Source organism: Clostridium pasteurianum BC1 (assembly GCF_000389635.1).
GTDB lineage: Bacteria > Bacillota > Clostridia > Clostridiales > Clostridiaceae > Clostridium_I > Clostridium_I pasteurianum_A.
This window is the reverse complement of record NC_021182.1, coordinates 3516267-3573937: the sequence shown is the minus strand read 5'-3', so window position 1 is coordinate 3573937 and position 57671 is coordinate 3516267. Positions and strand designations below refer to the sequence as shown.

At 32.4% G+C, this 57671-nt stretch carries 59 protein-coding genes (2 of these 59 cut by a window edge); 50 read left to right on the top strand and 9 right to left on the bottom strand.

Features of this window, described 5'->3' with window-relative positions; all coding sequences use genetic code 11:
• The 12 genes from CLOPA_RS16905 to CLOPA_RS16850 form a co-directional block, all read left to right on the top strand.
• On the top strand, nt 1–698 hold the 3' portion of the coding sequence (locus tag CLOPA_RS16905) for a gluconeogenesis factor YvcK family protein (protein WP_015616644.1). It extends 649 nt beyond the left edge of the window; 698 of the gene's 1347 nt are visible here — the last part of the coding sequence; its start codon lies off the left edge, out of view; it ends in the stop codon at nt 696–698.
• A gap of 17 nt (nt 699–715) precedes the next feature.
• Nucleotides 716–1669: a DNA-binding protein WhiA gene (whiA, locus tag CLOPA_RS16900; RefSeq protein ID WP_015616643.1), complete on the top strand. Its 954-nt coding sequence runs from the start codon at nt 716–718 to the stop codon at nt 1667–1669.
• Nucleotides 1670–1675: 6 nt separating this feature from the next.
• Nucleotides 1676–2983 carry a DRTGG domain-containing protein gene (locus tag CLOPA_RS16895; RefSeq protein ID WP_015616642.1) on the top strand — a complete coding sequence of 436 codons (1308 nt, stop codon included), beginning with the start codon at nt 1676–1678 and terminating at the stop codon, nt 2981–2983.
• A 164-nt stretch (nt 2984–3147) separates the two neighbouring features.
• Entirely contained in the window at nt 3148–3432 is a 285-nt protein-coding gene (locus CLOPA_RS16890) for a Dabb family protein (protein WP_015616641.1), read from the top strand.
• A 12-nt stretch (nt 3433–3444) separates the two neighbouring features.
• Nucleotides 3445–6948, top strand: coding sequence for a DNA polymerase III subunit alpha (locus CLOPA_RS16885; protein WP_015616640.1), 3504 nt, complete (start codon nt 3445–3447; stop codon nt 6946–6948).
• A gap of 252 nt (nt 6949–7200) precedes the next feature.
• A complete protein-coding gene (pfkA, locus tag CLOPA_RS16880) occupies nt 7201–8160 on the top strand; it encodes a 6-phosphofructokinase (protein ID WP_015616639.1) in 960 nt (319 codons plus the stop codon).
• A gap of 68 nt (nt 8161–8228) precedes the next feature.
• Complete coding sequence (gene pyk / locus CLOPA_RS16875; RefSeq protein ID WP_015616638.1) at nt 8229–9659, top strand: pyruvate kinase; 1431 nt, start codon at nt 8229–8231, stop codon at nt 9657–9659.
• A gap of 821 nt (nt 9660–10480) precedes the next feature.
• On the top strand, nt 10481–10846 hold the full coding sequence (locus tag CLOPA_RS16870; RefSeq protein WP_155241932.1) for a DUF1540 domain-containing protein: 366 nt from the start codon (nt 10481–10483) through the stop codon (nt 10844–10846).
• A gap of 300 nt (nt 10847–11146) precedes the next feature.
• Nucleotides 11147–11563, top strand: coding sequence for a VOC family protein (locus tag CLOPA_RS16865; RefSeq protein WP_015616636.1), 417 nt, complete (start codon nt 11147–11149; stop codon nt 11561–11563).
• A 282-nt stretch (nt 11564–11845) separates the two neighbouring features.
• Nucleotides 11846–13300, top strand: a complete 1455-nt coding sequence (gene rlmD / locus CLOPA_RS16860; protein ID WP_015616635.1) for a 23S rRNA (uracil(1939)-C(5))-methyltransferase RlmD — start codon at nt 11846–11848, stop codon at nt 13298–13300.
• Nucleotides 13301–13337: 37 nt separating this feature from the next.
• Complete coding sequence (locus CLOPA_RS16855) at nt 13338–13775, top strand: distal tail protein Dit (protein WP_080648336.1); 438 nt, start codon at nt 13338–13340, stop codon at nt 13773–13775.
• A gap of 122 nt (nt 13776–13897) precedes the next feature.
• Nucleotides 13898–14323: a hypothetical protein gene (locus CLOPA_RS16850; RefSeq protein ID WP_172638623.1), complete on the top strand. Its 426-nt coding sequence runs from the start codon at nt 13898–13900 to the stop codon at nt 14321–14323.
• 163 nt (nt 14324–14486) lie between these two features.
• Here the strand turns inward: CLOPA_RS16850 and CLOPA_RS16845 are convergent, their stop codons facing one another.
• Nucleotides 14487–14690, bottom strand: coding sequence for a hypothetical protein (locus CLOPA_RS16845; protein ID WP_015616633.1), 204 nt, complete (start codon nt 14688–14690; stop codon nt 14487–14489).
• A gap of 377 nt (nt 14691–15067) precedes the next feature.
• On the opposite strand from CLOPA_RS16845, the gene CLOPA_RS16840 reads away from it, so the two are divergent.
• The 8 genes from CLOPA_RS16840 (at nt 15068) to CLOPA_RS16805 (ending at nt 22844) form a co-directional block, all read left to right on the top strand.
• Entirely contained in the window at nt 15068–15517 is a 450-nt protein-coding gene (locus tag CLOPA_RS16840) for a zinc ribbon domain-containing protein (RefSeq protein WP_242834216.1), read from the top strand.
• A 604-nt stretch (nt 15518–16121) separates the two neighbouring features.
• Nucleotides 16122–17054 (top strand): LysR family transcriptional regulator, encoded by a 933-nt coding sequence (locus CLOPA_RS16835; protein WP_015616632.1) that lies wholly within the window; start codon nt 16122–16124, stop codon nt 17052–17054.
• A 152-nt stretch (nt 17055–17206) separates the two neighbouring features.
• The gene (locus CLOPA_RS16830) at nt 17207–18376 is read left to right on the top strand and encodes an iron-containing alcohol dehydrogenase (protein WP_015616631.1); all 1170 of its coding nucleotides are present in this window, start codon (nt 17207–17209) and stop codon (nt 18374–18376) included.
• 50 nt (nt 18377–18426) lie between these two features.
• Nucleotides 18427–18957: a flavodoxin family protein gene (locus tag CLOPA_RS16825; RefSeq protein WP_015616630.1), complete on the top strand. Its 531-nt coding sequence runs from the start codon at nt 18427–18429 to the stop codon at nt 18955–18957.
• A 57-nt stretch (nt 18958–19014) separates the two neighbouring features.
• Nucleotides 19015–19860: an aldo/keto reductase gene (locus CLOPA_RS16820; RefSeq protein ID WP_015616629.1), complete on the top strand. Its 846-nt coding sequence runs from the start codon at nt 19015–19017 to the stop codon at nt 19858–19860.
• Between the two features lie 75 nt (nt 19861–19935).
• Nucleotides 19936–21126 (top strand): MFS transporter, encoded by a 1191-nt coding sequence (locus CLOPA_RS16815; protein ID WP_041711566.1) that lies wholly within the window; start codon nt 19936–19938, stop codon nt 21124–21126.
• Nucleotides 21127–21362: 236 nt separating this feature from the next.
• A complete protein-coding gene (locus tag CLOPA_RS16810) occupies nt 21363–21701 on the top strand; it encodes a MerR family transcriptional regulator (RefSeq protein ID WP_015616627.1) in 339 nt (112 codons plus the stop codon).
• A 510-nt stretch (nt 21702–22211) separates the two neighbouring features.
• Nucleotides 22212–22844, top strand: a complete 633-nt coding sequence (locus CLOPA_RS16805; protein WP_015616625.1) for a flavodoxin family protein — start codon at nt 22212–22214, stop codon at nt 22842–22844.
• 111 nt (nt 22845–22955) lie between these two features.
• Here the strand turns inward: CLOPA_RS16805 and CLOPA_RS16800 are convergent, their stop codons facing one another.
• The gene (locus tag CLOPA_RS16800) at nt 22956–23414 is read right to left on the bottom strand and encodes a MerR family transcriptional regulator (RefSeq protein WP_015616624.1); all 459 of its coding nucleotides are present in this window, start codon (nt 23412–23414) and stop codon (nt 22956–22958) included.
• 122 nt (nt 23415–23536) lie between these two features.
• Here CLOPA_RS16800 and CLOPA_RS16795 point away from each other — a divergent pair, with 122 nt between their 5' ends.
• Both CLOPA_RS16795 and CLOPA_RS16790 read left to right on the top strand, forming a co-directional pair.
• Nucleotides 23537–24706, top strand: coding sequence for an iron-containing alcohol dehydrogenase (locus tag CLOPA_RS16795; protein WP_015616623.1), 1170 nt, complete (start codon nt 23537–23539; stop codon nt 24704–24706).
• A 39-nt stretch (nt 24707–24745) separates the two neighbouring features.
• Nucleotides 24746–25396, top strand: coding sequence for a flavodoxin (locus CLOPA_RS16790; protein ID WP_242834215.1), 651 nt, complete (start codon nt 24746–24748; stop codon nt 25394–25396).
• Between the two features lie 711 nt (nt 25397–26107).
• Here the strand turns inward: CLOPA_RS16790 and CLOPA_RS16785 are convergent.
• Together CLOPA_RS16785 and CLOPA_RS26230 are read right to left on the bottom strand one after the other, a co-directional pair.
• The gene (locus CLOPA_RS16785; protein ID WP_015616621.1) at nt 26108–26545 is read right to left on the bottom strand and encodes an ImmA/IrrE family metallo-endopeptidase; all 438 of its coding nucleotides are present in this window, start codon (nt 26543–26545) and stop codon (nt 26108–26110) included.
• Between the two features lie 36 nt (nt 26546–26581).
• Nucleotides 26582–27253 carry a helix-turn-helix domain-containing protein gene (locus tag CLOPA_RS26230; protein ID WP_015616620.1) on the bottom strand — a complete coding sequence of 224 codons (672 nt, stop codon included), beginning with the start codon at nt 27251–27253 and terminating at the stop codon, nt 26582–26584.
• Nucleotides 27254–27610: 357 nt separating this feature from the next.
• On the opposite strand from CLOPA_RS26230, the gene CLOPA_RS16770 reads away from it, so the two are divergent.
• Together CLOPA_RS16770 and CLOPA_RS16765 are read left to right on the top strand one after the other, a co-directional pair.
• The gene (locus tag CLOPA_RS16770) at nt 27611–27877 is read left to right on the top strand and encodes a hypothetical protein (RefSeq protein ID WP_015616619.1); all 267 of its coding nucleotides are present in this window, start codon (nt 27611–27613) and stop codon (nt 27875–27877) included.
• A 12-nt stretch (nt 27878–27889) separates the two neighbouring features.
• The gene (locus tag CLOPA_RS16765) at nt 27890–28081 is read left to right on the top strand and encodes a hypothetical protein (protein ID WP_015616618.1); all 192 of its coding nucleotides are present in this window, start codon (nt 27890–27892) and stop codon (nt 28079–28081) included.
• Between the two features lie 198 nt (nt 28082–28279).
• Here the strand turns inward: CLOPA_RS16765 and CLOPA_RS16760 are convergent, their stop codons facing one another.
• From CLOPA_RS16760 to CLOPA_RS26225, 3 genes are all read right to left on the bottom strand, one after another.
• A complete protein-coding gene (locus CLOPA_RS16760) occupies nt 28280–29500 on the bottom strand; it encodes an IS256 family transposase (RefSeq protein ID WP_015614553.1) in 1221 nt (406 codons plus the stop codon).
• Between the two features lie 150 nt (nt 29501–29650).
• A complete protein-coding gene (locus CLOPA_RS16755; protein WP_242834214.1) occupies nt 29651–30253 on the bottom strand; it encodes a hypothetical protein in 603 nt (200 codons plus the stop codon).
• Between the two features lie 32 nt (nt 30254–30285).
• Nucleotides 30286–30549 (bottom strand): hypothetical protein, encoded by a 264-nt coding sequence (locus CLOPA_RS26225; RefSeq protein ID WP_242834213.1) that lies wholly within the window; start codon nt 30547–30549, stop codon nt 30286–30288.
• A gap of 810 nt (nt 30550–31359) precedes the next feature.
• Here CLOPA_RS26225 and CLOPA_RS16750 point away from each other — a divergent pair.
• Nucleotides 31360–31551: a hypothetical protein gene (locus CLOPA_RS16750; protein WP_041710943.1), complete on the top strand. Its 192-nt coding sequence runs from the start codon at nt 31360–31362 to the stop codon at nt 31549–31551.
• A 286-nt stretch (nt 31552–31837) separates the two neighbouring features.
• On the opposite strand, the gene CLOPA_RS16745 is transcribed toward CLOPA_RS16750, so the two are convergent.
• On the bottom strand, nt 31838–32149 hold the full coding sequence (locus CLOPA_RS16745) for a 5-fold beta-flower protein (protein ID WP_015616617.1): 312 nt from the start codon (nt 32147–32149) through the stop codon (nt 31838–31840).
• Nucleotides 32150–32323: 174 nt separating this feature from the next.
• Between CLOPA_RS16745 and CLOPA_RS26525 the strand changes: the two genes are divergently transcribed.
• The gene (locus CLOPA_RS26525; protein ID WP_278245997.1) at nt 32324–32452 is read left to right on the top strand and encodes a hypothetical protein; all 129 of its coding nucleotides are present in this window, start codon (nt 32324–32326) and stop codon (nt 32450–32452) included.
• A 99-nt stretch (nt 32453–32551) separates the two neighbouring features.
• Here CLOPA_RS26525 and CLOPA_RS16740 read toward each other — a convergent pair whose 3' ends face one another.
• Nucleotides 32552–32887: a cupin domain-containing protein gene (locus tag CLOPA_RS16740; protein WP_015616616.1), complete on the bottom strand. Its 336-nt coding sequence runs from the start codon at nt 32885–32887 to the stop codon at nt 32552–32554.
• A gap of 297 nt (nt 32888–33184) precedes the next feature.
• Here CLOPA_RS16740 and CLOPA_RS16735 point away from each other — a divergent pair, with 297 nt between their 5' ends.
• The 24 genes from CLOPA_RS16735 to CLOPA_RS16620 all read left to right on the top strand — a co-directional run.
• Nucleotides 33185–33892 (top strand): GntR family transcriptional regulator, encoded by a 708-nt coding sequence (locus tag CLOPA_RS16735; RefSeq protein WP_015616615.1) that lies wholly within the window; start codon nt 33185–33187, stop codon nt 33890–33892.
• A gap of 240 nt (nt 33893–34132) precedes the next feature.
• A complete protein-coding gene (gene phnG, locus CLOPA_RS16730; protein ID WP_015616614.1) occupies nt 34133–34555 on the top strand; it encodes a phosphonate C-P lyase system protein PhnG in 423 nt (140 codons plus the stop codon).
• 72 nt (nt 34556–34627) lie between these two features.
• A complete protein-coding gene (gene phnH / locus CLOPA_RS16725; RefSeq protein WP_015616613.1) occupies nt 34628–35221 on the top strand; it encodes a phosphonate C-P lyase system protein PhnH in 594 nt (197 codons plus the stop codon).
• A 1-nt stretch (nt 35222) separates the two neighbouring features.
• A complete protein-coding gene (locus CLOPA_RS16720; RefSeq protein WP_015616612.1) occupies nt 35223–36335 on the top strand; it encodes a carbon-phosphorus lyase complex subunit PhnI in 1113 nt (370 codons plus the stop codon).
• Entirely contained in the window at nt 36332–37183 is an 852-nt protein-coding gene (locus CLOPA_RS16715; RefSeq protein WP_015616611.1) for an alpha-D-ribose 1-methylphosphonate 5-phosphate C-P-lyase PhnJ, read from the top strand. The genes CLOPA_RS16720 and CLOPA_RS16715 overlap by 4 nt, the downstream gene beginning before the upstream one ends.
• A gap of 154 nt (nt 37184–37337) precedes the next feature.
• Nucleotides 37338–38180 carry an ATP-binding cassette domain-containing protein gene (locus tag CLOPA_RS16710; protein ID WP_015616610.1) on the top strand — a complete coding sequence of 281 codons (843 nt, stop codon included), beginning with the start codon at nt 37338–37340 and terminating at the stop codon, nt 38178–38180.
• A gap of 71 nt (nt 38181–38251) precedes the next feature.
• The gene (gene phnM, locus CLOPA_RS16705; protein WP_015616609.1) at nt 38252–39427 is read left to right on the top strand and encodes a phosphonate metabolism protein PhnM; all 1176 of its coding nucleotides are present in this window, start codon (nt 38252–38254) and stop codon (nt 39425–39427) included.
• Complete coding sequence (locus CLOPA_RS16700) at nt 39424–40053, top strand: DapH/DapD/GlmU-related protein (RefSeq protein ID WP_015616608.1); 630 nt, start codon at nt 39424–39426, stop codon at nt 40051–40053. Before phnM ends, CLOPA_RS16700 begins: the two co-directional genes overlap by 4 nt.
• Nucleotides 40040–40753 carry a phosphonate C-P lyase system protein PhnL gene (locus tag CLOPA_RS16695; protein ID WP_015616607.1) on the top strand — a complete coding sequence of 238 codons (714 nt, stop codon included), beginning with the start codon at nt 40040–40042 and terminating at the stop codon, nt 40751–40753. Before CLOPA_RS16700 ends, CLOPA_RS16695 begins: the two co-directional genes overlap by 14 nt.
• Complete coding sequence (locus CLOPA_RS16690; protein WP_015616606.1) at nt 40750–41586, top strand: PHP domain-containing protein; 837 nt, start codon at nt 40750–40752, stop codon at nt 41584–41586. Before CLOPA_RS16695 ends, CLOPA_RS16690 begins: the two co-directional genes overlap by 4 nt.
• 353 nt (nt 41587–41939) lie before the next feature.
• Nucleotides 41940–42989, top strand: coding sequence for a phosphate/phosphite/phosphonate ABC transporter substrate-binding protein (locus CLOPA_RS16685; RefSeq protein WP_015616605.1), 1050 nt, complete (start codon nt 41940–41942; stop codon nt 42987–42989).
• Between the two features lie 61 nt (nt 42990–43050).
• Complete coding sequence (phnC, locus tag CLOPA_RS16680; RefSeq protein ID WP_015616604.1) at nt 43051–43815, top strand: phosphonate ABC transporter ATP-binding protein; 765 nt, start codon at nt 43051–43053, stop codon at nt 43813–43815.
• Nucleotides 43816–43878: 63 nt separating this feature from the next.
• A complete protein-coding gene (locus CLOPA_RS16675) occupies nt 43879–44664 on the top strand; it encodes a PhnE/PtxC family ABC transporter permease (RefSeq protein WP_015616603.1) in 786 nt (261 codons plus the stop codon).
• On the top strand, nt 44664–45530 hold the full coding sequence (locus tag CLOPA_RS16670) for a PhnE/PtxC family ABC transporter permease (RefSeq protein ID WP_015616602.1): 867 nt from the start codon (nt 44664–44666) through the stop codon (nt 45528–45530). The genes CLOPA_RS16675 and CLOPA_RS16670 overlap by 1 nt, the downstream gene beginning before the upstream one ends.
• A gap of 435 nt (nt 45531–45965) precedes the next feature.
• A complete protein-coding gene (locus tag CLOPA_RS16665) occupies nt 45966–47339 on the top strand; it encodes a leucine-rich repeat domain-containing protein (RefSeq protein WP_015616601.1) in 1374 nt (457 codons plus the stop codon).
• A 227-nt stretch (nt 47340–47566) separates the two neighbouring features.
• Complete coding sequence (gene ablB / locus CLOPA_RS16660; protein ID WP_015616600.1) at nt 47567–48415, top strand: putative beta-lysine N-acetyltransferase; 849 nt, start codon at nt 47567–47569, stop codon at nt 48413–48415.
• A gap of 421 nt (nt 48416–48836) precedes the next feature.
• Nucleotides 48837–50078 (top strand): hypothetical protein, encoded by a 1242-nt coding sequence (locus CLOPA_RS16655; RefSeq protein ID WP_015616599.1) that lies wholly within the window; start codon nt 48837–48839, stop codon nt 50076–50078.
• A gap of 178 nt (nt 50079–50256) precedes the next feature.
• Complete coding sequence (locus CLOPA_RS16650) at nt 50257–50979, top strand: EcsC family protein (protein ID WP_015616598.1); 723 nt, start codon at nt 50257–50259, stop codon at nt 50977–50979.
• Nucleotides 50980–51503: 524 nt separating this feature from the next.
• Entirely contained in the window at nt 51504–52760 is a 1257-nt protein-coding gene (locus tag CLOPA_RS16645) for a radical SAM protein (RefSeq protein WP_015616597.1), read from the top strand.
• Nucleotides 52761–52950: 190 nt separating this feature from the next.
• Complete coding sequence (locus CLOPA_RS16640) at nt 52951–53934, top strand: D-isomer specific 2-hydroxyacid dehydrogenase family protein (protein WP_015616596.1); 984 nt, start codon at nt 52951–52953, stop codon at nt 53932–53934.
• Between the two features lie 295 nt (nt 53935–54229).
• A complete protein-coding gene (locus CLOPA_RS16635; protein WP_015616595.1) occupies nt 54230–55219 on the top strand; it encodes a hypothetical protein in 990 nt (329 codons plus the stop codon).
• A complete protein-coding gene (locus tag CLOPA_RS16630; protein ID WP_015616594.1) occupies nt 55216–56019 on the top strand; it encodes a protein-glutamine gamma-glutamyltransferase in 804 nt (267 codons plus the stop codon). The genes CLOPA_RS16635 and CLOPA_RS16630 overlap by 4 nt, the downstream gene beginning before the upstream one ends.
• A gap of 172 nt (nt 56020–56191) precedes the next feature.
• A complete protein-coding gene (locus tag CLOPA_RS16625; protein WP_015616593.1) occupies nt 56192–56905 on the top strand; it encodes a DUF3298 and DUF4163 domain-containing protein in 714 nt (237 codons plus the stop codon).
• 239 nt (nt 56906–57144) lie between these two features.
• Nucleotides 57145–57671: the 5' portion of a LysR family transcriptional regulator gene (locus tag CLOPA_RS16620; RefSeq protein WP_015616592.1), read on the top strand. It continues 355 nt past the right edge of the window; the window shows 527 of its 882 coding nt (coding positions 1–527); it begins with the start codon at nt 57145–57147; its stop codon lies beyond the right edge, outside the window.

Genomic DNA, 57671 nt, shown 5'->3' with positions numbered 1-57671 from the left:
CTGGTAGGGTGGTACCTGTAACCTTAGAAAATGTAACTTTAAGGGCAGAACTAAAAAATGGTGTTATAGTGGAGGGTGAATCAAATATACCGGAAGCTGTAAAGCAATATGAAAGTGCTATTGAGAGAATATTTATAAACCCTGAAGATGTAAGAGCATTAAAGGAGGCAATTGAAGCAATAACAGAGGCTGATGCAATAATACTGGGGCCAGGAAGCCTTTATACCAGTGTAATTCCAAATCTTTTGGTGAAGGATATATCTTCTGCACTTCAAAAAACAAAAGCTTTGAAGCTATATGTTTCTAATATAATGACCCAACCGGGGGAAACAGATGGATATTCTGTTTCTGATCATATAAAAGCCATATACAAGCATGGAGGAGAAGGTATAGTAGATTATACGGTTATTAATACTGAAAAAATAGATGAAGTACTTCAGGATAAATATCTTGAAAAGACTTCAGAATTAGTTAATATTGATGAAGATATATTAAAAAAAATGGGAGTAGGGACAGTAAAAGGTAATTTTATAAAGATTAAAAATGGATATGTTAGACATGATTCAGATAGATTAGCGGATATATTGGTTGAAACAATTATGGATAAAAAATTATTTTATGATAGAAAGAAAATTATTGAATATTTCTATTTATCTGAGAGGTTGAAAGAAAATAAAGCATCTGAAAAGAAAAAATAATAGGGAGTAGAATAAATATGTCGTTTTCATCCAAGGTAAAAAGCGAAATTTGCAGGTTTACCGATTTTTCAAAAAAAGAAGCTGTAGCAGAATTATCAGCTATAATGAAAGCAAGTGGTACACTTTCGTTGATAGGAAATAAGAAAATAAGTTTCAGGATTATTACAGAAAACCCTGCAATAGCGAGACTAATATTTAAATTGTTAAAAGATCATTTTAATATACATACAAAGCTTATGGTGAAAAAAAGCAATTCTTTAAAGAAAAATAATGTATATATAGTTCACATAAGTGAGGAAATGGGCATAAGAAATATTTTAAAAGAAGTAGGAGTATTAAAGGAATGTGATGGTATTATATCAATAGATTATAGCATTCCGAAGAGAATAGTTGGAGAAGAGGACTGTAAAAAATTATATATCAGAGGGGCTTTTTTAGGTGGAGGGAGCATTAGCAACCCTGAGAAGACCTATCACCTAGAATTTGTTACTCATAATGAAGATTACTCAAGGGAACTTAGCAAGATAATTAATGACTTTGGTTTAAATTCTAAAGTTATACAGAGAAAAAGCAGTTTTATAGTATATGTAAAAGAGGGAGAGCAAATAGTAGATTTATTGAATATAATTGGTGCTCACAGCAGTCTTTTGGAACTTGAAAATATAAGGATAATGAAAGAAATGAGAAATAATGTAAATAGACTTGTTAACTGTGAAACTGCCAATCTTAGCAAAACGGTTAATGCAGCAGTAAGGCAAGTGGAAAGTATAAAGCTTATTCAAAGAGAAATTGGACTTTCAAGACTTCCAAAGAACCTTAAGGAAATAGCAGAAATTAGATTGAATTTTCCAGATGAATCACTTAAGGAATTAGGTCAAATGCTTAATCCAACTGTGGGAAAATCAGGAGTTAATCATAGACTTAGGAGAATTGAAAAAATTGCAGGAGAACTCAAAAGAGAGGGAAGATAAAAATTTATGTCTAAACATCAAGATATTATAAATTATGTACTTTCACTTAAAGCAGGTACTAAAATATCTGTCAGGAGTATAGCAAATGAACTTTCAGTTAGTGAGGGCACTGCTTATAGGGCAATTAAAGAATGCGATTCCATGGGTATTGTTACTACTATACCGAGAGTTGGCACAATTAAGATTGATAAGGTAGAGAAAAAGAGTATTGAAATTTTAACCTATGCAGAAGTTGTAAATATAGTTGAAGGTACAATACTTGGAGGGAAAAATGGCATTTATAAAACTCTAGATAAATTTTTAATAGGTGCAATGACCTATGATGCTGCGAAAAAATACATTAGTCCGGAGTCACTTATAATTGTAGGTAACAGAGAAGATATTCAAAGTCTTGCCCTTATGAACAATTGTGCCGTTTTAATAGCAGGAAGCTTTGGATGTACGGAAACCATAAAACAGCTTGCAAACGAAAAAGAACTGCCAGTAATATCTTCTTCCTATGATAGTTTTACTATCGCAACTATGATTAACAAAGCCATATCAGAAAGCCTTATAAAAAAAGATATTATTTTAGTAGAGGACATTATGGAATCAGAAGTGAATTATATGAGTGCAGAAGATTCGGTAGGAAGCTGGAGAGAACGATTAAGAACTACTAAACGTGATAAATATTTAATACTTGACCGTAATAAGAAAATAGTAGGAGTAATTACTCTTAAAGACATAGATATAGACATAGAAAATGATGAAGTTATAAGTAAGTTTATGAATAAGGATATAATGACCGTTGCTCCAAAGACTACAGTGGCCTATACAGCTCATATTATGGGATGGGGTGGTGTAGAATTAGCTTTAGTAATGGAGGACAGGAGATTAGTTGGCATAGTAGATAGAGAAGATGTTATAAAGGCACTACAGTATGCATTGAGACAGCCACAGGTGGGAGAAACTCTTGAAGATATCATACTTAAAAACTTTCAATATGAATATAATGCTTTAGGAAAAATGCATTTTAATGGTAAAATAATAGCTGAAATGTTAGATGTTATAGGAACAGCCTCCTGGAGTTCTTTAAATATGCTATTATCTACTATGGGAATTATGACATTGAGGCAGAAAAACAATATAAATGTTTCTGTGGATAGTATTACCACTTATTTTATGAAGCCAGTTCAAATGGATAGTGTTATTGATGTATATACTGAAATAATAGATTTGGGAAGAAGTTTTTCTAAAGTACAGGTAGATATGTTTGATTGCAATAAGGAATTAATTTCCAAACTCATGTTATCTGCTAAAGTACTTAAAAAATAGACTTATTATTACATGCCTTATGTGATAATTATCTCATAAAGGACATATTGAATAGAAATAGGTTACTACATATTGTAAAAAATTGATCTATAAATACTGTAATGTTATTATATTTCTACTAGTGTAGATTATGAAAATCAAATTAATAAGGAGGAATTTATATCATGTTTACTCATATTGTATTTTTCAAATTAAAGGATAAAGCTAATATTCAAAGGGGTAAGGAGTTACTTCTTTCGCTGGATGGGAAAATACCCTTCTTAAGGGAAATTAAAGTTGGGGAAGATGTAGTTCATTCAGAAAGATCCTATGATATAGCACTAATTACTAAGTTTGATTCTAGAGAAGATATGGATAAATATCAGGTTCATCCAGTACATGTTAATGATGTGGTGAAGTATTTAAAGCCTATGCTGGAAAGTTCTGTTTCTGTTGATTTTGAAGAGTAGGTGGGAAATTAAATGGAGAAAGAAAGTTCATATGAGGATTTTGTTCATCTCCATGTGCATACGGAGTATAGCCTTTTGGATGGATCTGGTAAAATAGGCAAACTAATTTCAAGGGCTAAAGAACTGGGGATGAAAAGTCTGGCCATAACTGATCATGGTGCTATGTATGGAGTAGTTGACTTTTATAAGGCAGCTAAGGAAAAAGGAATAAAGCCAATTATAGGCTGCGAGGTCTATGTAGCAGGAAAGTCTATGCATATAAAAAGGCCGGATAAGGAAAATGAAACCTATCATCTTGTGCTTCTGGTAAAAAATGATGAAGGTTATAAGAATTTAATGCAAATAGTGTCTTCAGCCTCTATTGAAGGCTTTTACTACAAGCCTAGGGTTGATCATGATTTTTTAAGGCAGCACAGTAAAGGGATAATTGCTCTTAGTGCATGCTTAGGTGGAGAAGTACAATCTAAAATATTAAAGAATAATAAGGAAAAGGCAAAAGAAGCAGCACTCTTTTATAAGGAAATATTCAAAGATGGTTTTTATCTTGAACTTCAATATCATGGAATTGATGAACAGCTTAGGGTGAATGAAGAACTGGTAAACATGTCAAGGGAGCTTGAAATTCCTCTGGTAGCTACAAATGATGTGCATTATATAAATAGGGAAGATTATAAATCTCATGATGTTCTTCTTTGCATACAAACAGGAAAAACTGTAGATGAAGAAAACAGAATGAGATACGCTTCTGATGAATTTTATCTAAAATCACCAGAGGAAATGTATAATCAGTTTTCCTATGTACAAGAAGCTTTGGAGAATACTTGTAAAATTGCTGAGGAATGTAATTTTGATTATGAATTTCATAAATCGAAATTACCTAATTTCCCATTAGATGAAGGAATAGATCACTTTGAATACATGAAAGAACTTTGCTATGATGGACTGAAGAAAAGATATAATCCCATAACAGAAAAACTGACACAGAGACTGGAGTATGAACTTGGAATAATAAGAGAAATGGGATACGTGGATTACTTTCTCATAGTTTGGGATTTTATAAGATTTGCAAGGGAAAATGGAATAATGACAGGACCCGGAAGAGGAAGCGGTGCAGGGTCAATAGTGGCATATACCTTGGGAATTACAAAAATAGATCCTATAGAGTATAATCTTATTTTTGAAAGATTTTTAAACCCTGAAAGAGTGTCTATGCCGGATATAGATTCTGATTTTTGTTATGAAAGACGTCAGGAAGTTATAGATTATGTAGTTGAAAAGTATGGAAAAAATAATGTCTCTCAAATAGTTACATTTGGGACTATGGCAGCTAGAGCTTGCATAAGAGATGTAGGAAGGGCAATGAATTATTCCTATGCAGAAGTGGATAGAATAGCTAAAATGATACCATCTATGCTTAATATAACTATTGATAAGGCACTGGAAATCAATCAGGAGCTTAAACAAATTTATGATGAAGATGAGAAAGTTAAAGCTCTCATTGACGTTGCACGAGATTTAGAGGGGCTGCCAAGACATACTTCAACTCATGCTGCTGGAGTAGTTATAGCATCACAGCCTTTAGTAAATTATGTGCCACTTCTTAGAAATGAAGAGGCTATAGTAAGCCAATTTACCATGGGTACTTTAGAGGAACTTGGACTACTGAAAATGGATTTTTTAGGACTGAGAACCCTTACGGTTTTAAGAGACGCTATAAATATGATAAGGGATAATAAAGGCATAAAAATAGATTTAGATGCTATAGATTTTAATGATAAAAAAGTATATAAAATGCTGGGAGAGGGTAAAACTGTAGGAGTATTTCAACTTGAATCCCCAGGAATGACAAGTTTTATGAAAGAGCTTAAGCCTGACAATTTGGAAGATATAATAGCAGGTATAAGCCTTTATAGACCTGGACCTATGAACGAAATACCAAGATATATAAAGAATAAGAATAATCCAGAAAAAGTAGAATATATAACACCTGAACTGGAACCTATATTAAATGTAACTTATGGCTGTATGGTTTATCAGGAGCAGGTAATGCAGATAGTTAGAGATCTTGCAGGATATTCCATGGGTAGAAGTGACTTAGTAAGACGTGCTATGTCTAAGAAAAAACATCATGTAATGGAGCAGGAAAGACATAATTTTATACATGGCATTGCAGCGGAGGATGGAACTGTTGAAGTAGAGGGCTGTCTTAGAAGAGGTATCTCAGAAGAAGCTGCAAATAAAATATTCGATTCAATGATGGACTTTGCAAGTTATGCCTTTAATAAATCTCATGCGGCAGCTTATGCTGTAGTGGCCTATGAAACTGCTTATCTTATGAAATATTATCCAACGGAATTTATAGCAGCTATGCTGAACAGTGTTATGGGAAACAATGAAAAGGTGGCTTATTATGTACGGTTTGCTAAAGAAATTAATATAGAGCTTTTGCCTCCAGATATAAATGAAAGTTTTTCAAGATTTACGGTTAAAGGCGATAAGATACGTTTTGGTATGGCAGCAGTTAAAAATGTAGGTGTTAATGTAGTAGAAAGTGTAGTTAATTCAAGAAAAGAAAAGGGAACATTTAATAGTTTAGTTGATTTTTGTAATAAGGTAGATATTGGAGAAGTAAATAAAAGAGCAGTTGAAAGTCTTATAAAGGTAGGAGCTTTTGATTATTTTAAAATATACAGATCTAGGCTTTTAGCAGTTTATGAAAAGGTAATGGATGGTATTAGCAATCAAAAGAAGAAAAATATTGATGGTCAAATAAGTTTATTTTCTAATTTTCAAAAAGATGATGAAAGTTCTTATAGAGATATGGAAATAAAGTATCCTGATATAAAAGAATTTGAAAAGAAATATATATTATCTATGGAAAAAGAGATGACAGGTCTATATATATCAGGGCATCCTTTAGATGAATATAAGGAAACTTTAGATATATCAGTTAATACCAAAATATCTGACATAATTGTTGAGGAATCCTTAGACGAAGTAGAGGATTCAGAAAATTATAAGGTTAGAGACGGAGATAGAGTTATTATAGGAGGCATATTAACAGAGGTAACAAGAAAAATCACTAAGAATAATTCCATGATGGCATTTTTTAAAATTGAAGATATGTATGCTGCAATTGAAGTGATAATTTTTCCTAAAGTGTTGGAAAAATTTAATATGCTTATAAAAGAGGATGAAATGTTAATAATAAAGGGTAGGGTAAGTATTAGAGAAGAAGAGCAGCCCAAAATTCTATGTGAAGATATAAAACCTTTAGTAAAAATAAATAATTCTAAGGTATATATTCAAATTGAACAAGAAAATCAAGTTGTAAATACTATAAAGGAAATAGAAATCTTTTTGTCAGAATTTAAAGGTAGTACACCAATTTATATATGTACTAAGAAAGAAAGAAAAAAATTTATGCTCCCAAAGGATTTATGGATAAATGAGGATACAGAAGTATTAGATTTTTTAAGAAAAAGATTTGGAGAAGAAAATCTTAAGGTATGCTGATAAAAAACTATTCAGTTACTGTTATTATTTTGTAGATTGGTACAAAATAACCTAGATAATTTTCAATTTATCATATATTATAATAAATTTTATGTTATATTTCTTATAAAGCATTGAAGTTTTTTCTTATTTCTATTAAAATTAAAGACGGAGTAAATAATTATCCATTAAGCAGGCACATTTTAATTCATAATAAATCTTATAAATTGCGTGGGACAAATTGAGTCCATGATGGTCGTAGGAGGTATATGTATGAAAACAATAGCTGTATTAACAAGTGGTGGAGATGCACCTGGAATGAATGCTGCCATAAGGGCAGTAGTAAGAACTGCTTTTGATAAAGGCCTTAAGATTATGGGAATTGAAAGAGGATACAGTGGATTGATAAATGGTGAGCTCTTTGAAATGGAAAGAAAGGATGTATCAGATATAATTCAAAGAGGTGGTACTATTTTAAGAACTGCTCGTTGTGCTGAATTCTTAACAGAAGAGGGAAGAAAAAAGGCAGCAGGCGTCTTAAAGGTATTTGGTGTAGATGGATTAGTTGTTATAGGTGGAAATGGATCCTTTATGGGAGCTCAAAAACTTTCAAAGCTTGGAATTTCTACAGTTGGTATTCCTGGGACTATAGATAATGATTTATCGTATACAGATTACACATTAGGCTTTGATACTACTTTAAATACAGTATTAGATGCTATAAATAAATTAAGAGATACCTCTACTTCTCATGAAAGAGTAAGTATAGTTGAAGTAATGGGAAGAGATTGTGGAGATATTGCTCTATATTCAGGTATAACTGGAGGAGCAGAAAGAGTTATAATACCTGAAAAAGGTTATGATTTTGATGAATTATGCAAAACTATTCTTGAAGGAAAATTGAAAGGAAAAATGCATAGTCTGATTATAGTTGCAGAAGGAATTGGTGGTTCAGCTGAATTAGCTAAAGAAGTTGAAAATATTACAGGTATTGAAACAAGAGCAACTATTTTAGGACATATTCAAAGAGGTGGAAGTCCATCCGCCTTTGATAGAATGCTTGCTTCAAGAATGGGAGTTAGAGCTGTAGAAGTTCTAATTGAAGGAAAGACATCAAGAGTTATAGGGATAAGAGATAATAAAATAACTGATGATGACATAGATGAAGCTTTAGCAATGCCAAGGAAATTTGATGAAAGACTATATGAGATATCAGAGATACTTTCAAGATAGCTTTCATTAAAATATAATATATATAAATATATAAAACTAGAATTTTAAAGTATAAGGAGAGTTAAACAATGCAAAAGACTAAAATGATCTTTACCGTAGGACCAGCAAGTGAAAATGAAGAGGTTGTATCTAAACTAATTGAAGCAGGAATGAGTGCATCAAGACACAATTTCTCACATGGTGACCACAATGAACATAAGACTAGAATGGATCTTATCAAAAAACTAAGAGAAAAATACAATAAGCCAATAGCAATAATACTTGATACAAAAGGTCCAGAAATAAGAACACATAATTTTGATGGTGGAAAACTTGAACTTCAAAAGGGAGCTAAATTCACAGTAATTTGTGGAGAAGAAGTTCTTGGAGATGCAACAAAATGCTCCATTACTTACACAGATTTATATAAAGATGTTGTTGCAGGAAATACTATATTAATTGATGATGGTCTTGTTGGATTAACTGTTGAAGCAGTTGAAGGTACAGATATTCACTGTACAGTAGCTAATACAGGACTTGTAGGAAGTCACAAAGGAGTTAATGTTCCTAATGTTTCAATAAAACTTCCAGCTATGACAGATAAAGATAAATCCGATCTTATATTCGGCTGTGAACAAGAAGTTGATGCAGTAGCAGCTTCCTTTATAAGAAAAGCAGATGATGTAATTGCAATAAGAAAAGTGCTTCAAGAAAATGGTGGAAGCCATATTCAGATTTTCTCAAAAATAGAAAATCAAGAAGGTGTAGATAACATAGATGAAATTATCGAAGTTTCTGATGGTATAATGGTAGCAAGAGGAGACATGGGAGTTGAAATTCCTATAGAATTAGTTCCACTAACTCAAAAAATGATTATTGGAAAATGTAATATATTAGGAAAACCAGTTATCACTGCAACTCAAATGCTTGATTCAATGATAAGAAACCCAAGACCTACAAGAGCAGAAGCATCAGATATAGCAAATGCCATATTTGATGGTACAGATGCTATAATGTTAAGTGGTGAAAGTGCTAATGGATCATATCCAGTAGAAGCTGCACAAACTATGGCTAGAATTGCTCAAGCTGCAGAAAAACAACTAAACTACAAAGAAGTACTTGCAAAGAGAAAACAAAATTCTGTTAAAAATATAGCAAATGCAATAAGTCTTGCTGCTAGCGAAACAGCTGCAGAACTTAATGCAGCTGCAATAGTTACTGCTACTCAAACTGGAAATACAGCAAGAATGGTTGCAAAATATAGATCAGAAGCTCCTGTAATTGCAGTAACTCCACAGGAAAAAGTTGCTAGATCTCTTGCATTAAGCTGGGGAGTATCTCCAATAGTAGCTGAAAAAGTTGAATCAACAGATGAATTAATAGTTAAATCTGTAGAAGCAGCTAAAGAATATAACTATGTTAAAGATGGAGATTTAGTTGTAGTGGCAGCAGGTGTACCTGTTCAAAATACAGGAAGCACAAATCTTTTAAAAGTTCATGTAGTTGGATCTGAAAAATAATCATTTGATTTTGTTTAGTGGGAGTTTGTACTTCCACTAAGTTTAAATGAATTATCCAGATACATATTTAAATATATTATTAAAAAGAAGAACATTATTAATTTAAAAATTGATAGTGTTCTTTTTTATCTTTTCCTGACTGGAAGGTTCAGATCTCCACCTCTAAGCGAAGCGAAGGTGGGATTTTTCAATCAGGTGGGGTAGATTCCCCACCTGATTTACCGATGTTTCAGCTTGCTGAAACGAGTTCACTTAGTGTATCTTATTTGGAAAATTATAGGAAGATGGTAAATAAAAATTTACAATATGAATAATATTACATATTGTGGTTAAAATAATAAGATGTTAAAATATATTGGAGTATCGAAAATTTGGCAACTGATTCTTTTTGCACCTTTTTAAGGTGCGCTTTTTTATTTTTTGAATATTTTTATTTTAAACTAATGTGCAGAATTATCCTATGCTCTATAGTTGGGAAATGGATAGCACTTAATTCTAGGCAATAAAAGAATGGAATTATGATTTAGAACACGTATATTTACTTTCTAGAGGATCCCCAAAATACGGATATATAAAAATTTATTAATGCTTATAAACGTACTGGTAGTAGGCTTATAAAAAAGGTTTCCCGAATAAAAAAAGCAGTTATGGGAAAAATATTTCTGTAGTAGAAGTCACTACCTTATGACAACTGCTGGTGTGACCATATATGTAGCTAGAAAGTACATATGTTAAAAGCTTATTGTAAGTTAGAAAAATATTTATGAAAAATAGATTTTAAGATTATTGAGAAATTTATGATAGCGGAGAGTGATATTATTATGACAAAATTAATATGTAGTGCTATAAATTGTTTAAATAATATTGATGGATTATGTACAGCTAAGATTATACATATAGAAGGTAAAGATATAAATTCAGATAATAAAACCTATTGTAAGACTTTTTCAGAAAGAACACTGAGAAGTACAATAGCAGGTATGGTTAATATGAATATAATAGGTGAAGTAAGACAGGTCTTTAACAAAAATTCTATAGTGATGAGTCCAAAAGTAAATTGTGAAATACATAAATGCGGATATAATTTTCGTGGGGAATGTGTGGCTTTAAACGTACAAATATATGGAACAAACTGTCACAGTAAGCAGTGTACTGAGTGTGAGACTTTTAATGATGGTGGATTTTAAAATGAGTTTCAAAGCTGCTTAAAAATATTTTATTAGTATTTTCAAAATTATATTTAATTATTTGGAATCAGATGATAAAATTAAATTAGATCATTTGTCCGATGACTATCCATTCTAATACTCCCACTGCACTCTGTGAAAGCGATTCACAGAAAATCGAAGATTTTTGTTCTCTGCTTTTCGTAAAGTGGGATTAAAGAGTGGCTACGTCCCTGGATAACGAGTTCTAAGTATCATAAATACTGATACTTAGAACTCTGTTTATAAATGATTTAATTTAAACTAAGGGGATGAATAAAAATGGCTGTTGATGTATTTATTAATTTTAATGGAAACTGCCGTGAAGCGGTAGAGTTTTACGCAGAGGTTTTTCAAACAGAAAAACCACAAATTATGTTCTTTGGAGATACACCACCTGACCCGGAATTTCCCATTGCAGATGAAGCTAAAAATTTAGTTATGTATACAAGCCTTAATATTAATGGAAGCAATGTTATGTTTTCTGATACTTTTCCTGGCATGACTTTCACTATAGGAAACAACATAAGTCTTACAATAAGCAGTAAGAATATAGATGAAATAAAATCTTTATTTAATAAGTTGAAAGAAGGCGGCACTGTAGGTATGGAACTTCAAGAAACATTCTGGAGTAAATGTTATGGTAATGTAACAGATAAATTTGGAATCGGGTGGCAATTTAGCTATATCAATGAATAAATAAAGATATAATTTTAAAAAAATTTTTAAAGGTAAAAAGGATATGGAACTTTTATTCAAAAAAGATTCCATATCCTTATTTATATATCTAATACTAATTTGAGGTTTCTTGTAAAACATAATTTTTCAAAGTTAATTCAGTAAAGGAAATGTTAAAGTGTGAGTAATTGATGTTTGCTTAATATACATTAATAGTTTGTGTAAAGTATTTATGATATAATTAATTAGAAATTTTATTGAAGTAAGAAATCTTTTAGCTTTTTAGAAAGGTGAAAATAATAGATGAAAAATAGTGTACCTGTGGTTAAAAATGAAAATTACATAATTGATATAGAGACTCTAGGCTATGGAGGAGAAGGAATAGGCAAAGTAGATAATTTCACTGTATTTGTTAAAGAAGCTTTAGAGGGCGAAAGAGTTCAGGTTAAAATAATAAAAACAAACAAGAATTTTGCCTTTGGAAAGCTTATAAATATAATAGAACCATCAGAATATAGAGAAGAACCTGTATGTAAAATATACAATAGATGTGGAGGCTGTCAGCTTCAGCATTTGAATTATAAGGAGCAGTTAAATTTTAAGAGAAAAAGAGTAGAAGACTGTATTGAAAGAATTGGAAAATTGAAGATTGACAGAAATGCTAGTATTGATAGAAGTGAAAAAATTTTGCAAAAGGATAAAGGTTCTTCAAATAAATATAATTATGAGGGTGGAATTGTTGTTCATAATACTATAGGTATGGATAATCCCTATAGATATAGAAATAAAGTTCAACTGCCTGTAGGTAGGATAGAGGATCAGTTGGTGGTAGGTTTTTATTCTCCAAGAAGCCATGACATAATAGATATGAAAGAATGTTATATCCAGCATGAAGTTGGAGATAAAGTGGTGGCACTTATAAAACAATGGCTTAAGAATTATAATATTCCTGTATATGATGAGAAGGCAGGTTCAGGCCTAGTAAGGCACATAATGGTGAGAAAAGCTTTCAAAACAGGAGAAACTATGATTGTGCTTGTAACCTCTAAAGATGAACTACCTCATAGGGCAGAATTTATAGAACTTATGAGAGAAAACATAAAAGATTTAAAGAGCATAGTTCAGAATATAAATCCTAAAAACACAAATGTAATATTAGGAGAAAAGTGTAAAACATTATGGGGTAAGGATACCATAGTGGATACTATTGGAGAATTTAAATTTAATATATCACCTCTATCATTTTTTCAAGTAAATTCTGTGCAAACAGAAGTACTATATAATAAAGCTTTGGAGTACTCTGACTTACAGGGAAATGAAATTGTCTTTGACGCCTATTGTGGAACAGGAACCATATCTCTATTTTTAGCACAAAAAGCTAAAAAAGTATATGGAGTGGAAATTATACCTGAAGCCATAGAAAATGCAAAGGTAAATGCAAGACAAAATAATATAGATAATGTAGAATTCATAGTAGGCGAAGCTGAGAAGGTTATCCCTGAAATTATAGACAGTGGTGTAAAAGCTGATGTAGTGGTAGTTGACCCGCCGCGTAAGGGTTGTGAAAAGTCTCTTCTAGAGGCAATAGCAAAAATGAAACCTGATAAAATAGTTTATGTGTCCTGTGATCCTGGGACTCTGGCAAGAGATCTTGGTATATTGGATGGTTTAGGGTATAGGACTTTAGAATTGCAGCCAGTGGATATGTTTCCGATGACGGGACATGTAGAGACAGTTGTGATGATAGTAAAGAAATAGCCTGATATCAAAGGCTTTTAAGGATTTTAAGTGAAAATTGAAGTGTGTTTTATGTTCCCTCAGACTGACCGTTGAATGCTCAGTAAAAGACAATTCAAATATTGCAGATAAGATTGATGCTATAAAAGCCTGGCTTTTTGAATGTGGTGAAAGTGATTTAATATTTAACTTTCAATCTGATAAAAAGTACATTGCTCAAGTAGTAAATAGTATTGATTTTAGTCAAGCTTATAAGTTCTTTAGTGAGTTTCCAATAATATTTAACTGCAGACCCTTTAAGTATGCAGTTAATAATTCTATTATAACTATGAATTCCTCTGGAATAATAAATAATATTGGAACAGTATATTCTGAACCTAAGATAAAAGTTTTTGGCAGTGGGGATATAAATTTAAATATAGGTTCACAGGTTATAAATCTATTAGGAATAAATAGCTACATAATAATAGATACGATTCTGCAGGAATCAGAGTGAAACCACCTTGACTAATAATCTTCAGGAGAATAGTAAACTTATTCTAAGTAAAAGAAAACACTTTGTAGTAGACTTCCCAACCAATATAGCTAATGGAACTTTTAATTGATAAAAGAACTTATATGCCAAAGAGTAATATTGTACTTCCATTTCCAGTCTATGCAATTGAATATGATAAAACTGATGAAACCTACTGGGTTGCTTTAAGTAGTGGAGCATTTAAAAAGTATGATAAGAATTTTAATTTGTTAAATTCTTACTCAAAAACTTTACCTTATAATTCATCGGCTGTTTCGAATATATGTGTTACTGATGCATATATTCTAATATCTTATAGAGGTACATCTCAAAATGGAACATCTCAAAATGGAACATCAAATAGAGGGGCTATAGCAGTATATAATAAGTCTGATGGCACTTATAATAAAACTATAGATATTGCAGCTTACTCTTCTTATTATATTAGTTTATCAAGACTTAAATTAGAGGATTATGACATAGTGGTAGGATATTACGAAATATTACTGAAACAAATATTCCCGGTATAGCTGTCGGGAATACTGAAGTTAGATGCAATCCCATGTGGAGTTATGACCGCGACATCGTGTTGCTAGGACAGGTTCTGCGGGTCTCGTTAAAATCAATATCATTTATAAAGTGGGGGCTTATGTAAACGAATATGAAGAATAATTTATTGATGTCTATAAAAAATTAATTATGGTTGCTATTTTTCTTCTTAATATTGCAATCGTGCCATGTTTTAAAACTTAGAATTAGAATAGCGACTTCGATACATGCTGAAATTATGTGGCTAGTGGAATCTGTTGTTTTTTTTACGAAAATTGCATTAAGATTAAGAGTTAGTGTACTTAATTGAAGAAATAAAATTGATAATTGTATTCGACTAAGATTCATTTTTAACACCTCCCAAGTTAATAATACATCCATTTTAGTATGCATTTTCTATTGAATTATATACTTATATTGTTTGGAAAGCTGTGTGGCAATTTTTTTATGTTGCTTATCAAATTGATGAAAAATATAAGAAATCTTTAAACAAGTGAAATAGGGCTTTGAATTATATTAGTTCAGTCCTTTATTTTTTTAACTTCTTTTATATGCAACTACACTTGAGGTTTTATGTGAGTAACAAAGCCTGAAGGAATTGCTTCCTTAGCTCAAGATGAATCCAGAAATATAAGTGAAAATTGCACCTGGGGAATACGTAGAAAGTTTAAACAAGGCAAGGTGTTTGTAAACCATGTTAAATTTTTAGGCTATGATACGGAATTGTGAAGGTAGATAATCCTTTTGCAGGAAGGATCATTTGTGGGCACTGTGGCAGTACCTTTGAGAGAAAGGTATGGAACTCCACTGATGAAAGACTACGCAGAGTTATTTGGAGGTGCAATAAAAAATATAAGGTTAAAGGTGAGAAAAGCTGTGAGAATAAGCACATAGATGATAGGGTTTTATACCAAGCTTTCATAAATACTTTTAATGCAATGATTGAAAATAAGGGCTATTTTATTGAAAAGTGGAAGAAAGGACTTAAGAGTGAGAATATATTGGCAAGATATAAATTTAGGCAATTTATTGGAAGTTTAAAAAATGCGGAGCCAATACAAAGCTTTGATATGGATTTATTCTTTAGCATTATTGAGAAGATAACTGTATATGAGGGGCAAAGGATAATTGTTACTCTCCTAGATACTATGGAAATTGAGTGTGAAATTGAATAGACTAAAAGAGATACCAGCTGGGGTGTTTTCACTTTAGCCGGATTTTTTTGTTATACACCTATTATAAAAGAAAGCTTTTATTTTCCTTCAAAATTTTAAAATAGCCCTTGGGTGAATGGATTTTGCATACTCCGCAATAATATTTTAGAGGATAAATACAGGTTATCTTTTTTAATAGTTTTTTATAAAAAAATACTTGACCTGTAGTTAACTCTAGGTACTACAATATAACTGAAAGAATTGAAGAGATAAAACAAATATTAGAGCGCTTGGATAGTAAAATTGATGGATATTAAGATAGAGTTGCAGAATATAAAAAAAGATTAGAAAAGTAAGAGTATACACGTCTGTTTTTTATTCAAATTACAAATATGTTTTTTAAATATGATAAATAATAAATTATAGGCATTATTCATGATAAAAACATTGTGTTAATCTTAATTCAGATAAGATGAACATGAAGATTGTATTAGTATTTATGAAAAATGCTGCAGATAGGAAAGCATTCCTATAATCAATAAATTAAGAGTGGATAAAAAAGCACCTCTTGATAGAATACGGAGTACAATACTTGGTAAAGTTTATTATGGAAAGGTGGGTTTTTATGTATAATACACAGTTAGAAACTTTTATACAAGTAGCAGATGCCGGGAGTTTTTCTAAAGCCGCCCAAATTTTATATATTACACCTACTGCGGTTACCAAACAAATCAACCTTCTGGAATCCAGTATGGAGCTGCAATTGTTTGTTCGAACTCATCGGGGACTTACATTAACAGAGGCAGGAAAATCTCTTTACACAGACGCAAAGTATATCATTCAGTATTCAAAAGAATCTCTTGCTAGAGCAAGAAATGCTATGGAGAACAATGTAAATACCATTCGGATTGGCACATCATTGATGACACCGAGCCGTTTTTTAATGGAACTATGGCCGAAGATTCATGAGTTTTGTCCTGATCTGAAGGTTCAACTGGTCTCCTTTGAAAACACCCCGGAAAACGCTAGAGAAATCCTGATGCATCTGGGGCAGAACATCGATTTGGTGACTGGCGTTTTCGATGGGGAATTTCTACGCCAGCGCAAATGCGCAACGCTGGAACTTTCCAGGAAGCCCATTTGCTGTGCGGTATCCATTCATCACAGACTAGCAGCAAAAAGCAAGCTGACAATTCAGGACTTGTTTGGTGAAAACCTGATGTTGATTCGAAGGGGGTGGAACAGTTATGTCGATATTATACGAGATGATATCTGGCAGAACTATCCTCAAATTACAATAAAGGATTTCTCATTCTATGACGTAGGTGTGTTCAATCAGTGTGAAAACAGCAATGATATCTTGATGGCATTCGACATCTGGGAGAATGTACACCCATTATTGAAAATCCTTCCTGTGGAATGGAACTATGATATTCCATTTGGCTTGCTGTATTCGCCAACTCCATCTAAACATGTTCTTTCCTTTATCCATGCAGTTTCTCAGGTTTTTGGATTAGAAGTACAAAAAAATAAATCAAGTAAAAAGTCCACGGAGTAATTTGCTTCGTGGATTTTTTAAAATTGAGTTACAACCTTTGGGTTTGCACTGAGAAACTTATTGAAACTTCTGCTTATGATCCGATTTACTTATAATAAAACTGTAAAGAGAGAACTAGCGGCTAGACAAGAAAGGAGTGTGTTAAATAAAATATGAATAATTTTATCTTTGAGAATGCCACAAAGACCTATTTTGGACGAGGTTGTGTAAAAGAATATCTTGCAAATGCGCTGTCAGGTTATGGCGATAATGTTATGCTGGCCTATGGCAGCGGGTCTATTAAGAAAAACGGAATTTATGATGAGGTCATGGAGGTGTTAAATGCGGCTGGAAAGAACGTCATTGAGTTTTTTGGTATTATGTCTAATCCGACTTACGAAAAGGTATTGGAGGGTGCGGCACTGATAAAAGAAAATGGCGTTGATTTCATCCTTGGCGTGGGCGGAGGTTCCGTTATGGATTGTTGTAAAGCTGTCTCCATGGCGGCTGTTTCTAAAGATGATGTGTGGGATAAGTATTGGGCAAAGATGAGTGTTATAGATTTTGAAACGCTGCCTCTTGGTGTAATTGTAACAGTTGCCGGTACAGGTAGTGAGATGAACGGCGGTGCAGTTATTACCAATGAAAAGTATAAGGTGAAAACAGGTAGGGATTACCCTAAATGCAACCCTAAATTTGCCATGCTTGACCCGGAATACACCTATAGTGTATCGGTGGATCAGATGGTGTCCGGTGGGTTCGATATATTAAGTCATATTATGGAGACTTATTTCAGCGAACCAGATGAGGACAATGTTTCCGATGATATTGCGGAGGCGTTGATGAGAAGCGTTATACGAAACCTTCGTGAGGCAATCAAAAATCCTAAAGATTATACCGCTCGAAGCAATCTGATGTGGGCGTCCACCATGGCCGAGAATGGTATCATCAAGCTAGGCAAGAAGATGGACTTTGAAGCTCATCAGATCGAGCATCAGTTGGGCGCTTATTCAAATTGTAACCACGGCTGTGGTTTAGCAGTCATAAGCCTGGTCTATTATCAACATATCTACTCCTACGGTCTTTATAAATTTGTCCGCTTTGCTCGAAACGTCTGGAACATCCAGGCAGAAGGCAAGACGGAGGATGAGCTAGCAAGATCGGGTATTGAGGCAATATCTGATTTTATCAAAGAAATTGGCTTGCCAACGACACTGCAGGAGCTTGGTATTACTGATAAGGATATACTAAAGCAGGTTGCGAACTCCTGCAACATCTCTGCTGGAAGTTATAAGAAGACGACCCATCAGGAAATATTGAAAATCTTAGAAGAATGTTATTAATAGCTGATGTTGTATAATTATTTTGTTTATGTGGGAGGAAGGAGAAAGCAATGAAAAAAGTATTAGTTTTATCAGGTAGTCCACGAAAGGACGGCAATTCAGACACGTTATGTGATCAGTTTATAAAGGGTGTAGAGGAGTCAGGTCATTCAGCCACGAAGATCTATGTAAGAGATTGTAAAATTGGAAGCTGCAATGCCTGCTATGCCTGCAAAAAGAACGGTATTTGCGTACAGAAGGATGATATGTCAGATATCCTTCAGCAGATGATCAATGCTGATGTCATTGTTCTAGCTACACCTGTATATTTTTATTCTATGGACGGTCAGATGAAAACTCTAATCGATCGTACACTGCCTCGATATACGGAAATTAAGGATAAAGATTTCTATTTCATTGCCACTGCAGCTGCAGGTAAGAGCGCAATGGAGCGTACCATTGACAGTTTGCGTGGATTTACGGATTGTCTGCCAAGGGCTCATGTAAAAGGCGTTATTTATGGAGCAGGTGCATGGCAGCTTGGCGACATTCAGGGAAACAAAGCAATGCGGGAAGCCTATGAAACAGGCAAAAATGTATGACAATATACAAAGAAGGCTACACTATAAAAATACAAAAATAAACTGGAGGAATTCAATATGAAAAAAGTAACTTTGAACAACGGAGTAGAAATGCCGATCCTTGGTTTTGGAGTTTTCCAAATCACAGATGAAGCGCAGTGTGAACAGGCTGTGCTGGATGCTATTCATACCGGCTATCGTCTGATTGATACTGCTATGTCCTATCACAACGAAGAAGCTGTTGGCCGTGCAATCAAAAAGTGCGGTGTTCCCCGTGAAGAATTGTTTATTACAACCAAGCTGTGGTTGGCTGATGCGGGCTATGAAAAGACTATGAAGGCCTTTGAGACTTCTCTGAAAAAGCTGGGCCTTGATTACCTGGACTTGTATCTGATTCACCAGCCTGTAGGGGATGTATACGGCTCCTGGCGGGCCATGGAGGAGTTGTATAAGGCAGGAAAGATTCGTGCAATTGGTGTGGCTAATTTCATGCCTGACCGATTGGTGGATTTGGTGTTGAACAATGAAATTGCCCCCGCCATCAACCAAGTGGAGGTTAATCCTTTCTGTCAACGTACTTTTGACCAAGAGATTATGGAGAAAAAAGGCGTACAGATCCAATCTTGGGGACCTTTTGCAGAGGGACGCAACGGTTTGTTCCAGAATGAAACCTTAAAAACCATTGGAGAGAAATATGGTAAATCTATTGCGCAGGTGGTGCTGCGTTGGCTTATTCAGCGAGGTGTAGTGTGCATCCCTAAGTCTGTGCGTAAAGAACGTATGGAGCAGAACTTTGATGTGTTTGACTTTACTTTAACTGATGAGGATATGCAGTCAATTGCTTCTCTGGATACCGGAAAGAGCTGCTTCTTCTCCCATCACGATCCTGCTGCCATCGAGAGGCTGTGCGGTCTGGTTCGTTAAAAACAGAATGAAAGTGCATTATATTATAAATAAAGGAGAACGTAGAAAAGAATGAGCAACACAGCGAATAATACAATGAATAATACTTGGAAAATTTACATGCTGGCCCTTATCAGCTTCTTGATTGGCACGACACAATTAGTCATCGAGGGCACTCTGGATAAAGTCGCTGCTTCCGTCGGTGTGTCTATAGCGATGGCAGGACAGCTTATTACCGCATTCTCGCTTGCCAATGCAATCGGCACGCCTATTGTGATAGTAGCGATAGCGAGGATGAAAAAGCCCAAGCAACTGCTATTGTCTCTCGCCATCCTATTACTCGGCATCGTTTCGACACTCGCCCTTCCAGGCTTTGGCTTCTTGATGGTCTCTCGCGTCGTACTCGGAGTCGCAACGGGCTTATTCGTCGTCACCGCCTATGGCATAGCTGCTAAGTTGGCTCCTGCCGGACGTGAGGTCGGAGCAATGTCCAACATCACAATGGGCTATAGCGCCTCACTCGTCTTTGGTGTTCCTATTGGCCGTATTGTCGCTACGGCGTATGGTTGGAAGTCTATCTTTTGGGGCGTAGGCATCTTAAGCCTTCTGGCAATCTTCATTATCGTACGGACGATTCCTGACATGGAAGGTGAAGCACCAGTCTCTCTCAATAAGCGACTCGCATTCTTGAAGAAGCCGAAGATCGCTATCACACTCGGCGTGACATTCTTCATGTTTATCGGTTATTCGGTAATCAATACGTATATCACTCCTTTCCTGGCCGACCTCATGCCAGGAATTGGACAGGAAATGAGCGTCATTCTCCTAGCCTTGGGCATTGCGAGCTTGATCGGCTCCAAGCTTGGCGGTTTCTTGGCGGATCGGATTGGCACTGTCCGCACGCTCGTCGGAGGCATGGCTATCCAAGTCCTCGCCTTGGTGCTGTTGTCTTTAGTCCATAGATCGGTAATTGTCACCATCACGTTGCTCATTCTATGGATGATAGCTGTATGGACGTTCGGGCCGACCCAGAACTTTAACTTAGTCTCGCTTGCTCCGGAATCCTCTGGTATCATGCTTAGTCTGAACAGTTCCTTTGTACAGCTCGGCTTTGCTGCAGGCGCCGGCATCGGAGGAATCACCGTAGGAGCCTTGTCGATAATGGCGATCACTTGGATCGCTGCAGCCTCCATCGCGTTCGCTACCATCGTCGCGGCCGTTTCCTCCGGAATTGCCAGCTCCTTCCTCAAGCACGTAGCAATGAAGTTCCACAATATGGCTGCCTAAAGAAGATACTAATACAAAAATACTTTTCTCTGTATAATAGCCATAAGCAGTTTGGAGTGGTGCCTGCCCATTTGAATTTCAACTCAAGACTTTGGAAAGCTTCTGACTGTTTTGGTTGTAATCAGTGTCAACAAATTGGGAAAAGATGTGCAAGTATGGTTACGTAATTCTGAATGACCTTAAGAAAGAGAAAAAACTACATTCACAAATTTTATTCGGTAGGGAGGTACTTTTCTATGTTGATTGCAGAAGTAAGTCAAAAATATGATATAACAGCAGATACGCTGAGGTATTATGAGCGAATTGGTTTGATTCCACCAGTGAATCGAAATGCCAGTGGGATTAGAGATTACACGGAGGAAGACTGTAATTGGGTTCATTTTATAAAATGTATGCGTAATGCAGGACTTTCTATTGAAGTATTAGTAGGGTACGTAACTATGTTTCAACAAGGAAATTCTACAATCAAGGCTAGAAAAGAACTTTTGATAGAACAACGTAGTCAGCTTGCTGAAAAAATTAAAGAAATGCAGCAGACATTGGAACGTCTGGATAAAAAAATTTGTAACCTGTAACGGATGATGAATATAACAATTTGGTATAACAAAATAGTATACTGATTTAAAATCAGCAACGGATGGGGTCAGACTATACTAAAAAGGCCCAAAAATAAATATTAAAAAGTAATTGACAGAGAGTTAACTCTAGGTGGTATGGTTGATTCAGACATAAACAGAGTTCTTTGTTTCAGGTTGAGTTTTTTTCTCCAGCTGAAACTTAGAAATCGTTATCCAGGGACGTGGCATCCGTTAACTCCCACTTTGATAGAAGATGGGAGTATTACGGATGGTAGTCATCGGATAAATAGTTAAATGATTTTCAACTTTAAGTCTAGGCATATTTTATAAACAAATATTTAAGAAAGGGAGTTAATTTAATGAAAAGACGTAAATTAGGTAACAGTGGTTTAGAAGTATCTGCAATAGGACTCGGATGCATGGGAATGTCGGAAGCAGAATTGAAGGAATAAGTAAAGATTACTAATTCGTAATAAACTATTTAACATAAGAAAGGAATTGATAAAAATGAAGGTATTATTAGTAAATGGAAGCCCACATGAGAAAGGATGCACTTATACTGCATTAACAGAAGTTTCAGAAACATTACAGAAGGAAGGCATTGATACAGAGATATTTTGGATTGGTAATAAGGCATTGAATGGATGTATAGCCTGCAAGGTATGTGTTACTAAGAAAAAATGCGTATTTGATGATAGGGTAAATGAATTTCTTGATATAGCAGCAGACTATGACGGATTTATTTTTGGATCACCAGTACACTGGGCATCAGCAGGTGGTGCCATAACATCATTTTTAGATCGAGCATTTTATGCAGATCATAACGGTGGCAGACAGTCATTCTATTTAAAACCTGCAGCATGTGTCATATCAGCAAGAAGAGCCGGAACAACTGCAACTTATGATCAATTGAATAAGTATTTCGGATTAATGCAGATGCCGATTGTTTCTTCACAGTATTGGAATATGGTTCATGGCGCAACTCCAGAGCAAGTAAAACAGGATTTGGAAGGACTTCAGACTATGAGAACTCTGGGAAGAAACATGGCGTTTTTCTTAAAATGTAAGGAAGTTGGTCTTAAGAATGGTGTGAAAATGCCAGAGCGAGAAACTGGTGTATTTACCAATTTTATAAGATAAATATATAAAGTTATGAGAAAAAATTGAAATAGTGTATAAAGTTTAATGAGATACTAATAAACAGCCTCACCATCAGAAGACATAGTATCTGATGATAAGGTTGTTTTTATTTTATCCCAGCTTGTGTATTTTTTGAGATTTTTTTCTGACATATCGGACATTGTCAGGGATATGGTCTTCCTGCATTGCCCTTGGCACAGCAGTTGTACCGGCAGCCTTTGCTGTTTCATAATACCAGCATTTGTATTTTAGTACATCAAGGGTGTCCTGTAATTGGGCTATTTGAGCCTCTACTGCCTTTCGCTGCTCTTGAAACATATTTAATCGCTGATCAATTGTTTCATCGCCTTGCATTGCCCATTCAACAAAAGTCTTTATATCTTTAAGTGACATGCCGGTTTTTTTCAAACAGTCTATCATGAACAGCCACTCAAAATCTTCATCTTTAAACATTCGGATGCCGTTTTCGCTACGGTCAACAAACGGAAACAGTCCTTCTTTGGCATAAAAGCGGAGAGTATATGGGGAAATATTAACCTTTTTTGATATTTCACTGATTGTATAATACATAAGTTTCCTCCTGAAATAATTTATAAAAAGCTCTTGACTTAGAGTGTACTATCAAGTTTAAGATGATTATATCACATGTGAGAGTATGTGTAAATTTTCATGATGAATTAAGGAGGAACGTTATGAGTTTTAATATGTATGTACCTACAAAAATTTTATTCGGAGCAGGAATGCTAAATCAGCTTCATGAACAGGTTTTACCAGGAAAAAGAGCAATGATTGTCATTACTAATGGAAAGTCCACAAGAGCAAATGGTTATCTGAGCCGTACAGAAGAGGAATTGAAGAGTGCGGGTGTTGAATCTGTCGTATTTGATAAGGTTCAGCCTAATCCATTGAAGGCTACAGTAATGGAAGGTGCTGCTTTTGCAAAAGAAAATGGTTGTGATCTTATAGTGGCTCTAGGCGGTGGAAGTTGCATTGATTCTGCTAAAGCGATGGCAGTTATGGCGACAAATGATGGCGATTTGTGGGATTATATCGGTAGTGGAACAGGTAAAGGTCAGCCTATTACTAATAAGCCATTGCCTATAGTAGCTATAAGTACAACTGCAGGAACAGGTTCTGAAGCAGATGCTGGATGTGTGGTAACGAAACCTGAAACAAATGAAAAATTGGGATTAAAGACACCACTAATTTTTCCAGTGTTGTGTATCGAAGATCCTGAATTGATGACAAGTGTGCCAAAGAACTTTACTGCATATCAGGGATTTGATGCATTAAGTCATAGCCTAGAAGGATATGTATCAAAATTTGCAAATCTGATGAGCGACATGTATGCAATCACTGCTATAGAAAATGTAGGACGTTTTCTTGCTCGTGCTGTCAAAGATGGTAATGATATAGAAGCTAGAGAACATGTAGCATTTGGAAATATTTTATCCGGAACTGTTATGTGTGTTGGAACAACATCCAGCCAGCATTCACTTGAACATGCATTATCAGCTTATCATCAAGATCTTCCACATGGAGCAGGACTGATTATGCTATGCCGTGCATATTTTACAAATATCATTGAAAAGCATGTTTGTGACGAACGTTTTATAGGTATGGCGAAGGCAATGGGTATGGAAGAAGCTAGTGAGCCAATGGATTTTATTAAAGTTCTAAATAAACTATTGGAAGATTGTGGTGTGGCAGATTTAAAGATGAGTGATTATGGAATTACTCCAGATGAATTCTCTAAGATGGCAGACAATGCCATGGGACCGATGGGAGGCTTGTTTGCTTGTGATCGTGTACAGTTGACTCGTAAAGATTGCATTTCTATTTATAAAAAATCTTATAAATAATAAGTAATAAGGAGAAAATTAGTTATGAAAAAAATTATATTGATTTTACTATCTTTCATGCTGGTACTTTCCACCGTAGCGTGCACAAACAATAGTAATAAATCCTCTGCTACTGGGCAGAACAAAAATACTTCTACAAATGTAACTGAGTCTGGTACTAGTAATTCAAGTACTGGAGATAAGTCAAATTCAAATGGTTCTGCTTCAGCAAAGACTAATGAAGGATCAAAAAAGATTCTGATTGCATATTTTTCTCAAACAGGAACTACGAAAAAAGCAGCAGAAAGAATTCAGGAACTTACTAAAGGTGATATTTTTGAAATTAAAACTGCGACACCATACCCCGAAGATTATCAAAAATTAGCAGATGCTACTAAAAAGGAAAAGGACGAGAACGCCAGACCAAAGTTAGCGACGAAGGTAGAAAATATGGATGATTATGATGTGATTTTTGTTGGTTATCCAATCTGGTGGCATACGGCACCAATGGCAATAGATACATTCCTTGAATCTTACAATTTATCAGGAAAGACAATTGTTCCTTTCTGCACCAGTTCTTCGAGTGATATCAAAGAAAGCATGGGAGCAATCAACACTTTTGGTGCTAAGGCAAATATATTGGAAGGATTAACAGCAAACAATCTTAATGACATTGAACCGTGGTTGAAAAAAATAGGTATTATTAAATAAACTGAATAACCAGATTAAGAAAATGTCTATGTAGAAAAAAATATGGACAGAAATAGTATTTTCCTTATTAGGGAAAAGTATGAAAGTGACAATTTTATTGGTACAGTATGATTAAAGAAAATGACTACATCAACACCATCATGTCTAGTTAGTAATGGGGAATATAATAAATAGTTTAGAGCTTGTTAGAAATGAAAGAATATTATAAGCATAACTGTAGATAAGAAAATCTCATTATGGTGTACTGAGAAGTATATCATAATGAGATTATTTTTTGTTTTTTAGAGATATATAATTGCCATTATTTACCGATATATTCCATATGAGAATGATAAAATTCTAAACCGCCTAATTCATCTATTCTTTTTTGTAGCACACTTTCAGCAACTTTCTGTTATAAATTGAGTTTTAAAGTATATGCATATGGAATATCTGTGCCAAGGAATAGAAAAATATATTCTTTCATTTTTACGCAAAACCTATTTTAACGCGTATTAGTATCATCTTTCTATCACAACACATGTGGAGACAGTTATGATGATAGTAAAGAAATAGCCTGATATCAAAGGCTTTTAAGGATTATAGTAATTTAATAAAGTGTGTTTTATGTTCCCTCAGACTACTGGTTTGAGGGAATTTTGCTTTAGGGGGATAACAAATACTGCCGCGTTAGCATATTTTTTTATGCTAATGCGACGGTTCCATTTTTATTTATATATCCAAATTAAATTTATATATAATAAGTTTTTCAGGTACACATAAACACCTGCTAATTTGTTCAACATTTAACTGGGAAAACTCTTTAGAATCAAGGTTGTCCTCTATTAATAGCTCAGCTGCAAATCTATCTGCTTCAATTTCGTATTTATTTCTAATTTGAAGTTTGTTTTCAATAAAAAAGCCTATAGACATATTTGTATGGAGAATAGCATGGCCTAACTCATGAGCACAAATATATCTTCTTTCTTCTTCAGATAATCTTGTGTTTATATGAATTATTTCATAACCGTCAGGAGTTCTTTGAAAGAAGCCCTTTATTTCATCTCCCAAATCATTAAGCATGCTTTCAATATCTAAGCAATTACATAATTCAAAGGGATCTCTAGTCATATATAAATCAATAACACCTTGGACAATATCTTTTATCATTAATACCTAACCTCCAAGCCATAGAGTTCAAAGGAACTATTTATTATTCTTCTCCTTTTTCTGCATTTGTTCTGCATATTGTAGCCCTAGTTTAATAGCGTTTGCCAGAGCTATTTTACTTTGGTCTGATAATAGTTCACCATTTAGCATCAGACCAGGTTGGGACAGTATTAAATTCATAGCAGATTTAGCATCTAAAATCTCGGAACGGCTAACTGGTATATAATCATTAGTATCTTCGGCTACATGGGTCTGAGGATAGTCTTTTTTATGTAATAGATACTCATTAAATTTTTCTTTATCCTTAAATTCAGTATACATGGTTTTCAATATATCCAAAGTAAGATCCTGGTCAATATCTATAAAAGGAGAATTTTCATTGTCACTAAGCTCAGAAAGGACATAGTTTAAAAATTTTTGCACTTTTTCATTAGACATATCAGGATAAGCACTCATTATAATTCTTTTTAGAGCATCGGCTTCTGTACTACCAAAGAAACTAAAAGGTACCTCGCATGCTTCAGCAATTTTGCTTAGTACTCTAAATGTTGGATATGTCCTTCCAGATTCTATATCACCAATATAACCTTGAGATTTATCTATATCATCAGCAAGCATTACTTGAGTATATCTTTTCATTATCTTATCAGATTTAATTTTACGTGATTCTTTTACTAATTTTCCAAGTTCCTCTTTAGAAAGTACCATTTTTATCACTCCAAAAATATTTTAACGTAATTTATCTATAAATATAGTACGTCATAAGTATATTATAACGTTAAATACGATAATATGTCAATATATATGAGGAAAATAGAGGAAATACGATAGATTATGGCAATACATAAAATTAAAAACGATATATGCGTTATTTAAAACTTTGCAGAAGGAAATTATATTGTTTATACTAAAAATATCGAAATAAACGTTAAGAAAAAAGGGGGATTATGTTAGAGGATATATTTATTAACTTACCTTGGTAAATATATCCAAGACGAGTTTTGCTATATTAATAATATCACTAATTATATATTTTGAGCAATATAAATTTAAGGAAGTGATTTAATGGATGAACATAAATGCATTCAGGAGCAGCGAATAAGAGACCTAGAAACAGGAATGGCAGAAACTAGAGTCTATGTAAAAATGATAAAAGAGGATATTACAGATATAAAACAATCAGTAAAAGAAATAAAAGCTCTACCTGAACTACAAAATGATGCAAATATAGAGGCTTGTCAGTCTATTATCATTGAACTCATAAAGCTGGCAGATCTTTCTATTAAAATACTTGGTGCTATCGTAGGTGCCATAAAATTATTAGGAAAATAGGAGGAATGAACAATGATATTATCTTTTGATCCAGGACATAACTGTACTCCAGACACAAGAGCTGCAGGAATAAGACAGGAGGATGTTTTAACAAAAGATGTGGTAGGATTAATAATACCAAAGCTTAGAGGACTTGGACATAGCGCTTTAGATTGTACTCCTTACGGACAAGTTTTTAATAATGTAGGAAACTCTCCAGTTTAGATGCGATAAAGCAAATGCAAGTGGTTCAGAACTGAGTCTGTCAATAATTTTGTGTAAACTGCCATAAGAAATTTTAAATTAGATGTTTTTATGAGAAACTAGGTTTGGTATTAGAAATATAAAAACCTAGTTTTTTATATTTATTATATATTTTTACAGTAAAGCATTATAGCTATGACTAGAAGATTATAGGTAAATTTAAAAAATTACAGTTTCAAGCCTATCACTAAAATATATAGATAATTGAGCTAGTATTTGAGCCCATCCACGTATAGATTGGGTCCACTTTTTGCTTATATCCATTGTTGCTAGATAAAGCATTTTAAGTAAAGCATCATCTGAAGGAAATACGCTTTTACTCTTGGTTACTTTTCTTAATTGTCTATTATAGCTTTCCATTGCATTGGTAGTATATATTATTTTTCGTATCTCTGGCGGGTATTTGAAGAATGTAGAAAGTTCTTCCCAATTAGCTTTCCATGAGCGGATAGCAATAAGATATTTATCTCCCCATTTTTCTTCAAATTTAGCTAGCTCCGCTAAGGCTGCATCTTCTGTTGCAGATGTATATACTAGTTTTAAATCTGCATTGAATGCTTTTAAATCTTTATAAGATACATATTTAGAAGAGTTTCTAATTTGATGTATTATGCATCTCTGAATCTCAGTACGAGGATAAATCGCTTTAATAGCTTCTTTAAATCCATTAAGACCATCAACACAAGCTATAAGTATATCATTAACCCCTCTATTTTTAAGTTCATTTAATACTAAGAGCCAGTATTTTGATGTTTCATTAGCTCCAATCCAAATTCCCAAAACTTCTTTAATACCATCTAAGTTTACTCCAATAACTGCGTAAGCAGCCTTGTTTATGACTCTATTATCCTGTTTAACTTTATAATGTATGGCATCCATAAAGATTATAGGATAAACGGCTTCTAATGGTCTATTTTGCCATTCTTTAGCTATAGGAGTAATTTTATCTGTTATACCAGATATTAGTGTAGGCGAAGCCTCAAAACCATATATGTTTTCTAAGTGAGTAGCAATATCTCTGGTAGTCATTCCTTTTGCATACATACCAATAACTTGATCTTCAATTCCAGATATATCTGTTTGATTTTTCTTAACAACCTCCGGTTCAAAACTACTGTTTCTATCTCTTGGTACATCAAGTTGAAATTCTCCAAGATCTGAAATTACCTTTTTAGAGCTTCGTCCATTTCTACTATTAGATGTATTTTTATTTTTGTAGTCATATTTAGAATATCCCAGATGGTCATCAAGCTCCGCTTCTAACATTTCTTTAAGCGTATCGGCGAATAGATCTTTCAATGTTTCTTGAACATCTTTTGCACTTGTAGGCTTTGTTTCCTTAATAAGTTGTTTAATAAGTTCCTTTCTTGAAAAAGACATAATCTGTGCACCCTCCATTTAATAAGAATAATTATATCATCTTTATGGAGTTTACACAGATTATTTTACACTCTCTCAGAACTTCACGAATGCATTCACTTTATAATAAGCAGGTAGGGTAGATAATTTAATCTACCCTACCTTTTAATCTTATCTAAGTATTGAAATAGTACCTTCTGCACCTTTTTTTAGGTGAGCGTCCAAATATTCTACTCTTATAGAGTTTAAACCATCTTTTAGTGTTGCAATCATTTCATCTTTCTTTTCTGGTAACATACCATGAACTGATATTACATTAGATGTATGAAGACCGAAGAAATACGTATTATCTAAGTTAAGTCCACTTAGCATCTCAATTTCCTCTTCAATATTTTGACGTAAGGTATTTTCTTTAAAAAGCCCTTTATTTAATTCTTCATCAAGTGGGCTGCCAGGATCAACATGTAAAGTAGCAATAAAGATGAGCTTTGGATTAATTTCATTTAGTAATTTACTATTTGCAATTGCATTTTCATGTGTTTTTTCACTACCAGCTCCTCCGATTATAATATTTACACTAAAGTCTATACCGGCATTTGTTAAACGCTTTAACTGTGCTTTCGCCTCATTAACAGTAAAACCCTTATTAAAGTGTTCAACTACCTCAGGCATACCAGATTCTAAGCCAATATTAAGGTCATTAATCTTTAAAGCTCTTAATTCTTTAAGCTCATTATCTGTTTTATTTATTATGTTTTTAACTGAGGCATACATAGCTATAGTCTCAACTTCAGGTAAAATTTCATTTATTTTTTTGCAATTAATTTAAGTTTATCTGCACTTAAAGCAAATGGATCAGCATTTACTAAGAATATACGATTTACTTTAGGATAAACTTTTCTAGCTTCTAATAAATCTTTTACAATTTGTTCCATAGTTTCTATTTGAAAAGGAACATTGTTATACATGGTACAGAAGTTACATTTATTATGGCTACATCCTACAGTAACTTGTAGTAATAATGAGTTTGCTTCAAATGGTGGACGATAAACTGGTCCAGTATATTTCATTTTCATCTCTGCTTTTTATTCATGATCTTATTACTATAAGTTTACTACGACACAACTATTTAAGGTAGTACGCACTTTAGAGTAAGTTATGAAAATCATAAATATTTATTCGGTCAAATAATAAAAATAGATTTAATATTATTTTAATATAATATTATAGCTAGCTAGGGCAACAGTAATCCTAGGGGTCTTGATAAATTAAATATGAGTATTTCTATCAATAGCTTGTCTATTGACATGTGGAGTGTGTGGTGAAATTATATAGGAAATAAACTAGTTTAAAATAATATAATAATAAGAAAAATGTTATTTGCCACCAATACGCCATCGTAAGTTATTTTTGGGTGGCAATAATATTTTCTAATATATTTACCGTATTTTTTCATCTTTTTAGTAACATGAGAATATGTGTCCATTGTAGTAGCTAATGTGCTATAAAAGGGCGCTTTTTTAGTGTAGATTAATATACAATAGATAGGATATGTATGACAAAGCCAGGTAAAGCAATGTATACAAGTATATTTTTACAAAGAAATATATTGTGTATCAACTATTAAGAATTTTAGGTACATTAAAACTTAAATTTTAATTATAAAAGAGAAATAAGTTTTTAGATTTTATCTCTCTTTTATTTTTAAATAAAGTAATAATATTTACTTATTCAGTGAATATTATTACCAAGTTGAAATAGACTATACTAACATTATTAAAATAAAGTAAATTTGTAAATATTTAAGCAGTAGTTCGATTAAACAAATATAAATCGTCTGCACAGTATATGTTGTTAGAAAAATATTGTTGGAGGACTCAATGTATCAAATGGGATTAGTACAAGATGCAGTATGGGGACCTAAGACAATAGCAGCATTAACAGAGATTTATTCAAAACCTTTAGACGGTGTAAAAGAAATCCATCACAAATACGCTACAAGATTCATACAATGGATAGTAGGTGCTTCAATAGATGGGATCTTTGGAAATGAAACAAAGATAAAAGTGTAGAATTGGCAAGCATCTCATGGATTAACGCCTGATGGAGTAGTTGAACCCGTAACAGGGGCTAAGATGTTAGGCTAAAAAGGATTATAGGAAACTATAGTCCTTTTTTTATTTATAAAAATATTGGAGGTAAGGAAGATGAAAGAAATGTTAACAGTTTAAAGAATTTTAGTGGAGCTAGTATAGTACAGAAATAATAGGACACAATAATGTTGTCTATAATAGAATTCTTAATACATGATAAAGCCTAGGGCTAGTACAAAAACTAGCTTTAGGTTTTACTGTTTCTTTAGAATATACGTCTGCGTCTAAATAAACGTCTAAAGATTAATAAAAGAAGAATAGTACCAAGCAATCCTTGATTTCCATATCCTATATAATTACCATTCATATCGTATAAATTGTAGCCATTATAATATCCAACAGGAGTGCCATCCATTGTATAAACAAATCTATCAGATACATATGCCATAGGGTTATAATATTCATCGTAAAGCACAGAACCGTCAGTATAGCCCATGATATGATAACATTCATCATAAATTACATTTCCATCAACATAACCATAAAGTCTATCTCTGGAATCATATACTTTTTCCATAATTTCATCACCTTTTTATCATTTTATTGTTATATAGAAAGTATAAAAATTATCGCTTTCTATGAAATAGCAAAGTTATGTACTAATGAACTAATAATAATACAAGAAGATGAAAAGCCTGTACCAATAGCTAATTTAATATATGATACTTCCATTATAAAAGAAAAGCAGTATATGACTTTTTATGAGGCCAAAAAGCTGGGAACATCAAAACATAAAGAATATGGTGATGATTGGGGAGCATGGAACCATGAAAATTTTATAAAGGAAATGGACAAAAAAGTATGGAAGTGTGAGCAATAATGAAAATACTAAACGTAGATATGTTAAGGAAAAATAAATTTTTGTAAAGTGGCTGTATCAAATTAATATTTAATTTGATACAGCGCATTTATAAAATAATTAATTCTTTATCACTGTTAAAAGCATTTTAAATTTTTCACAAGCTTGGAGTGCATGTGGAATGTTGGAAGGCATTATTATAGTTTCGCCTTCTTTGACAGTAAAAGTATTATCTCCTATTGTAATTTCAGCTGTACCGTCCAATATTTGAACCATGGCATCTCCTGGAGTCACATGTGAACTAATTCCTTCATTTTTGTCCAATGAAAATAAAGTGATATTTACAGCAGGTGTCTGTGCAAGAGTTCTGCTTATAACCTGGCCCTCCTGATATGACACTAAATCCTTTAAATTGAGTATATTTGAAAATTCTATATTTTTTATTAAATTATTTATTGTATTTCACCTCTTTAATATTCTTTAACCATAGTATAAGTCTTTTATTAATAAAAATATGTATCATATGTTACCAACTTTGATAAACAGAAGAATTATATTATTCACAATCTAATAAATTCTCTTTTATCTAAGCAAGCTAACTACATTGGAAAAAAACGTGGTGATGTTAACAAATAGTTATCATAATTTGTTTTGCTAAATTGTTAATTTAATTTTACCTAAATAAAACACTAAATTAAAGAAATTAATATACCATAATTACATACTACATTATCAATAAAGGAGCAGAGGTCTATGAAGGACAATATTGAAATCAAAATTATTGATGAGTTAATATCCAATATTAATAATGGTGAATATAGTAGTGATAATAAATTACCTTCAGAAAATGCTTTGGCAGATACCTATGGGGTTCCAAGGATAGTAGTAAGAAAAGCTTATGAAAGATTGGAAGAAATGGGCTATATTTATTCAAAGCAGGGGAAAGGTAGCTTCTTAAGAGATAGACATAAACCTATTGATTTGGTTTTATCTGGTGATGAAAGCTTTAGTGAAAAAATGATTAAAAAAGGCTATGATTTCTTTTCAAAGAATATATTTTTTAAAAGAATTGAATATAATGAAAAGATTTTTAAAGAATTGGGTGTAACTCACAGTGATAAAGTATATAAAATAGGAAGATTGAGAATTATAAGTGATATACCAATGGCATTACATATTTCCTATGTATCATCGGCTACTTTACCTGATATAGAAAAATCAGGTGATAGTATATCTTCCATGTTTGAATACTATAGAAGTAATGGATACAGGGAATTTATGTCTAAGAAAAGTATTTTAAGTGTTTCCTTTCCAGGGGAAGAAGAACGTAATATATTAGAATGCTCTAGTTTAGTTCCTTTATTAGTGTTAGAAACTAATTCTGCTGATGCTGAAACAGCAAAAATATTGGAATATACAAAAATAATATACAGATGTGATTACTTTAAATATATAATTTAGGTATCTGAAAATAAATAACAAGATAGAAAAAGGTGCTGTTTCGCAATGAATATATGTGTATTGCGAAACAGCACCTTCTTTAATTTAAAATTATATTTTGGTAGCTTATTATGAAAATATATACGTATCATTAACAATGTTAAATGACAATATTATTATTTAACATGCCTTAACAAGGGATTTACAATTTAGAACTTGGTAACAAGATATAATAAAAATTGTCTAAGGAGGGTTTTAGAAATGAGAAGAAGAAGGCGAACTGAAATTTTAATTAAGGGATCTAGTGAAATAGCAAAAAATATGTTTAAAGAAATAGAGAAAAATTATGAAATAAAAACCATAGAGGAGCCAGATAGTGCTCTTGTAATGATAAAAATGCGAGAAAGCTCTAAGAATTCATTATTTTATCTTGGAGAAGTGTTGGTTACTGAAGCAAAGGTACAAATTAATGAAGCTTTTGGAATAGGAATTGTAAGGGGAAACAAACCTGAATTTGCCTATTGGCTTGCAGTTATTGATGCTGCTTACAATTTAGAATTAAAAGAAACAGGTAGCTGGGAAAAAATCTTAGTTGAAGAAGAAAAAAGGATAAAAACTGAAGAGGCTTTAAATGATAGCAAAATTTTAAAAACCAAAGTCAATTTTGAAAGTATGAAAGTGTAATTTGAGATAAGGTATTTGAATATGACAAATAGCAAGTGAAAGATGCCAAACTTATACAAGGGAGGAATAGACATGAAAATTGATATGGTTCATGATGTACAGGCAGCTTATAGAAAATTATTAAATTGTATGTCAAGACCTGGAGTTATTGAGAGCATAGAAGAGGAAAGCAGCAAAATCCATATTGATATAAAAATTTTAAATTCTACATTAGTTTTGATGTTTATTTTATTGGATTCAGAGGTGAGTTTTAAGATTGTTTCCAAATATGAAGCGGAAATTGCAAAGCTTGTGCAGCAATTAACATACGCGAAGGCTGAAAGTGTGGAAAAAGCTGATTTTATATTTGTGTTAAAGGATTCAGAAAAAATTATGCTGGAGGAAGCATTAACCTATGCTAAAGAGGGAGATCTAATAAATCCTCATAAATCAGCCACTGTGGTTATTGAGACCAATAAGATAAACAATGAAAAAAAGTTTTCATTAAAGGGACCTGGCGTAAAGAATGAAAATTATATAGATGTAGAACTGGATAATATCTGGTTAGAAAAATTACGTAAAAAGAATATAGAATTTCCCATGGGAATAGATATAGTTTTTACAGATGTGAATTCAAATTTAACATGTTTACCAAGGGCCACAAAGGTTTTAAGGAAGGTGAATTAATGTGGGTTATGTTGCGGTAAAGGGTGGAACTAAGGCTATAGAGGAATCTATTAAGAGGTTAAAATATAAAAGATTAAAAGGCGGCGAGATTTTAAAGGTTAATGAAATACAGTCAGGCATGAGAGGTCTTATTGATCAAATAATGTCAGAGAGCAGTTTGTATTCTGAAGAATTGGCAGCACTTGCAATTAAACAGTCGGAGGGTAATTCTGAGGAAGCAGTATTTTTATTAAGAGCTTATAGATCTACTTTGCCGAGAAAACATTATACAAGAACAGTTGAATCCATCCATATGTCAGTGGAAAGAAGAATTTCAGCTAGCTTTAAAGATGTACCGGGAGGGCAAATTCTGGGAGCAGCCTATGATTATACTCACAGACTTATGGATTTTGAACTTGCAGATGAATCTAAAGAGGAGGCCTTGAGCTGGTTAAAGAACTTTCAGGGTGATGCAGCACAACAAGAAAGTGAAGATGTACTTAGAAAAATGCCTAAGGTGATGGATTTTTTGAGAGAAGAGGGACTTATTAGAACTTATGAAAAGGATGATAAAAACCCAATTGACATAACTAAAAAGAGTATAGAATTTCCAACGGAGAGAAGTGAAAGATTACAGATTTTAACAAGGGGTCAGACGGGGGCTGTTGTATCATTAGGCTATGCAGCCTTAAGAGGTTATGGATCCCTTCATCCTACTGTAGGAGAATTGAGAGTAGGTACTCTACCTCTGTATATTAGTGATCTCCTTGGAAATTCCTGTAAGGAAGAAGAAGATTTCTATATTGGAGATATTGAAGTTACAGAGGTGGAGATGTTTATACCTAAAACTGTAGAGGGAAAAAAGGGTGAACAAAGTCTTGAGTTTGGAATAGGCTACGGTATCTGTTATGGACAAAATGAAACAAAGGCCATGGCTATGGCTATACTTGATCAATGTCTGGAAACTAAAGATGAAAAATACCCTACTCATAATGAAGAATTTGTGCTGATGCATATAGATAGTGTTGAATCTTCAGGTTTTATGTCTCATTTAAAATTACCTCACTATGTAACCTTTCAATCAAAATTAGATAGTGTTCGTAAGACCAGGAAAGGAAAAGGTGTAATTGAATGAAGATAAATTATAATTTTGCTTTCTTTGATGAAAGCTCTAAGAAGGAAATCAGGAGAGCTTCTTTAAAGGCTGTTGCAATTCCTGGATATCAGGTACCTTTTGCATCAAGAGAAATGCCCATTGCAAGAGGCTGGGGTACAGGAGGACTTCAATTAACACTATCCTTAATTGGAAAAAAAGATATATTAAAGGTTATAGATCAGGGAGCGGATGAATCTGTAAATGCAGTAAACATAAAAAAACTTATACAAAATACTACTGGTGTAAAAATTACAGAAAAAACAGAAGAAGCTACTATAATTCAATCAAGACATAGAATTCCAGAAGTAAAGCTTGAAAGTAGTCAAATACTAGTTTTGCAGGTTCCAATTCCAGAACCACTTAGGGCCGTTGAACCAAGTGAATATAAAACAAAAAGACTTCATGCTGAAAATGAGTATAGTGGTGTCTGGCTAATGCTTTTTGAACAAATTATGAAATATGGAGATATGTCAACAGGCGCTGATCATCCTGTATTTGCCAATGGGAGATATGTGATGTCACCAAGCCCTATTCCACGTTTTGATAATAAAAAAATGAATTATTCTGAGGCTTTAATTCTTTTAGGGGCAGGTAGAGAGAAAAAAATATATGCTATTCCACCTTATACAGAAATAACATCCTTACATTTTGAGGATTATGCCTTTAAACCAGAAAATTTTGAAGGTAAGAGTTGTAAAATATGTGGCGCTTCTAATGTATACCTTGATGAATTCATAGATGAAAAAACTAGTGAAAAATATTATCAGTGTAACGATACAAGCTATTGTATCGAGAGAATGAATAGCAGAGAGAATATATCAAAGTAGGTTATTTTACTATAGCCAATCAAACTATGGATAGTTCGTAAGAGGCGCCAGAGTACAAACTAGTATAGCACAATGATGGAGTGTTTCAATATTACAAATGGATATTTGTAATGAGAAAATTAATGGATATTAATGATTATGGTGGTGATTTGAAATGATGTTTATGGAAGATCCAATACTAAGGATTAAAAATTTAAACAAACAATTTGGCAGCGGCTGTGAAAAATGCAGTGGATTAAGGGATACGCTGGAAAAGAATTTTTGCCCGGAGTGCGGTACTGTATATGCATGCCAGGATATTTCCTTTGATTTATACCAGGGAGAGATACTTGGAGTTGTGGGAGAAAGTGGCAGTGGCAAGTCTACTATGATGGAGTGCTTATACTTTGATAAAGAAGTTACTTCTGGAGAGGCATATATAGGTAATTATAAAGAAGGGAAAGCTAATATATTTTTGGAATCCTCCCAGCAAAAAAGATTTATAAAGAATAATGTGTTGGGAAAAGTTTATCAGAGTCCAATACAAGGACTGAGAATGAATTTCTCATCTATAGGTAATATTGCTGAAAAATTAATTTCAGCTGGTCACAGAAATGTAGGAGACATGGAGGAAAGAGGTAAAAAACTTTTGGAAAAGGTTAATATTCCACTTTTTAGAATGAAGGAAGCTCCTAAAAACTTTTCTGGGGGGATGCAGCAAAGGGTACAAATTGCTAAAGCCCTATCAAATAATCCGCCAATTTTATTGCTGGATGAAGTTACTACAGGCTTAGATTTATCTGTACAGGCAAATGTACTTGATTTAATTAAAGAAATTCAAAGAGAACTTGGAATAAGTATGATTGTAGTATCCCATGATTTAGGTGTTATAAGAATGCTGGCAGATAGAACAATTGTTATGCTCAATGGAAAAATCATTGAGAGAGGTCTAACAGATCAGATACTTGAAGATCCACAGTCTGCATACACACAGCAATTGGTATATTCACTTCTATAGTAATTATTTTATTGAACTAAATGGAAGTGAAACAAATACAAAATAATTATTGATATTAGGAGGTATGGCCAGTGTATTTAATTACAAATGGGAGAATAGTAACTGAAAATGAAATATTAGAAGGTTATGATCTATTAATTGAAGATGATTCAATTAAAGAAATAAGAAAGCAGGGACAGATTAGGAGTAATTATTTTAAAGAAGTAATTGATGCTAAGAACGGGTATGTGGCACCAGGATTTATTGATATACATTCAGATTATATTGAGACTATGACTGCACCAAGACCAACATCAATAATGGATTTTTCAATAAGCTTAAGAGAGGAAGAAAAAATTTTAATTAATCAGGGAATAACAACTATGTTTCATTCTATTACTATGGATGAAAATCAACTTAAAAATGTGCCCATAAGAAATCCTGAAAATGTGAGAGAAATGATTAATGCTATTAATGTATTGCATAAAAATAAACCTCTTATAAGGCATAATTTTCATGCAAGAATTGAAATAGATAATGTTAATCAAATTGACAATATAAAAAGATATATTAAGGATGGTAAAGTTAATTTGATTTCTTTTATGGATCATACTCCAGGTCAGGGTCAATACAGAAGCTTGGAAGTATATAGAAAAACACTGAGAGGGTATAGACATATATCTGATGAGGAAATAGAAACAATCATTAATAGTAGGGAGACTAAGGAAAAAATAACAGATGAAACTATAAAGGAAATTGCAGCTTTAGCAATGAAAAATAATATTTCCATAGCTTCTCATGATGACGATAGTGTGGAAAAACTAGAAGTTGTTAAAAATTATGGTGCAAATATAAGTGAATTTCCTATAACTTTAGATGTGGCAAAATTCGCTAAGGAAATGGGTATGTATACAATTGCAGGAGCGCCAAATGTACTATTAGGTGGGTCTCATTCAGGTAATTTATGTGCAGTAGAGGGTATAAAAAATAATTATATTGACATACTCTGCAGTGATTATTATCCAGCAGCTATGCTTCATGCAGTATTTTTACTCAATGAAAAGCATGGTCTTGATATAAATAAAATGTTTAATCTGGTTACAATAAATCCAGCCAGGGCAGTAAATATGGATAAAACTATAGGATCCATAGAGGAAGGTAAAAAGGCAGATATAATTATAATAGAAAAATTAGATAATGAGTTCCCAGTGATTACATCAGTTTTTGTTGATGGAAAATTAACCTCAAGGACTAATTACTGCATATGAATACTGAGGAAAAAGTACTGACAATAGAACCTTTAATAGGTGAGAACTGTAAAATTGTAAATTCAAAACTGGGTGAATTTACAGAGGTTGGGGTTTTTAATTTCTATGAAAATGTTGTTCTTGGCGATTACTCCTATACAGGACAATTTTGTTTTCTGCAAAACGTTGAAATAGGCAGATTTACTAATATTGCTGCCATGGTGAGAATAGGACCTACAAATCATCCTATGGAAAGGCCTAGCTTACATCATTTTACCTATAGAAGGAAGATGTATGGTTTTGATGATAAAGATGATGAAGAATTTTTTGAAAAGAGAAAAAGTAGTAAAACATATATTGAAAATGATGCTTGGATAGGTCACAGTGCAATTATTATGCCTGGTGTAACCATAGGAAATGGAGCTATAGTTGGAAGTGGAGCTATAGTGACAAAAGATGTGGAGCCCTATACCATAGTTGCAGGTGTACCAGCAAAAATAATTAGAAAGAGGTTTAATGATGATATCATTTATAAATTGGAAAGCATTAAATGGTGGAATTGGTCTCATAAAAAGATAAAGGAAAATTTCAATGATTTTTTATTGAATATAGATGACTTTGTGGAAAAGCATTATGAAAGTAGGTGATAGGGTGGAGCAGTTATTAAAAATAGAAAATTTATATAAAACTTTTACTATTCACAATTTAGGAAAACATATAAAAGCATCACAAAACATTAATATATCTTTAAATAAAGGCGAATTCATAGGAATTACAGGTAAAAGCGGCAGTGGAAAATCCACTATACTTAAGTGTATTTATAGAACTTACACAACTGATGAAGGCAGTATATGGTATGAATCTAAAAAGTTTGGATTGATTAATATTTTAGACATATCAGAAAGACAAATGCTATATTTGAGAAAATATGAAATTGGTTATGTGTCCCAATTTCTTAATAGCATGCCAAGAACTACAGCTAAGGAAATTGTTGAACATTCAGTTTTAGAAATGGGTTATAGTAAAGAGTATGCTTCACAGGAGGCAGAAAAAATGCTTGGACATTTTGAATTTGACAGAGAACTGTGGGACAGCTATCCAAATAATTTTTCAGGGGGAGAAAAATTACGTCTAAATATAGCAATGGCAATGGTTAAGCATCCAAGGTTATTACTTTTAGATGAACCAACTGCCAGTTTAGACAATTATTCTAAGGAAAAGGTAAAGGAACTTATAAAACAGTTAAAAATTGAAGGGACTACAATGATAGGAATATTTCATGATATTGACTTCATGGAAGGACTTTGTGATAAGAAATATAATATGCAGGCGGGGGAATTCATATGAAAGCGGATCTTCATGTTCACACAAATATTTCTGATGGATCCTTTGGATTAGAAGAAGTTATAGATATAGCTATAAAAAATGGTGTTACCCATCTTGGAATTACAAATCATGATACAGTTAAAGGATTGGGAGAAGCAGTTGAGAAAGGTAAAAGTGCAGGGATAAGGATAATTCCGGGTATCGAAATATCTGCCTGTGATCCTCAAAGTAAGAAGAAAATTCACATTTTAGGATTTAATTTTGATCTTAAAGGAATAAATATCAGAAAAATTTGCGATGTAGTTTTACAGAATAGGCATAAAAATTCATTATGGCAAATTAGGCAGCTTATAAAAAATGGTTATGTAATGGATATAGGTAATATATATGCTAGAGCTGAGAGTAGTGAAGTTATTTATAAACAACATATTATGGCTGAACTAATAGATAAAAATTATACTGATAAAATATATTCAGATTTATACAGAAGGCTGTTTAAGGGAGATGGAATATGTGCAAGAGATATAGAATATGCTGATGCCTATGAAGCAGTAAGAGCTATTAAAAAAGATGGGGGCATTGCAATATTAGCGCACCCTGGGCAATTGGATTCCTATAGTTTTATTGAAAAGCTTGTTGAAGCAGGATTAGACGGCATTGAACTGTATCATGAAGATCACTGCGAAGAAGATCACAAAAAGGTTGTTGAATATTGCAGAAAATATAATTTAATAGCTACTGGAGGCAGTGATTTTCATGGAGACTATGGTACAGATATAAATATTGGACAAATATTAAGTCCTAAGGAATTTTTGTATGTATTTGATTCTGAAATAATTGGTTTAGGCATCTGAAAATAAATAACAAGTCAAAGATGCGACGGATATTTTGAATCGCACAAGGAAACAGGTTCTGAGGATAGTGGGCTATCTGAGGGTTCTGTTGACGCGGTAGGATTCAAAATAGACTAGCATACTGACTAGTTATTTGTTTGAATATGCCTTAAGCTAACAATATTAAAACAAATGCTGGAATATATAGATTAATAAGAAAATTTAAAATAAACATTACATTCGTATAATAGTTAATTAACATAAGTACTGTATCATCTATCTTGACAATAAATGTATATCATTGAAAGAAACGAACTAATAACCTGTCTTAACCTAATAATAAAAATTTTTTCAAATTTGAAAGGGGTAAATTAATGAAAAAACTTCTATTAGTTATTACAAATCTTATTATTGCAGTTGCAGTATTAGCAGGATGTTCAGGGTCAGGCGCTTCAAATCAATCTGGGGATAATGTAAAGCCATATGACACTATCAATGTAGTATGGTATCCAAATGAATCCGCTGCTGACTATAAGGATGCTCGTGATGAAGTATGTAAGATTATTGCAGATGCTACTGGTAAAAAGGTTGAACAACAAACTACAACTGATTATTCAATTGCCATAGAAGCTATAGCTAGTGGCAAAGGACAAATAGCCTTCATGGGTGGACAAGGTTATGTAGAAGCCCACACTAAAAATGCTAAAATATTACCATTAGTTGTAAATACGGGTGCTTCAGGTACTTTAGATGATGCTATATATTATAGCTGGTTGTCAGTTAATAAGGGCGATGAAAGCCAATACCAAAAGGATGGTAAGTATACTTTAGATAATATTCAGGGAAAGAAAATGTCTTATGTATCCAATAGTTCAACTTCAGGTTTTAAAGTACCTACTACAAATATAGTAAGTTATTTTTCAAAGACTGATAAATGGAAGAATATAAAGGTTGATGATTTGTCAGAAGGTGGAAGCGATAAGTTCTTTAAAGAAGTACTATTTGGCCAATCACACCAGGTATCAGCAGCAAATCTTTTAAATAAAAAAGCAGATGTAGCTGCTTTCTGTGATACAGCATTAGCACCATATGTTGATGTTGAAACTGGAAAAGCTAATACAGTAGGTGCCGTTTACAAGGTAAAGGCTGATGCGTCTGATCCATTTACTAATTTAAGAGGTAAGGAATATGTACTTATTAGTGTTACACCAGTATTAAATGGACCATTTGCTGTAAATACAGGAGCACTTAATAAGGATGATATTGATAAGATACAAACTGCTTTAACTTCAGATACTACAGCAAATGATTCTAAAATATACTATAAAAAAGGTTCAAAAGGACTAATTGAAAAGACTAAAAATGAACATTTTACAAAGGTTGATGATTCTTGGTACAATCCAATAAGAGAACTTTCAAAATAGTTTTTATTGTTGTAAGTAAGGATTTATTGATCAATAAAAAATTAAAGAGGGGAAGTTAGCTATGAATATTCTGGAAGTAAATGGTTTGTCCAAGGAATATAAGGGTGGAACCAAGGCACTAACAGATGTTAGCTTCTCTGTAAAAGAAGGAGAGTTTGTTTCCATTATAGGTCCGTCAGGAGCTGGGAAATCTACTCTCCTTCGATGTATCAATAGAATGATTGATGCAACAGAGGGCAAAATTAAATTTGATGGTGTTAGTGTAGAAAATTTAAATAGAAAAGAGTTAAGAAGGCATAGAACAAAAATAGGAATGATATTTCAGCATTATAATTTGGTAAATAGATTAAGTGTAATTGAAAATATTCTGCATGGGAGATTAGGATATAAATCCACCATAGCCGGAGTACTTGGAATATATAATGAAGAAGAGAAGAAACAGGCATTTCAAATAATAAGTAAATTAGGACTCAATGAACAGGCTTATAAAAGATGTGATGAGCTAAGCGGTGGCCAAAAACAGAGAGTAGGAGTTGCAAGAGCATTAATTCAAAATCCTAAAGCACTTCTTTGCGATGAGCCTATTTCTTCACTAGATCCTAATTCCGCTAGAATAATTATGGATCATTTAAAAGGAATAAATAAAGAGATGGGCATAACTTGTATATTTAATCTACATCAGGTTGATGTGGCTGTGAAATATTCTGACAAAATTATACGAGTAAATGATGGCAGAGTAATATTTGATGGTAAACCAGAGGAGCTTACAAAGGACAAGATACATGAGATATATGGTTCTGAAGTGGGCGAATTAATCACTGATTAAGGGATCTGAAAAATAAAATTGACTAAATTATTTTTTGAAGATGCATAAGGTAGGAGGCTAAGAATGGACATTGATATATTTAGAAAACGTAGAGGGCAGTTTACAGCAGCTTTGATAGTTATAGTTATTGTGACTTTTATTGCTATGACTATAACACGTTATGATCCAATATTGGGTTTTACATCTATTCCAAATGCAATCATTTGGGCGGCTTCTAATTTTTATCTCAATGAAAAATCATTATCTAAATTACCAACTATAATAGCAAAAATGAAAGAAACAGTCTTTCTATCTATAGCAGCTACAACTACTGCTAGTATACTTGCATTGTTGTTTAGTTTGCTTGGATCTAAGACTACAAAAATAAATAATTTTATAGGTACTATTACGAGAATAATAGCTTCTGCTTTTAGAAATATCCCAGATACTGTTTGGGCAATGGTGCTGTTGCTTTCCTTTGGACAAAATGCATTAACGGGATATTTTGCATTATTTTTTGCAACCTTTGGAATTTTGACAAGAGCATTTATTGAAACAATAGATGAAGTCAGCAGTGATTCTGTAGATGCTTTGGAGTCAACAGGGGCAACTTATTTCCAAATAGTAGCACAGGGAATTATCCCCTCTAGCATACCTCAAATAATAAGCTGGATATTATTTATGATTGAAACCAATATAAGAAGTTCAACTCTCATAGGATTACTTACTGGTACGGGAATTGGATATACTTTCAGCATGTACTATAAGAGTATGGATTATAATTCTGCAAGTCTTGCAGTGGTATTTATAATACTATCAGTAATAATAATTGAACTTATATCAAATTATGTTAGAAGGGTGATTTTATAATGGAAATGTCAAATTCATCAAAAATCAATACTAACACTGACTTAGAAAAACATATTAATAGAACAAAAGCTGGGAAAATTAAAATTAAGTCTGCAGGACTTTCGCAGAAGGTAATAAAGGTAACTTTGATTACTTTAGCAATACTTACAATATATGGATTTTTAACTTTTGATTACAAAGATTTAAACTTTGGAAGTGCTGTAGTGCAAACTTTGCAGAATATAAAAGTTATGTTTTTGCAACCTAAACTTACTCATTTTACATTACTTCAAGGTTTTCAGGATGTAGTTATAACTCTGGCACTTGCATTTTTAACTACATTATTTGGTGGTGTTTTCGCACTTTTTTTGGGACTGTTTGCTGCAAGGAATTTGTCAAATGCCTATGTATCAAACTTTATAAGAACTTTTGTTGCCTTCATAAGGGCTATTCCTTCAGTCTTATGGGTATTAATATTTGCAGTAGCTGCAGGTCTTGGAAGCGTAGCTGCAGTTATAGGATTAACCTTTCATTCTATTGCCTATTTGATAAAGGCCTATTCTGAATCCTATGAGGAAATAGATGAAGGAGTTATAGAAGCGCTAAAGGCAAGTGGTGCAAATTGGTGGCAGATTGTTTTCCAAGCAATTTTCCCCTCAACAGTTACATACCTTATTGCATGGACATTTATGCGATTTGAAATCAATTTTACAAATGCTGTAGCTATGGGTGCAGCAGCTGGAGCTGGTGGTATAGGATATGAATTATTTATGTCCGGAGCTTTTTACTATAACATACGAGAAGTTGGAGTTATATCCTATTTAATTATAGCTTTCGCTATTGTTTTGGAATTCCTTTCAAATAGATTGAAAAACAGACAGTTTTAATTTTAAAAAGTTTCATAAAAATAATTATTTTTAGAAGCAATATATCTAAGCTTATGAATTATGATTTTTATAAGTTTATATATATTGCTATTTTATTGCTAAAAATTTAAATATTATTCTCTTAAAAATATTTGTAAACTCACAATATATATTGACAGTAAAAAGTATAAACAATATAATTATATTTAACATATATGTTTACTTTGATTTTGTATTAGGTAGAATTTAATATATTATAATGTGTATATAATTAAGATAACACTTTATCAATATAATATTGTAGTTTATTGTATTGTAAATTTGCCAGTAGAATTGGTTATAACAAATCCAATATACGGCGTTTTTTTATATGTATTAATCTTTAACAATAGATTCTAATTTCATAGGAAATGACAATAATAAAATTTATTATATATATTTAAGGGGGAAGTCAAATTGAATAATATAAAAAAGAAAATAGGCTTGATTGTTATTGTTTTAATTATTATTAGTATTTATCCTATTTATAAAACGGCTTTTGGCAGTAAGAATTCAACGTCAACGGCAAATGAAAAAGATGCTAAGGTTTCAGCAGTAAATTTTGATAAAACTACATATAATCTGGCTATAGGAAATACGTACACTTTAAATGATGCTATATCGCCTAATAATGCAACAGATAAAGCGGTTACCTGGGCATCATCGGATACAAATATAGTAAAGGTAGAAGATGGGGTGATTACTGGAATGGGCGTTGGAACTGCAAAGATTACGGCAACTACTGTAGATGGAGGAAAGACAGCTACTTCTAATGTAACTGTATCCAATCGTGAGGCTAACGACAGCATAATTACTTTTAAAGATAAAAATTTAGAAAAGAATATAAGGTATAGTATTCATAAATCAACAGGTGTCCTATATAAAAGTGATGTTAAAAATATTACGATATTAGCAGCAAGTGGACAGGATATAAGTGATATAAGTGGAATAGAAAATCTAGTTAATCTGCAAACACTTAATTTGGGAAATAATCAAATAAACAATATTAGTTCACTAAAAGGATTGACTAACTTACAAACACTCTATCTAGAGCACAATAATATAAGTGATATAAGTCCATTGAAATCACTAACTAAATTGCAGATTCTTGGTTTAAAAAGCAACCAAATAACTGATATAAATGCACTAAAATCATTAACTAATCTTCAGACTCTTGCTTTAAATTTTAATAAGGTTAGTGATATAGAGGCACTAAGTGGGCTAACTAATTTATACAGTGTTGACTTACAATCCAATAAAATCAGTGATATAAGTCCCCTAAAAAAATTAACTAATTTACATTATTTATACGCAGAATCTAATGAAATAAGTAATGTAAGTGCATTAAAAGAACTTACTGATTTGCAGAATCTTAGTCTTCAATCTAATAAGATAAGTGATATAAGTAGTATAAGTGGATTAAGTAAATTAAATAGTCTTGTTCTGGCAGATAATCAGATAAGTAATATAAGCTCACTAAGCAATTTAAATAATCTGCAATTTGATCTTCAACTGCAATCTAATAAAATAAATGATATTAGTCCATTAAAAGGGTTGACTAGATTGCAGAATATCACTTTAAGTTCCAATAAAATAAGTAATTTGAGTGCCTTAACAGAATTAACTGATTTACAACTTCTTGAATTAAAAAACAATCAAATAAGTGATATAAATCCATTGAAAAAAATGTCTCATTTACAATATCTTTTCTTACAAGGTAATAAAATTAGTGCTGAAGATCAAAAAGCATTAAAGAAAGCTTTACTTCAGCTTAAGAATATTTATTTTTAAAAATGGAATCCCTGGTAAATCGTAAAAAATCTCCAGTAGTAAAGTTATTTACTGCTGGGGATTTTTATTTTTGCATTTCACAAAACCATAATGCTATCCACAAATCTAGAACTGATAGAAGTAACCGCAATTATTTAGGATCATGATAGAATCCTATTAATAAAAAGAATAAATATAGTAAAAAATGCAAATATTTAATATATATTAAAGTAAATAGGGGTGATCAAATGCTTTTAGAAATACCTAAGGTTGAAAACATTCAGTTCCCTGGAGGAACTGCAAAGATTAAATTTGATGAGTTTAATAAAAAAATTAAAATTGTAAGTTTTAAGGGAACGGTTAAAAATTTAGTTGATAGATTGATGACTCAATCAAGCAAGAATAAAGTAGGAAAAATTTTCTATGTTTCGCCTAAAGAGAAAATTGAAGAGTTTAAAGCTGAAGGATTTATCATGGAAGCTAAGGTTTATAATTTTTTAAATGGGAAACCTGGTTATTTTTTATCTAAGTTCATTGCAGCTGAGCGAAAGATGAGTATGGTTATTCCAGAAGAGGAAGAGGTTTTGATCAAATCAAGAGAGTATGCAGATGAAAATTACAAATATGATACATATAACAAATATTTCATCAGAAATGCATGTAAAGAAGATGCAAAGCAATTAGCAGAACTCTATGATAGTGTTTTTGAAACTTACCCATCACCCATGAATAATCCAGACTATATTAAATTTGTAATGGATCATGATGTGTTTTTTAAAATAGCAGTTTATGAAAATAAAATTGTTAGTGCAGCCTCTGCTGATATGGATCCAACTAACCTAAATGTTGAAATGACTGACTGTGCAACTAATAGAGCGCATAGAGGTAAGGGTCTGGTGGGACGATTAATTTTTGAGCTTGAGAAAGAACTGCAGAATAAACAGTATAAAGTACTTTATAGTATGGCAAGATCAATTTCGACAGGTATGAATATTGTTTTTTCTAAACATGATTATGAGTATAGTGGAAGGTTGGTAAATCACTGTCATATTTGCGGGCGATTTGAAGATATGAATATTTGGGTTAAGGTATTATAGTAGAGCAAGAAATTATGGATGATTCTTTTGCGTGTTTTTAAATAATATAAAAATCAGAGGAATGGGAATTAGTTCCTCTGATTTTTTCAATTAATAAAATATTTTAAGATCCTATGAGACAGCTCCTTTTTCAATTTATGATATTTCATTAAAAAGACACTATTAAATTTATTGTATTTTAATAGAATTTGATAGTATTAATTTTTGATTATATTAACTGAGCAGTATATATATTTAACAAAAACCATATTTTTGATGTTATAATAGAATATAAACCTTATTGGAAGTTTAATGAAATTGATATAAAAAATGAAAAATTATTGCATAAATAGGGAAGAACTATTCTATATTTACTTATAAACGGTATGCAAGTAAAAAGTTGGCTTAGTAGCATAATCTATTATAAAAAGTGAGGTACTAAATGATGAAAAATAAGATAAATGTAGGAATAGGATTTGTAAGTGGGCGAAAAAGCTTCAAAAATGTTGTAAAAACATATATTGATAGTTGGAATGAATCAAATTTATTAGAAAATGAAAAAATTGCGCTTCATTTATTTGTTGCATATGACCTAAAGTATTCAAACACAAAAGTTGGAGATTATACAATCACTGATGAAGGAATTTTGGACACGGTAGTTTCTGCTCATTATATGAGCGATGCGTCAATAGAAATAGAAGCACAAATCCTAGTGAAAAATAAGGTGTTGACTAATAAAGAAGCAAAACTTATTTTTGGTCAAGGCTATGGAATGAAGAGAAATGCCATTCTGTATCTTGCAATAAAGTACAATATGGATTATTTGATTTTTCTTGATGACGATGAATATCCGATAGCCACTGTGAAAATAGCTAATAGTACATTTTGGATGGGTCAATCGATAGTGGCGGAGCATATCGAATATCTTAATAGTTGCGATATTACACATGGTTATCATTGTGGTTATGTTTCACCAATTCCACAGATTAAATGGAACAATAAGCTTTCTGAAGATGATTTTAAACTATTTATTGAAGCCATAAGTAATGATATTATCAATTGGGATTCTATTAAGGATAAGATGAATAGTGGAGGAGTCACTTATGGCGATCTTTCAATTATATATGGGAAAAAGGGGAAAGTGGTACAGGAGATAAATGGTATGAAATTTATCTCAGGGTCTAACCTAGGACTTAATTTAAAAAATTATAATAAATTATTTCCGTTTTACAATCCTCCAGGCGCAAGAGGCGAGGATACTTTTTTAAGTACCTGTATTGGGGATTGTGACGTAACAAAAATTCCATGTTATGCCTTTCATGATGGTTTTTCCTATTATCAGCATTTGCTTAAGGGAGTACTCCCAATCAAGCTCAAGGAAATATCAGTGGACGACAGTTATGTTGTAAAAAGATTTCTGAAGGCATCCATTGGATGGATTCGATATAAACCACTGTTAACTTACATAACCAACCAAGAAAATTATAATTCAGAGATTACTAAAATCAGAGAGAACTTAACAATTGTAGTGCCTAAAATTTGTGATTATTTCAAAAATAAAGATTTTCAACGTATTTTGACAGAGCTTGAATACTATAACAGTCATGTGGAACAGCACTTTAAGGATTTTCAAAATACAAAGCTGGCGTGGATCAAAGTAATGGAATTTTTGAAGTGTTACTAATTTAAATTTAATGTGGATTTAGAACATTAGTAGAAACCATTCAATCATAATGAGATATATGATAAACTTTCATCAAAGTATCCGCCATAAGTATAAAAAGGTGAAATTTAATATGAAATTAGTTACTTTTGGTGTATAGATTAATTTACTAAAAAAATTTAACATTGAGGTGTTATTTATGAATAGATATGAAGATAATGCTGCTAAAGAATTAATGAATTGGCAGAAAGAGATGATGAAAAAGTCTGGTATTATAGAAAAATTTACTAAGGGTACTCAAAATAAGATAAATAATATTATTCCTGATAAAGTCCATACTGTAATAACGGAAGCAATAAAGAATATGATAAAGGCAGTACTTTTTGGATCTGAATATACTACTTCTTTACCATTGAAAGATGGATCTCTTGAAGATAGAGAAAATATGGTGAGAGAGAAAATTGATTTTTATAAAAAGTCAGCAGCTGTTAGTGGAGCAGGTACTGGAGGTGCAGGTTTTCTGCTAAGTTTGGCAGATTTTCCTATACTTTTAAGCCTTAAGATGAAGTTTTTGTTTCAGTGTGCAAGTTTATATGGCTTTGATGTAAAAGATTATAGAGAGAGATTATATATGCTTTATGTGTTTCAACTTGCTTTTTCCAGTCAGAAAAAGAGGAATGAGACCTTTAAGATTGTTAAGGATTGGAGTAATTATTCAGAGACATTGCCCATAGATAAGGAAGCTTTTGACTGGAGAGAATTTCAGCAGGAATACAGAGACTATATGGATATTGCCAAGCTGCTTCAGATGGTTCCTGGGATAGGGGCTATGGTAGGAGCTTATGCAAATTATAAACTTATGAATCAGCTTGGAAAAACTTCAATGAATGGATATAGATTGAGAATTTTTAAATTTAATTGATAAATAACTTCTGTGTTAGAACAAGAAAAAATACCAGGATGCTTTCTAGTTAATATTTTTATCCGATGACTACCATCCGTATACTCCCATCTTCTATCAAAGTGGGAGATAACGGCTGCTACGTCCCTGGATAACGATTTACCCTAAAGGACAACGATTTCTAAGTATCGAAAATACCGATACTAAGAACTCTGTTTATAGTTACTTTACATTGTTTTATCTAAAACTTAACATAAATCTGCGTTAAAAAATCACTCTTATAGCATAGTATTATATTAGAGAGATTTTATCAATGAATCTTATTTAGTGGGAATTTGTACTCACACTAAATTTAGATGAATTATCCAGGAACGTGTCGCTGTTATCTCCACCTTGTAGAATGTGGAGTGTTACAGCGACTAGTTATCGGATAAAAAATAAATTGGAAATAACTAATATTATACGGGTTTTATATATTAGATTTTTTTCGTATTTGGAATATAGTATGTCTATTATTTAATAGATACAGAAAGCAGGTAAAGTGAATGGCGAGTATAGCTAGTATAGATAACGCATTTTCATTAATTAGAGGAAGAATTCCTGGACAGGTGATAATTCAATACACAGATAGCTGTAATGGAAAATGTCCACAATGTGGAATGAGAGTCACAGAGCAGTTCAAACGTTCAAAATTTTCAGAGGAAGAGGTAAAAAAAATAATTGATGCTGCTTCAAAACAGGGAGTTCAAGCTTTGTCCTTTACTGGAGGAGAGCCTTTTTTATATGATGAAGAAATATTAAATTTAATAAGGTATGCAGGTGATTGTAATATAGAATACATAAGAACTGGAACTAATGGATTTATATTTAGGGATTCCGACAGTTTAGGTTTTGAGGATAAAATTAAAAGATTGGCAGAAAGTCTCTCTAGGACCAAGCTTCGAAATTTTTGGATAAGCATAGATTCTGCAGAACCTGAAACCCATGAAAGAATGCGAGGGCTTACGGGAGTAATTAAAGGTATAGAAAAGGCACTGCCAATTTTTCATGAGTTTGGTATATATCCTGCTGCAAATCTTGGTATAAATCGTAACACTGGAGGAATTGGTAAGATTCCAAGCAAAATGAGTGATAAGAACGAATTTTATACTGATTTTAGAAATGCTTTTAAAGAGTTCTATGGTTTTGTAATAAATCTTGGATTTACAATGGTAAATGCATGTTATCCCATGAGTGTGGATAATGATTCAAAAACAGACTTACAGGCCACTTATGGGGCTACCTCTACAGATAATATTATAGCTTTTTCAAAGGAAGAAAAAATACAGGTATTCAAGGCATTACTTGATACCATTCCAGAATTTAGGTCCAAAATCAGATTATTTACTCCGCTGGTATCACTGTATTCACTTATAAAACAATATGAAGGACATGGTGAACATTGTTTACCATGTAGAGGTGGAATAGATTTCTTTTTTGTTAGTGCAAAAGATGGTAATACCTATCCTTGTGGGTATAGAGGTACGGATAATATGGGTAAATTCTATAATCTTGATGTGAAATCAATAAAGGAAAAACCATTTTGTAAAAAATGTGATTGGGAATGTTTTAGAGATCCATCTGAATTAATAGGATACTTAATAAATTCTATTAACAATCCTTTGAAATTTATAATTAAAAATGAAAAGGATAAAAAGTATAGAGAATTGTGGAAAAAAGATATAAATTATTATAGAGCTTGTGACTTTTTTGATGGAAGGAAGGCTCCGCAGCAAGAAAAACTAAAAAAATTTGAGGTGTAAGCATAAATCAACTCGTATTAGCGCTCAAAATAGTAGAAAGTCAGCATTGCTGGCTTTCTTTACGTATGTAAAAATAATTATTTTACAAACAAAGACAATTTATTATAGTATATAGAGTATAATTATAAATATAAAAAAATATTAGAACTTATAAATAGTTTAAAATATTGCAATAAAGGAGTTAATGATAATGAAAATTTTAGCATATAGTCATAGACCGGATGAAACTGAATATTTTAAAGAATTCAGTAAAAAGTATAATGTTGAGGTTGTGCTATGTGAAGAAGCACCAACTATGGAAAATGCAGAGTTGGCCAAGGGATTTGACTGCATTAGTATTATAACAACTATAATCCCAGCTGAATTGGTAGAAAAATTTTATAAAATTGGTGTGAAATTTATATCCACCAGAACCATAGGGTATGATCATATAAATCTTAAAAAGGCAAAGGAATTAGGAGTTCATATAGGAAATGTAACCTATTCACCAAATAGCGTGGCAAATTATACCGTTATGATGATTCTCATGGCAATAAGAAAAATAAAACTTATAATGGAAGGCAGTAATGTACAAGATTATTCTTTAAAAGGTGTTCAAGGGAAAGAATTGCAAAACTTAACGGTAGGAGTTATTGGTACAGGAAGAATTGGACAGACGGTAATTAGACATTTAAGTGGGTTTGATTGTAAAGTATTAGCTTATGATCTGTATGAAAATGAAAAAATAAAGCAACATACTAACTATGTAACTTTACAAAAGCTTTTTGAAAATAGTGATATTATTACTATGCATGTACCTGCAACAGAAGATAATTATCATTTGATTAATAATAAATCTATATCAAATATGAAAAATAGTGTATTTATCATTAATACAGCTCGTGGATCTCTTATTAACACTGGTGATTTAATTGAAGCTATTGAACAGAAAAAAATCGGTGGTGCAGCTTTAGACGTTATTGAACAGGAATCAAGTATCTATTATAATGACTTAAAAGGTGAAGTGCTAAAAAACAGAGAATTGGCCATTTTAAAATCTTATCCTAATGTAATTGTAACACCACACACAGCTTTTTATACTGATCAAGCCGTAAGTGATATGGTGGAGCATTCCATTTTAAGCTGTGTTTTATTTATGGAAGGTAAAGAAAATCCATGGGAAGTTGCGCAATAAAATATTTTATCCGATGACTACCATCCGTAATACTCCCATCGCACTCTGTGAAAGCGATTCACACAAAATCAAAGATTTTGGTTCTCTGCTTTTCTATCAAAGTGGGAGATAACGGCTGCTACGTCCCTGGATAACGATTTCTAAGTTTCAGCTGGAGAAAAAAACTCCACCTGAAACAAAGAACTCTGTTTATGGAATTAGGCTGAAATAAAAAAATAAAATAAAAAGAGTATAAATTACATTTATAAAAATAAATATGTATGGATAGGAATATTAAAGGAGATATCAGATATCCATGCAAGATTCAAATGCAGATTCCATAAGTTTTCTGGATAAAGTTAGAAGTGACAGGGGAATAGATGATCTGAAAGATTTTTTTGATCAACTGACTAAAAAGGATATGAGGGAAGCTACAAATTTTATTAATGACGAAAATTTACAGTTTCCTACCTTATTTGTGCTTAGAGATGATATTGAGAAAAACAATTTGGTAAATAGTCTTACTGAGAAAAATAAAATAGCTATATTGATAGTAAAGGAAATATTAACAGATAAAAAAGATAATCTGGCATCAAAACAGTTATCCTTTGACTACGTACAAATGATCCACTTCGTTTTAAAATGGATATTGGAAACTGGTTTTAGAAGTGATGGTATGAATGATGACTATGACAGAGTATTGGATATTGATGCCGTACTTTTGACAAAAATGTATAAAGACAAAACTATACTGAATATTATAGCAAGTATGATTTTTGAAAGATATAAAAAAGGATTGTTGGTACATGATTTAGTATGGGCCTTTTTTCAAGTAGGAGATCCTCAGACCTTAATGATTCTTGGCGAAAGATTATTGTCTTCTGTGGAAGAGGATGTTAAAATAGCAACCAGACTGTTGAATTTCATACCAGAAATAGGCAGGAATATTAGCAAGGAAAGAAAATATACGACTTTTCTAAATTGGATGAAAGAAAACAGTACATTTTTGGAATATACAGGAGAAAGTTTTCAGCAGACAACAAATCCTAGACCTTATAAGGTAGTTTTAGAGGGGAAATATTTGTGTAAAAATATATGCTGTGAAACGGGAAAAGCCTTAAGCATTCCATCTAGAGAGGAAAATCAACTATTAAATGAGTTTAGAAAATTAGATCATGATACAAAGATATTGCTCTCAAATTTTTCATTGAGAATACATCATAAAAATATATATTTATGGGATGTATGGCTCCACTATTCTTTAGAGGATCAGATAAAGATTGCTAAGATAGGAGGAGTACAATGATTAAGATTTCAGGTGATAATTTCAACATAAATACAATAATAGATCAATATAAAAATAACAGTATTGAAAGATATGTTCTAGAAAAGCTTTCTTCAAGTAATGAGGTTTATAATTATGGTTCAGTAGATGAATTAAAATTTGAACTTACCTTAAGAAGAAATATTGTAAATGCAGCTATAGATCTAGGTAAAAGTAATTTTGATTTTGCCGTTTTCCGTAAATCAAAATGTAATCCAGATTACTGGGAAAGGACACCTCAAGGTGGCTTTTTATTGAAAAATGGAGTGAATGCCTCTAGTGCTATAAATGATATTTATAAGAATAGCCATAAGTACGCCACAGAATGTGCTACAGCCATGGTTATTGTGTATTATAAAGCTGTTCTTGATTCATTTGGGGGAAGACTTCTTGATGCTACATTTCCAAATATATATTTAATGAACTGGCATTATATGGATAGAAATCTTGGCCTGGATATTAGTGATGATATAGCAGATTTTTTGCCAGGAGATTGTAGATATTTTAAGAATCCACAGGTGAATCCTTTGACTCCAGAGTGGCAGGGGGAGAATGTAATTGTCCTTGGAAATGGTAAGTATTATGGACATGGAATAGGCATAAAGACTGCAGATGAAATAATTAAAGCTTTAAATGAGGAAAGGTTTATGGGATCAAGACAGTCAGCTTATTTGCTGAATTCTGCTACAAGACCGGACTTTAAACATTTGGCATATATTTATCTTAAGTCCTCTTCCAGGTCATTGGGATCAGAGAGAAGAAGAGAACATAGGCATCATTAGAAATATGAAAACATCCTGCATTACATTTAAATCTTGTCAGACTTGCAAGCTCAAGTAAAGAATCAGCATATGAAAATATCCTGTATTACATTTAAATTAGAAAAGTATGGGTGACATATTGGTGGTTCTCAGAATAATATATTATGAAAGTATGATATGGAAGGAACTAGAAATGATATATTTTAGCTATCCATCTGAGGACAATTATTTACTTGACTCAGAGTACATTTATTCTGAAGATTATAGTCGTAATGAGTACGAAAATAATGATCCACAGGATGGGGTTCAATTACAACAGCAAAATCTTATGCCTGATAAGTTTAGCATAGATTACCCTGTTATCCCAAATGCTAATAACAAAGAAAATATAGCTAAGATTAATAATGGCATTTTGGAAGAAGTAAATGGACTCTTTAGGAGTCAAGTATTGCTTCCTGAGGTTACAGATTTTAATGAGATACTGGGAACTTATGTAGTAACACTAAATGAAAAGGGAATACTGAGTGCATTATTTAGTCTCTATACTTATGTAAATAGAGCCGCTCATGGATTTACAGCATATTCTTCTATAACCGTAAATGTAGAAACAGGTGAGATTTACAGCTTTAGTGATTTGTTTAATCCTAAATTATACTATGTGGGTTTTTTAAATGAATTGGCAGAACAATATATTAAAGAAAATAACATTGAACTCATTAACCAGTATAACGGAATTACTCCAGATCAGCAATATTATCTTACACCAAACAGTTTAGTGCTTTACTACCAGGTTTATGAATATACCCCCTATTATTACGGATTATTTAAGATAGAAATTCCATATAGTAAGATTTCTAATTTTATTACACCTTTAAGCCCTATAGCAAGATTTTTGAATGAGGCCTAAGGAAAAATAAATACAATTTATATTAATGTAATTTCAAATCTTCCTAAAAACTAACTTTAATTTTATATTTATTAGATTTTATAACCCTAAAGTACTATCAAAGTTATGAGCCTAAATAACTTGATAGTACTTTTTAATATTCTAATAAAAAATTATAATTTTTTATTGCTATTATAAATTTTATTGTTATATAATTAAATCATATACTAACTAAGATTATCATAACTAGGAGTTATTTTATGAATATGGATTTAGAACTTTATAGAATTTTTTATACCGTAGCCTGCTGTAAAAATATTTCTCAAGCTGCTGATATATTGTATATAAGCCAGCCGGCTGTGAGCAAATCTATAAAAAAACTGGAAAGTGCTGCTGGAATTACATTATTTTCAAGAAATTCCAGAGGTGTAAAACTCACAGAAGAGGGAAATATATTTTTTGAATATATAGATAAGGCTATGCAGGAAATACATACAGGAGAAAAAATATTATCTAAATTAAAAAAAAGAGAGCAAGGAATCATTAAATTAGGAGTGAGTACTACTCTTTGTCAATATTTTCTTATACCTAAACTTAAACAGTTTATAAGTAGGTATCCGGATATACAAATTAAAATTATTAATAAGACAACTTTTGATACTTTAAAACTTGTAGATGAAGGAGAAATTGATTTTGGAATTATAAGTTATCCTTTTGATTGTAGTGACTATAATTTTATAGAGCTGGATACTATACAGGATATTTTTGTGGCTGGAAAAGGATATAT

Excerpts from the sequence above, each read along its gene's own strand:
- CLOPA_RS16870 (WP_155241932.1), top strand. The coding sequence starts at position 10,481 with ATGACAAAATTAATATGTAGTGCTATAAATTGTTTAAATAATATTGAT.
- CLOPA_RS16630 (WP_015616594.1), top strand. The coding sequence starts at position 55,216 with ATGATTAAGATTTCAGGTGATAATTTCAACATAAATACAATAATAGAT.
- pfkA (WP_015616639.1), top strand. The coding sequence starts at position 7,201 with ATGAAAACAATAGCTGTATTAACAAGTGGTGGAGATGCACCTGGAATG.
- CLOPA_RS26230 (WP_015616620.1), bottom strand. The coding sequence starts at position 27,253 with ATGGTACTTTCTAAAGAGGAACTTGGAAAATTAGTAAAAGAATCACGT.
- CLOPA_RS16895 (WP_015616642.1), top strand. The coding sequence starts at position 1,676 with ATGTCTAAACATCAAGATATTATAAATTATGTACTTTCACTTAAAGCA.
- phnH (WP_015616613.1), top strand. The coding sequence starts at position 34,628 with ATGAAAATTGATATGGTTCATGATGTACAGGCAGCTTATAGAAAATTA.
- CLOPA_RS16765 (WP_015616618.1), top strand. The coding sequence starts at position 27,890 with ATGATATTATCTTTTGATCCAGGACATAACTGTACTCCAGACACAAGA.
- CLOPA_RS16810 (WP_015616627.1), top strand. The coding sequence starts at position 21,363 with ATGTTGATTGCAGAAGTAAGTCAAAAATATGATATAACAGCAGATACG.
- CLOPA_RS16675 (WP_015616603.1), top strand. The coding sequence starts at position 43,879 with ATGGACATTGATATATTTAGAAAACGTAGAGGGCAGTTTACAGCAGCT.
- CLOPA_RS16700 (WP_015616608.1), top strand. The coding sequence starts at position 39,424 with ATGAATACTGAGGAAAAAGTACTGACAATAGAACCTTTAATAGGTGAG.
- CLOPA_RS16655 (WP_015616599.1), top strand. The coding sequence starts at position 48,837 with ATGATGAAAAATAAGATAAATGTAGGAATAGGATTTGTAAGTGGGCGA.
- CLOPA_RS16890 (WP_015616641.1), top strand. The coding sequence starts at position 3,148 with ATGTTTACTCATATTGTATTTTTCAAATTAAAGGATAAAGCTAATATT.
- CLOPA_RS26225 (WP_242834213.1), bottom strand. The coding sequence starts at position 30,549 with ATGAAATATACTGGACCAGTTTATCGTCCACCATTTGAAGCAAACTCA.
- CLOPA_RS16640 (WP_015616596.1), top strand. The coding sequence starts at position 52,951 with ATGAAAATTTTAGCATATAGTCATAGACCGGATGAAACTGAATATTTT.
- phnG (WP_015616614.1), top strand. The coding sequence starts at position 34,133 with ATGAGAAGAAGAAGGCGAACTGAAATTTTAATTAAGGGATCTAGTGAA.
- pyk (WP_015616638.1), top strand. The coding sequence starts at position 8,229 with ATGCAAAAGACTAAAATGATCTTTACCGTAGGACCAGCAAGTGAAAAT.
- CLOPA_RS16710 (WP_015616610.1), top strand. The coding sequence starts at position 37,338 with ATGATGTTTATGGAAGATCCAATACTAAGGATTAAAAATTTAAACAAA.
- CLOPA_RS16785 (WP_015616621.1), bottom strand. The coding sequence starts at position 26,545 with ATGATAAAAGATATTGTCCAAGGTGTTATTGATTTATATATGACTAGA.
- CLOPA_RS16800 (WP_015616624.1), bottom strand. The coding sequence starts at position 23,414 with ATGTATTATACAATCAGTGAAATATCAAAAAAGGTTAATATTTCCCCA.
- CLOPA_RS16690 (WP_015616606.1), top strand. The coding sequence starts at position 40,750 with ATGAAAGCGGATCTTCATGTTCACACAAATATTTCTGATGGATCCTTT.
- CLOPA_RS16825 (WP_015616630.1), top strand. The coding sequence starts at position 18,427 with ATGAAAAAAGTATTAGTTTTATCAGGTAGTCCACGAAAGGACGGCAAT.
- CLOPA_RS16865 (WP_015616636.1), top strand. The coding sequence starts at position 11,147 with ATGGCTGTTGATGTATTTATTAATTTTAATGGAAACTGCCGTGAAGCG.
- CLOPA_RS16685 (WP_015616605.1), top strand. The coding sequence starts at position 41,940 with ATGAAAAAACTTCTATTAGTTATTACAAATCTTATTATTGCAGTTGCA.
- CLOPA_RS16635 (WP_015616595.1), top strand. The coding sequence starts at position 54,230 with ATGCAAGATTCAAATGCAGATTCCATAAGTTTTCTGGATAAAGTTAGA.
- CLOPA_RS16670 (WP_015616602.1), top strand. The coding sequence starts at position 44,664 with ATGGAAATGTCAAATTCATCAAAAATCAATACTAACACTGACTTAGAA.
- CLOPA_RS16715 (WP_015616611.1), top strand. The coding sequence starts at position 36,332 with ATGAAGATAAATTATAATTTTGCTTTCTTTGATGAAAGCTCTAAGAAG.
- rlmD (WP_015616635.1), top strand. The coding sequence starts at position 11,846 with ATGAAAAATAGTGTACCTGTGGTTAAAAATGAAAATTACATAATTGAT.
- CLOPA_RS16645 (WP_015616597.1), top strand. The coding sequence starts at position 51,504 with ATGGCGAGTATAGCTAGTATAGATAACGCATTTTCATTAATTAGAGGA.
- CLOPA_RS16850 (WP_172638623.1), top strand. The coding sequence starts at position 13,898 with ATGCCAAAGAGTAATATTGTACTTCCATTTCCAGTCTATGCAATTGAA.
- CLOPA_RS16835 (WP_015616632.1), top strand. The coding sequence starts at position 16,122 with ATGTATAATACACAGTTAGAAACTTTTATACAAGTAGCAGATGCCGGG.
- CLOPA_RS16650 (WP_015616598.1), top strand. The coding sequence starts at position 50,257 with ATGAATAGATATGAAGATAATGCTGCTAAAGAATTAATGAATTGGCAG.
- CLOPA_RS16805 (WP_015616625.1), top strand. The coding sequence starts at position 22,212 with ATGAAGGTATTATTAGTAAATGGAAGCCCACATGAGAAAGGATGCACT.
- CLOPA_RS26525 (WP_278245997.1), top strand. The coding sequence starts at position 32,324 with ATGACTTTTTATGAGGCCAAAAAGCTGGGAACATCAAAACATAAAGAA.
- CLOPA_RS16795 (WP_015616623.1), top strand. The coding sequence starts at position 23,537 with ATGAGTTTTAATATGTATGTACCTACAAAAATTTTATTCGGAGCAGGA.
- CLOPA_RS16815 (WP_041711566.1), top strand. The coding sequence starts at position 19,936 with ATGAATAATACTTGGAAAATTTACATGCTGGCCCTTATCAGCTTCTTG.
- CLOPA_RS16745 (WP_015616617.1), bottom strand. The coding sequence starts at position 32,149 with ATGGAAAAAGTATATGATTCCAGAGATAGACTTTATGGTTATGTTGAT.
- CLOPA_RS16625 (WP_015616593.1), top strand. The coding sequence starts at position 56,192 with ATGATATATTTTAGCTATCCATCTGAGGACAATTATTTACTTGACTCA.
- CLOPA_RS16695 (WP_015616607.1), top strand. The coding sequence starts at position 40,040 with ATGAAAGTAGGTGATAGGGTGGAGCAGTTATTAAAAATAGAAAATTTA.
- CLOPA_RS16750 (WP_041710943.1), top strand. The coding sequence starts at position 31,360 with ATGTATCAAATGGGATTAGTACAAGATGCAGTATGGGGACCTAAGACA.
- CLOPA_RS16770 (WP_015616619.1), top strand. The coding sequence starts at position 27,611 with ATGGATGAACATAAATGCATTCAGGAGCAGCGAATAAGAGACCTAGAA.
- CLOPA_RS16830 (WP_015616631.1), top strand. The coding sequence starts at position 17,207 with ATGAATAATTTTATCTTTGAGAATGCCACAAAGACCTATTTTGGACGA.
- CLOPA_RS16885 (WP_015616640.1), top strand. The coding sequence starts at position 3,445 with ATGGAGAAAGAAAGTTCATATGAGGATTTTGTTCATCTCCATGTGCAT.
- whiA (WP_015616643.1), top strand. The coding sequence starts at position 716 with ATGTCGTTTTCATCCAAGGTAAAAAGCGAAATTTGCAGGTTTACCGAT.
- CLOPA_RS16735 (WP_015616615.1), top strand. The coding sequence starts at position 33,185 with ATGAAGGACAATATTGAAATCAAAATTATTGATGAGTTAATATCCAAT.
- CLOPA_RS16755 (WP_242834214.1), bottom strand. The coding sequence starts at position 30,253 with ATGTATGCCTCAGTTAAAAACATAATAAATAAAACAGATAATGAGCTT.
- CLOPA_RS16820 (WP_015616629.1), top strand. The coding sequence starts at position 19,015 with ATGAAAAAAGTAACTTTGAACAACGGAGTAGAAATGCCGATCCTTGGT.
- CLOPA_RS16760 (WP_015614553.1), bottom strand. The coding sequence starts at position 29,500 with ATGTCTTTTTCAAGAAAGGAACTTATTAAACAACTTATTAAGGAAACA.
- ablB (WP_015616600.1), top strand. The coding sequence starts at position 47,567 with ATGCTTTTAGAAATACCTAAGGTTGAAAACATTCAGTTCCCTGGAGGA.
- phnC (WP_015616604.1), top strand. The coding sequence starts at position 43,051 with ATGAATATTCTGGAAGTAAATGGTTTGTCCAAGGAATATAAGGGTGGA.
- CLOPA_RS16845 (WP_015616633.1), bottom strand. The coding sequence starts at position 14,690 with ATGAATCTTAGTCGAATACAATTATCAATTTTATTTCTTCAATTAAGT.